Source organism: Streptomyces achromogenes subsp. achromogenes, assembly GCF_000720835.1.
GTDB lineage: Bacteria > Actinomycetota > Actinomycetes > Streptomycetales > Streptomycetaceae > Streptomyces > Streptomyces achromogenes.
The window spans coordinates 1-55,729 of the sequence record NZ_JODT01000036.1 but is presented as its reverse complement, the minus strand read 5'-3'; the positions used below and the strand labels follow the sequence as shown (position 1 = coordinate 55,729).

Genomic DNA, 55,729 nt, shown 5'->3' with positions numbered 1-55,729 from the left:
CCGGTGGACGCGCACGACGTCTACCTGCGGTTGCACCTGCTCAGCCACCGGCTCGTGAAGCCGCACGGCCTCAGCCTGGAGGGCCAGTTCGGCTTCCTCGCCAACGTCGCCTGGACCTCGCTCGGCCCGGTCGCGGTGGACGACATCGAGAAGGTGCGGCTGAACGCCCGCGCCGAGGGCCTGCACCTCCAGGTGACCTCGGTCGACAAGTTCCCGCGCATGACGGACTACGTCGTCCCCAAGGGCGTGCGCATCGCCGACGCCGACCGGGTCCGCCTCGGCGCCCACCTCGCCGCCGGCACCACGGTCATGCACGAGGGCTTCGTCAACTTCAACGCCGGCACGCTCGGCACCTCCATGGTCGAGGGCCGGATCTCCGCGGGCGTCGTGGTCGGCGACGGCTCGGACATCGGCGGCGGCGCCTCCACCATGGGCACCCTGTCCGGCGGCGGCAACGTGGTCATCTCCATCGGCGAGCGCTGCCTGATCGGCGCCGAGGCGGGCATCGGCATCGCCCTCGGCGACGAGTGCGTGGTCGAGGCCGGCCTCTACATCACCGCGGGCACCCGCGTCACCATGCCCGACGGCCAGATCGTCAAGGCCCGCGAGCTCAACGGCGCCTCGAACATCCTCTTCCGCCGCAACTCGGTCACCGGCGCGGTCGAGGCCCGCCCGAACAACGCGGTCTGGGGCGGCCTGAACGACATCCTGCACAGCCACAACTGACGCTCCCGCCACACCCCGCGCAGCGCCCTTCACCCCGCGGTGGAGGGCGCCGTGTCATGCGGTGGCAGGGGAGCAGACCGCGCGCAGCGCCTCGTACCGGGCGAGCAGGCCGTCGGTCGTCCGGCGGTCGGCGGGCAGCAGGGGCGCGCGGACCGGGCCCGCGGGAAGGCCGAGGCGGGTCAGCAGGGCCTTCGCGGTGACCGTGCCGGACAGGCCCGCGCCCGTCATCGCCTCGATCAACGGCGTGGCCGCCAGCTGGAGCCGCCGCGCCCGCGCGGTGTCGCCGGCGTCGAACGCGGCCGGGATCGCCGCGATGTGCGCCGGCACCGCGTTCGCGACCGTGCTGACACAGCCCGCCGCACCGACCGCGTACAGCGCCAGCACCTGCTCGTCGCAGCCCGCGTAGTACGCCAGCCCGGTCCGCGCCAGCACCTTCTGGACGCCGAGGAGATCGTAGGAGCAGTCCTTGACGGCCACGATCCGCGGGTGCTCCGCGAGCCGGATCAGCGTCTCGGGCTCGATCCGGGTGCCGGTGCGGCCCGGGATGTCGTACAGCATCACCGGCACCTCGCTCGCGTCGGCGACCTCGCGGAAGTGGGCGGCCACGGCCTCCTGCGGGGGCCGGCTGTAGTACGGCGTCACCACCAGGACGCCGTCCGCGCCCGCCTTGTGGGCGGCGCGGGCCAGCTCCACCGTGTGCCGGGTGTCCGCCGAGCCGACGCCCGCGACCAGCGCCGCCCGGTCGCCGACCGCCTCCCGCACGGCCTCGACAAGCCGGGTCTTCTCCTCGTCGGTGGTGGTGGGCGACTCGCCCGTGGTGCCGTTCAGAACCAGGCCGTCGCAGCCCTCGGCCACCAGGTGCGCGGCCAGCCGCCGGGCGCCGTCCAGATCGAGCGCGCCCGCCTCGGTGAACGGCGTGATCATCGCGCAGAGGGTACGGCCGAAGGGCGGGGGCTTGCGGGTGCTCGTCATGGGAGTAGTCTCGGCGGCACCTCCGTGAAGCTCTACTTAATTCTCCTACGCTATACAGATAAGCGATGCTGAGAGATCGTGGAGGCCCTGTGTTCAACTCGCCCCTTGTGCGGCACCATGGCCGGAGGGTCACCACCGACGTCCGGTCATGGGAGGCACCATGAAGCTCGGCAAGGCACTGGCCACCGGGGTCGCCGAGGAGCGGCCGCTCCTCCACGCGGAGGAACCGCAGCTGCCCGAGGAGACCGTCCGCCCCGCACCGGCCGAGCCGGCCCGCGAAGAGGTGCCGGCCGCCCGATGAGACTGCGGCTTCCGGCGGAACGCCCGACGGAGCCGCCGACCGGTTACAAGATCGCCCACCCGGTGCTGTCCCGGGACGGCACCCGGGCCGGGTTCACCGGGGTCTCGCTCGGCGGCGCGCTCCCGTACGCCGTCCTCGACGACGCCTCCTGCGTCTACGGCCGCAGGCACCGCCCGCCCGCGCGCCGCTGCGACTGCGGCTTCCACTGCGTGCACGACCGGGCTGCCGCCGAGGACCTGCGGTGCACCGCCGAACACCGCGCGGCCGTGCTGCTGGAGGTCTCCGTCCTCGGCGCCTACATCCGCTTCGAGCGCGGCTTCCGCTACGCCCGGCAACGGGTGCGTACGGCCACCGCCGGACCCTGTGACTGCGGTGCCGGCGCGGTCGCGCTGGCCGACGCCGGCTGGGGCCGCCCGGGCTGGCGGGCGCTGGCTCCCGCCTGCGCGCCGTGCGTGCGCGGCCGTACGTCCCTCTCCCTCACGGAGTTCGCCCGGCTGGCCGGACAGGGGCTCCGGGTGGTCGCCGAGGGCGGCACCGGACGGCCGGGCTCCGCCGAGTTGGTATCCGGTGCCGGACCGAGCGTTCCCGAACTCGTCGCCGAGGCCGCCCTGTTGCAGGCGCGCCTCGACTGGTTCCAGTCCCAACTCGCTCGTCTGGGCGAGCGCGGGGCGGGTGACGGCGCGCAGGGGTGAGCGCCCCCGCTCCCGGGTACCCGGACGATCCGCACGGAACCGGTCGCGGCGGATCCGTGCGGACGCCGCCGCGACCGGGGACGCGATCAGGAAAGGGCACACCGATGAGGCACAGGAACCCGCGCGGCTCGGGCGCCAAGGGCCCCGACGAGCTGCGCCGGCAGATCGAACAGACCCAAAGCCGGCTCGGTGGCACCGTCGGCCGGCTGACGGGCCGCGCCGATGTCACGGGCCGGGTCCGGACGCGGGCCGCGGACCTCAGGGACAAGGCCGGCGCCATGACCGTACAGCTGCGCTTCGGCGCCGCCCACGCCGGACACGGCGCCCAGGAGCGGGCCGCCAGGGCGGGACACCTCGTGCAGGACCGGGCCGCCAGGGCCGGGCATCTCGTGCAGGGCCGGGCCGCCGGGGCGGGCGGGCGGATGCAGGAGCGGATGACCAGGGCCGGCCATCTGGTGCAGGAGCGGGCCGGGCACGGCCGGCACGTCCTGCGGGACCGGGCGGTGCACGCCGGGCACACCGCGCAGCACGACCTGCGGCTGCCGCGACCGGCGCGCAGGGCCGTGCGCACCGCGCTGCGCCGCCCCCGGCCGGCGATGCTCGCGGCGGCGGCGGGCGCCGCCCTGGTCGGCGTGGCCGTGGTCTGGCGCCGCGTCGACCGCGGCGGACAGTGAGCCGCCGACACGGACGGCGGGACCGGCCGGGCGTGCCGCCCGGCCGGTCCCGCGTCGTGTCCCGCCGTCGTGTCCCGGGCTACGGGCGCAGCCGCAGCACCTGCGGGTCGTGGTCGCTGATCTGGTCGTGGAACTCCGCGTTGATGTGCACGCTGTCGTACGCGAAGTCGCCGCGGCGGATCGCCGGGCTGATCAGGATCTGGTCCAGGACCTGCTGGTTGCCCTGGTAGTCATAGGTGTAACGCTCGCTCTTGGGCAGGGACTTGATCGCCGACCACAGCGCGCCGTCGCCCTCCAGGATCTTGGTGGTGCCGGAGAACTCGAAGTCGTTCATGTCGCCGAGCGCGATCACGTCCGCGTTCTTCTGGACCGCCAGGATGTCCTTGACGAACGCGTTCACCGCGGTCGCCTGGGCGTGCCGCTGGATCTCCGAGCCGCGCACCGGGGGCTGGTACTGCGCGGTCAGACCCTGGTCGCCGCCCTTGGAGTTGAGGTGGTTGGCGATCACGAAGACGGTCTTGCCACGGAAGACGAACTCGCCCGCGAGCGGCTTGCGGCTGTTGCTCCAGGCCGCGTTCGCCGGGTCGATCCGGCCCGGCGAGACCGTCAGCCGGGCCTTTCCGCGCACCTTGGTGACACCGGTCGCGGTGGTCGGGTCGCCGCCCGGGCGGTCCGTGAAGGAGACCCGCTCGGGGTTGAACAGGAACACCTGGCGGATGTTGCCGCCGGGCTCCCCGCCGTCCTGGCCGTCGACCGGGTTGACCGACCGCCAGTCGTACACCGGGCCGCCCGCCGCGGCGATGGCGTCGATCAGCTTGGTGACGGTCTTGCCGGCGTCCACCGTGCCGTCGTTCGTGGCGCCGTTGTTGTCCTGGATCTCCTCCAGGGACACGATGTCCGGCGACTTCAGGTGGTCCACGATCGCGGCGGCGTGCTGCTCGAAGGTGGCGTCCGACGGGTCGAGGTTCTCGACGTTGTACGTCGCCACCGCCAGCTCGCGCGCCGACTGCTTCCGTGTGGTCTCGCGCTGGAGGCCGCCGCGCTCCAGCGTGCCGAGGCCGCTCGCGACCAGCGTGTAACCGCCGTACTGGTTGAAGTCCAGCGGGCCGGTCGTCGTACCGGCGAGGCGGTCGCCGACGTCCGCCTTGGGGAAGTCGGCGGCGGAGCCCAGCGACTGGATCTGGAGCCGGCCGGTGTTCTGGGAGTCGTAGGAGCCGTAGACCGTGCCGCCCCGGCGGCTGCGGTGCTCCCACGGCTTGACCGTGACCCACAGCTCGCTGTGCGTGTCGGTCGCGGTGACCACGCGGGCGTCGGCGACCCGGACGTTCATGCCCTCCAGGGACTCGTAGTAGTCCAGGGCGTACGCCGACGGGTCCAGGGCGAGCCCGTTGACCGAGCCCGCGGCGGCGGGGTCGCCCTCGGGCGCGTAGTCGTCCGGTACCGCGTCCTCGTCGATGACGACCGGCGCCGGGACCGGGTTGCCGGTGGAGACGGTGGTGACCTGCGGCTTGGTGATCTCGGTCAGCGACTGGTTGCCGGAGGAGGCACCGCCCGGGACGTACTCGGAGACCGTGCCGGTCACCGTCACCGCGTCGCCGACCGCGACCTTCGGCGTGGAGCCGGTGAAGACGAAGACGCCCTCGCTGGTGGCCGGGTCGTCGTCCGGGGCCGCGTCCTGGAGCCAGAAACCCCGGGAGGAGCCGTAGGTGCGGAGGGCCGTGACGATGCCGGGCACGTCCGTCACCTGCTGCCCGGCGTACGGCGATATCCGGGTCGTGCCCTGGATGTCGTGGACGCGCACCGAGTCGGCGTGCGCGGGGGAGGTGAGGACGACGGCGGACGCCGCGCCGCAGACGGCGGCGACGGTGAGCGCGGCGAGGCGCGCGGAAGACCTGCTCGGCAAGGGATTCCCTCCGGGACGTGCGTGAGCGCCGGGACGAGGACGGAACGGAGACCGTGGGGACGCGTGTGCCCCCTGTGACACGCGTAGCGCCGAGTGAACAGTTGTCCCCCGAACTTCTACGCGCGTCAATCTCCTGCCTGGCGCGGGGAGTTGTCAAGGTTTCGGCCATGGCGGGCCGCTTACGGACAGATGAACCGGGCGGCATGGGTGGAAATCCGTCTAGGCTGAGCGGCTGAGCCCGTTTTCTCGGTCCGAGGAGAACCAGCCGATGTCAGACAGCTCCCCCCTGCCGCCCGCGCGGCTGCACCCCGAAGCGGAGCTGGCGCGCGCCGCGCTGTCCACGCCGTTGCTCTCCCGGGCCGCCCGCCTCGCCCGCTGGGCCGGGCCGGACACCCGGGTGGACGCGGGCGGCACCCTGGTCGAGGAGCAGCTGCCGGCCGCCGCCGCCCTGCTCGGCCTGACCGGGGACGACGCCGCCGCCTACGCGAGCGAGGCCTGGCGGGTCGCCGTGGACGCGGGCCTGGTCGAGATCGTGGACGAGGAGGCCGGCACCGTGCGGGCGGGGGACAATCTGGCCCTGCTCACCGGCTCCCCGCGCGAGGTGCTCGCGGTGTGGCTCACCGCGCTGGAGACCGTCCTCGCCGACGCGGCCGTGCCCGACCTGGACGACCTGGTCGAGGCCATGGACGAGGGCGGCAGGGTCGATTTCTCGTCACTCGACTGGGATCCGCAGGCGGACGCGGACTTCCTCGACGGCGTCCTCGGCAACCTCTACCTGCTCACCGTCGGTGAGGACGGCGCGGGCGAGAGCCCCGTCCCGCTGCCCGCCCTCGCCGCGTCCATGCTGGTGCCCGACGACATGGGCGAGCCCACCAACGACGTCCTGGAGCAGGTCTCCGACGCGATGATGCGGCTGGACGACCAGTTCCGCGCGCTGGAGCCGGCCGGACTCGTGGCCTACCAGCCGGTGGACGAGGCGCTGATGGCCGACGCCGACGAGGAGCCCGCGGCGCCCGTGGACGACACCGACATCTCCCGCTACGGCATGGTCCGGCTCACCCCGCTCGGCGTGTACGGGCTGCGGGCGCGGCTGCTGGAGGCCGGGTTCGAGGCGCCCGTCGTGGGCGAGCTGGCCGACAAGGGCGCGGACGCGCTGCTCGACGGCACCGCCCGGTTCGGGCAGTCGGCCGCCCGCGCCGAGACCGAGCTGTGGCTCGCCCGCCGCGCACCGCTCGCCGCGGCCCGGGAGCTGCTCGCGGCGGCACGCGGCGCGGACGCCGGGGGCCCCTTGCGCCGGCTGCGCTGCCAGCAGGCGCTGTCGCTGCTGGGCGCCGAGGCCGAACCCGCGCTGCGGGAGGTGCTGGACGACCCCGAGCTGGGCGGACTGGCCCGGGTGTGGCTGAGCGAGCGGGGTGCCGCGGGGGTGCCGGCGCCCTCCCAGGAGCTGGTGTTCTGGCTGACCGTCGACACGCTGGCCGCGCAACTGGCGGCGGAGGGCAACTCCGAGGAGCTGCGGGCCCTGGTGGAGGGGCTGGCCGCCCAGCACAGCGGCTTCTTCGCGGCGGCCTGGCGGGTGGACCATCCCGCCACCGCCGAGGTGCTGGACGCGATGGGCCGGCTGCACCCGGACAAGAAGGTGGCCAAGGAGGCCCGCAAGGCGGCGTTCAAGGCGCGCTCCCAGCACGGGGGTTGAGTCGGGCGTGAGCACGGACGCGCCGGCCGTGGGGTGAGGTGGGGTGACGGTGTCCGGGGCGGGGTGACCGTGGGGTGACGGTTCGCGGGTGACGGTTCGTGGGTGACGGCGTTCCGGGAGCGCGGGACACGTCGTCGTATACGCGGTCGTGGTCTTCCGCATACGGATTCATGGAACAGGCGCGGCGGTGGTGGCCCGGCGTTCAACTCCCGTTCACGGGTGGCCGGAAGCGTGTGGCCGAACCGAGGCCCCCCACCCTCCACGACACCGCAACCGCCGTCACAGGAGACACCATGTCGCTCACCCGCAGGGACTTCGCCAGGACATCCGCGATCACCGGTGCCGGGGTCGCCCTGGCGGGCAGCGTCGGCGCCCTCGCCACCGCGCCGAACGCCCTTGCCGCCACGGAGACCGAGAGCGCCGGGGCCGCCCCGGCGCACGGGGGCCACCACCACGGCGTCGGCTACGGCCCGCTGGTCCCCGACCCGGACGGCATCCTCGCCCTGCCCGCCGGATTCCGCTACGAGATCATCACCTACAGCGGCCGTACCCGGCTGGAGTCCGGCGAGTTCACCCCGTCCAACCACGACGGCACCGCCGCCTTCGAGGGCCGGCGCGGCACCACCCTGCTCGTCAACAACCACGAGCTGGCCGGCGCCCGCGCCCAGTGGCCGCACCCGGTGCCGCTCACCGAGGGTCTGGTCTACGACCCGGCGGCGGCCGGCGGCTGCACGGTGGTCGAGGTCCGCCGGGGCGGTGAGGTCGCCGAGTGGGTGGGCATCGCCGGCACCGCCACCAACTGCGCGGGCGGCAGCACCCCTTGGGGCACCTGGCTGACCTGCGAGGAGACCGAGGACAAGGCCGGGAAGAACGGCTTCACCAAGGACCACGGCTATGTCTTCGAGGTCGACCCGGAGGACCGCCGGGCCAACCGCGACCCCAAGCCGGTCAAGGCGTTCGGCCGCTACGCCCACGAGGCGGTCGTCATCGACCCCAAGCGCGGTCACGCCTACCTGACCGAGGACGCCTCCGGCCCCAACGGCCTGTTCTACCGCTGGGTCCCGCCGACCGGTTTCCGGCACGGCCGCGGCCGGCTGCGCACCCTCGCCGACGACGCGGGCGTGCTCCAGGCCTTCAAGTGCTTCGACTCCGGCGGCCGGTACGTGGACGACCTGTCCCGGGCCACGAGGACCGGCACCGTGTACGGCGTGGACTGGGTGGACGTGCCCGACCGGGACGCCCGGACCGTCTCGGTGCGCAAGCAGTTCACCGACGGCCAGGTCACCCGCGCCCGCAAGCTGGAGGGCATGTGGTGGGCCGACGGCGGGGTGTACGTCGTCTCCTCCTTCGCCCGCCAGGAGAGCCCGGTCCAGCACGACGGCCAGGTCTGGTTCTACGACCCGCGGCGCCGCACCTTGACCCTGAAGGTGCTGCTCGGGGTGAACCCGGACCCGGCCGCGGACGGTGCCTTCGACGGCCCCGACAACATCACCGTCTCTCCGTACGGGGGCCTGGTCATCGCCGAGGACGGCGAGGGCGTCCAGCACCTGTTCGGCGCCACCGAGAGCGGCCGGACCTACCCGATCGCCCGTAACGAGCTGAACATCGGGACCGACGAGGAGCCGGAGTACAGCGAGTTCACCGGGGTGACCTTCTCGCCCGACGGCCGGACCCTGTTCGCCAACATCCAGACGCCCGGCATCATGCTCGCCATCACCGGCCCCTGGAAGCGGCAGCGGCACTGACCCCGCCCGGCCGGTCGGCCCGGCGCCCGCCGGTCAGCACCGTCGCCGCGACCAGCAGGCCGGTCAGGGTCAGCAGGGCGCCGGCGGCGAAGGCGTGGGCGGCGCCGTGGGTGAGGACGGCGTCCGGCGAGCCGGTGGTGTGCCGGGTCGCCGTGCCGTACACCGTGACCAGGACCGACAGTCCGACGGTGCCGCCCAGCCACTGGAGGGTCTGCAGCAGGCCGGAGGCGGCGCCGGCCTGCCGCGGGGTGACGGCGGACAGGATCGTCGCGTTCAGCGGCATGAAGCTCAGGCCCAGCCCCAGGCCGACCAGGACCAGCGGTCCGAGCAGCCCGTCCGCGTAGCCGTCCCCGGGCTCCAGCAGGGCGAGCCATCCGGTGCCGAGCGCGGCCAGGGACAGGCCGGTCAGCAGCACCGGCCTGGTGCCGAACCGGGCCAGCAGCCGGGGCACCAGCCGTACGGTCGTGAACATCACCAGGGTCATCGGCAGGAAGGCGAAGCCCGCGCGGAGCGGGCTGTAGCGCAGCACCTGCTGGCCGAACAGGGTGAGGAAGTAGAACGCGCCGAACATGCCCGCGGGCAGCAGCAGGATGACCGCGTACCCGCCGGCCCGGTTCCGGTCGGCGAACAGGGACAGCGGCAGCACGGGCTGCGCCGCCCGGGACTCCACCAGCAGGAAGCCGGTCAGCAAGGCGGCCGCCGCGGCGAAGCCGGCAAGCGCCCGCGGGTCGCTCCAGCCGCCCTCCGAGACCCGGATGAAGGCGTACACCAGCGAGGTCGTGCCGGCCGTTCCGGTGAGCGCGCCCGGCAGGTCGAACCGGCCCGGGTGGCGCGGGGTCTCGGGGACGAAGCGGGGCAGGGCGAGGGCCAGTACGAGCCCGAGGGGGACGTTGACCAGCAGCGCCCAGCGCCAGGACGCCCAGGAGGTCAGCATGCCGCCGAGGACCAGGCCGGCGGAGGCGCCGATGCCGGCCATGGAGGAGTAGACGCTCAGCGCGCGGTGCCGGGCCGGGCCGTCGGGGAAGCCCGTGGTGATCAGGGCCAGGGTGCTCGGGGCGATCAGGGCGCCGCCCACGCCCTGGAGCGCGCGGGCGGCCAGCAGCCAGGTGCCGTCGGTGGCCAGGCCGCCGAGCAGGGACGACAGCGCGAACAGCAGGACGCCGGCGGTCAGGGTGCGGCGCCGGCCGAGGAGGTCGCCGACCCGTCCGCCGAGCAGCAGCAGACCGCCGAAGGTGAGCGTGTAGGCGTTGAGCACCCAGGACAGGCCGGTGGGGCTGAAGCCGAGGCCCCGCTGGATGTCCGGCAGCGCGACGTTGACGACGGTGGAGTCGACGCCGACCATCAGGTAGGCGGTGACGATGACGAGGAGGATGGTGCCGGGCCGCGCGGGCGGCGGTGCGGACGCGGACGCGGAGGCTATTGCCGTGGGTGTGGGCGGTGCGGACGGGGTGGACATGGCGGTCTCCCGGTCTGGGGTCCCCGGGCACACGGCTTCGCGCGGGCAGGGGTGAGCTGCCCGCGGAGTGCCACGGCAGTAAGCGGGGACTGTCTCCGTTTGGTGCTCGCTAAGATACGGAGAGGGTCCCCGGTTGGCAAGGAGTGGGTGGATGACGCAGGGCAGGCCCATGCGCGCGGACGCTCGGCGCAACTACGAGCGGTTGCTGAAGGTGGCGGCGGAGGCCTTCGCCGAGCATGGAGAGAACGCGTCACTCGACGACATCGCCAAGCGGGCGGGGGTCGGTTCGGGCACGCTGTACCGGCATTTCCCGACGCGCCAGGCGCTGTTGGAGGCGGCGTACGTGGACCGCATCGAGGCGTTGGGGGCGCGGGCCGACGAGCTGGCCGAGGAGCTGGCGCCGGGTGAGGCGCTGGCGGAGTGGCTGTACGAGCTGGCGGTCGGCACGATCCAGGTGCGCGGGATGAAGGCGCTGCTGGGTTCGGCCGTGACCGACGGCGGCGCGGCGGCGCTGACCGTGTGCGGGGCCGTGGTGAAGGGGGCCGTGGCGCGGCTGGTGGTGGCGGCGCAGGAAGCCGGGGCGCTGCGGGGGGACGTCGAGCCGATCGAGGTGCTGCGGCTGGCCCACGGGGTGGCCTCGGCGGCGGAGCTGGCGGGGGCGGGGGAGAAGGAGATCCGCCGCTACTTGAGTCTGCTGGGTGAGGGGTTGCGGGGCGCGGGGGGCTGACCGGCCGCCGGCCCGTGCCGGCGGAGGCCGGCTCCGCCGGAGGCGGCCGGGGCGGCGGTGGCGCCGCCCCGGGGCCGGCCGGAGTTACAGCGCCTTCGCGGCCGGGTCCACCATGTTGCGTACCGTGCGGGCCTTGACGAAGTCGCCCATCGCCGTCATGTCCCACTCGCCGGAGAACTGGCGGACGAGCTTGGCCATCATGACGCCCGTGCGGGGCTCCGCGGCGGTGAGGTCGAAGCGGACCAGTTCCTCGCCCGTCGCCGCGTCGACCAGGCGGCAGTACGCCTTGGCGACCTCCGTGAACTTCTGGCCGGAGAAGGAGTTCACCGTGAACACCAGGCCGGTGACCTCCTGGGGCAGCCGGCCGAGGTCGACCGTGATGACCTCGTCGTCGCCCCCGCCCTCGCCGGTCAGATTGTCACCGGAGTGCCGGATCGCGCCGTTGAGGATCACCAGGTTGCCGAAGTAGCAGCTGTCGATGTGGTTGCGCTGCGGGCCGTAGGCGATCACCGAGGCGTCCAGGTCGATGTCCCGGCCCCGGAACGCCGGTTCCCAGCCGAGGCCCATCCGCACCTGGGACAGCACCGGCCGGCCGCCCTTGACCAGGGACACCGTCTGGTTCTTCTGGAGGCTGACCCGGCCCTTGTCCAGGTTGATCTTCCCGGCGCCCGGCACCGGGGCGGGCGGCGGGGCCGCCGGCTGCGGCGGGGCGGCCGGCACGGGCGGGGCGGCCACCGGCTGGGGCGGGGCCACGGGGGCCGCCGGAGCCGGTGCGGCCGCGGCCGGTTCCTCCACCGACACCCCGAAGTCGGTCGCGATGCCCGCGAGCCCGTCGGCGTACCCCTGGCCGACGGCCCGCGCCTTCCACTGGCCGCTGCGGCGGTAGATCTCCACGATCACCAGCGCGGTCTCGGTGCCGAGCCGCGGCGGGGTGAACGTGGCCAGCACACCGCCGCCGTCCGCGTCCCGGATCGTGGCCGTCGGCTCGATGCCCTGGAAGGTCTGCCCGGCCGCGTCCGGGCTGGCCGTGACGACGATCTTCTCGATCTCCGGCGGGACGGCGGCGGTGTCCACCGTGACCGCGTCCGGAGCCGTGCCGCCGCCCGAGCGGTAGGTCACGCCGGGGCCGCTCGGCTGGTTGTAGAAGATGAAGTCGTCGTCGGAACGCACCTTGCCGTCGCCGGTGAGCAGCAGGCCCGACACGTCGAGCCGCACCGGGGCGGAGACGTCCACCGTCACGCGCGCGGTCGGCAGAGGGATGTTCGAGCCAGGGGTCATAGCTGTCATGCCGGGTGAACGAACGACACCGCTTTACCGTTCCCTTACCGGCCGGAACCCGCCGAACGGCCCACACGCCCCACCGGACGGCCTACGGCACCACCACGATCTTGCGCCCCACGCCCGCCGCGAACTGCTCCAGCGCCTGCGGGTAGCGCTCCAGCGGGATCCGGTCGCTGATGAAGACCTCCGGGTCCAGCACCCCGTTCGCGAACAGCTCCGCCGCCCGCTCGAAGCTGTGCAGCACGGCCATGGAACCGGTGATCGTGATCTCCTGGTTGTAGATCCGGTACGGGTCGATGGTCACGCGGGTCGCGTAGTCCGCCACGCCGAACTGGAGGAAGGTGCCCGCCTTCGCCACCCGGTCCAGGCCGTCCTGGATCGCCGCCGCGTTGCCGGTCGCGTCCACCACCACGTCCCAGCCCTGCGGCCGGTCCAGTTCGTCCGCGCTGCCCGCCGCGCCGGAGACGCCGAGCCGGCGGGCGGTCTCCAGGCGGGCCGGGTTCACGTCGACCACGTCCACGCTCGCCGCGCCGGTCCGCTTGGCCAGCTCCAGCATCATCAGGCCCATCGTCCCGGAGCCGTAGACCAGCACGTGCGCGCCGAGGCGGGAGCGCAGCACGTCGTAGCCGCGCACCGCGCAGGACAGGGGCTCCACCAGGGCCGCGTCCTCGGTGCGCACGTGCTCGGGCAGCCGTACGCAGTTCGCCACGGGGGCCACGGCGTACCGGGCCGCGCCGCCCGCCGTCGTCACCCCGATCGCCGCCCAGCGTTCGCAGAGGTTGTTGTGGCCCGTACGGCAGTAGCGGCACTCGTGGCAGTACAGGGAGGGGTCGACCGCGACCCGGTCGCCGGCCGACAGCTCCGTGACCCCGGTGCCGACCGCGACCACCTCGCCGGCGAACTCGTGCCCCGGCACGATCGGCAGCTTCGGCGCGAACTCCCCCTGGAGGATGTGCAGGTCCGTGCCGCACAGACCGCAGGCGGCGACCTCGACGACGACCTCCCGGGGCCCGGGCACCGGGTCGGGGACCTCGGTGACGACGGCGCGGCCCACGGACTCGATGACGGCGGCCTTCATTTCACGGCTCCCAACGACAGGCCCTGGACCAGTTTGTCCTGGGCGGCGAACCCCGCGGCGAGCACCGGCAGGGAGATGACGAGCGACGCGGCGCACACCTTCGCCAGGAACAGGCCCTGGCTGGTGATGAAGCCGGTCAGGAAGACGGGAGCGGTCTCGGCGACCACGCCCGTCAGGACCCGGGCGAAGAGCAGTTCGTTCCAGCTGAAGATGAAGCAGATCAGGGCCGTGGCGGCGATGCCGGGCAGGGCGATCGGGGCCACCACGCGGGTGAGGACGACCGGCAGCCGGGCGCCGTCCACCCGGGCCGCCTCGATGACCGCGACCGGCACCTCGGCGAGGAAGGACTGCATCATCCACACCGCGATCGGCAGGTTCATGGAGGTGTACAGGACGACCAGCAGCCAGATGTTGTCGAGCAGCCCGGCGTTCTTGGCGAAGAGGTAGACGGGCAGCAGGCCCGCCACGGCCGGCAGCATCTTCGTCGACAGGAAGAAGAACAGCACGTCCGTCCACTTGCGCACCGGCCGGATCGACAGCGCGTACGCGGCCGGGAGGGCCAGCAGCAGCACGAGCAGCGTCGAGGCGACCGAGGCCACCGCGGAGTTGGCCAGCGCGGGCCACGGGCTCGCGCCGCCGTCGCCGCCGAAGAACTCGCGGTAGCCGTCGAGGGTCAGGGCGGCGGTGAAGGACGGCGGGTTGGTCGCCGCGTCCGCCTCGGAGTGGAAGGACGTCAGCGCCATCCAGGCGATGGGCAGGAAGAACACGATCCCGGCGAACCAGGCCAGCAGGCCCGGCACGCGGCGGCGTACGGCCTTCATGCGCGGGACACCTCCTCGCGGAACAGCGACGACACCACGCGCAGCGCGAACGTCGCGATGACGAGCGAGCCGATGACCACCAGGACCCCGGCGGCCGAGGCCAGGCCGTTCTCGTGGGCCTGGTAGAAGCTCTGGTACACGGTGTAGGGCAGGTTGGCGGTGCCCAGGCCGCCGGAGGTGATCGTGAACACCGCGTCGAAGTTCTGCACGATGTAGACCGAGCCCAGCAGCGCGCCGAGTTCGAGGTAGCGGCGCAGGTGCGGCAGCGTGAGGTGGACGAAGATCTGCCAGTCGCCCGCGCCGTCCACCCGGGCCGCCTCGATCTGCTGCTGGTCCCGGCTCTGCAGCCCGGCCAGCAGGATCAGCATCATGAACGGCGTCCACTGCCACACCAGGGAGACCTCGACGGCGAGCAGCGGGGTGCGGGAGATCCAGTCGGGCTGTGGGCCGCCCACATAGTGCGACAACCCGTTCAACAAGCCGTATTCAGGGTTGTAGAGCACGTGCTTCCACAGCAGGGCCGCCGCCACCGGCACCACCAGGAACGGCGCGATGAGCAGGGTGCGCACGATGCCCCGGCCGCGGAACCGGCGGTCCAGCAGCAGCGCCAGCACCAGCCCCAGCACCAGGCTGGCCAGCACCACCGCCGCGGTGAGCAGCACGGTCGTCCACACCGAGTGGCGCAGGTCCGCGTCCGTCAGGACCTGGCGGTAGTTGTCCAGGCCGGTGAAGCGGCGGGCCTTCGGATACAGGGCGTTCCAGTCGAAGAAGGAGATCACCAGCGTGGCCACGAACGGCAGCTGGGTCACGGCGATCAGGAAGACCAGGGCGGGCAGCAGCGGGGCCCGGGTGGCCCAGGCACGCAGCCGGGCGGGCGGCCGGCGCGCCTCGCGCGCCGGGGTGCGGGTCAGGGGCGCGGTCGTCGCGGTCATCGTCCCTCGTACTCCTCGGAGATCCGTTCGGCGAGCCGCTGGGACTTGCGCAGCGCCGAGGCGACGGACTGGCGCCCGGCGATGGCCGCGCTGATCTCCTGGGAGACCTTGGTGCCCAGATCGGTGAACTCGGGGATGCCGACGAACTGGATGCCGGGCGCCGGGCGCGGCTGGACGCCGGGGTCGTCCGGGCGGCTGCTCTCGATGGCCTTCCTGGTCATGTCCTGGAAGGCGGCGGCGGACGCCCGGTACTCGGCGTTGGCGTACGTCGAGGCCCGTTTGCCCGCGGGTACGTTCGCCCAGCCGCTGGTCGTGCCGACCAGCCGTTCGTAGCCCTTGCCGGACGCCCAGGAGACGAACTTCCAGGCCTTGTCCGGGTTGCGGGAGGACTGCTGGATGCCCCAGGCCCAGGTGTAGAGCCAGCCGGAGGAGGCGGTGCGCTCCACGGGCGCGGGGGCGTAGCCGAGCTTGCCGCGCACCGGGGAGCCCTCCGCCTCCAGCAGGCCGGCCGCGGAGGTGGCGTCGTACCACATGGCGGTCTTGCCCTGGGTCATGTTGTTCAGGCACTCGGCGAAGCCGGACTGGGCGGCGCCGGACTCGCCGTGCCGGCGGACCAGGCCGACGTAGAACTCGGTCGCCTTCTCGAAGGCCGGCGAGTCGAGCCGGGCCTTGAAGTCCTTGTCGAACCAGGTGCCCCCGAAGGTGTTCACGACGGTGGTCAGCGGTGCCGTCAGCTCGCCCCAGCCGGGCAGTCCGCGCAGGCAGATGCCCCGCATGCCGGGCCGGGCGCCGTCGGTCTTCGCGGCCAGCTCGGCGACCTGCCGCCAGGTGGGGCGGGCGGGCATCGTCAGGCCCTTCGCCGCGAACACGTCCTTGCGGTACATCAGGAAGGACGACTCGCCGTAGAAGGGCTGCCCGTAGAGCTTGCCGTCGGCGCCGGTGAGGGCCTCGCGCAGGGGCCGCAGGACGTCGGGTTCGTCGTACGAGGGGTCCTTGGCCACGTACGAGTCCATCTCGCGCAGCCAGCCGTTGCGGGCGTAGATCGGTATCTCGTAGTTGGACAGGGTGGCGACGTCGTACTGGCCGGCCTGGTTGGCGAAGTCCTGGCTGATCTTGTCGCGGACGTCGTTCTCCGGCAGGACCGTGAAGTTGACCTTGATGCCGGTGTCCCGGGTGAAGTGGGCGGCGGTCAGCTTCCGCAACTCGGTCATCTGCGGGTTGTTGACCATCAGGACGTTGATGGCGTCGCCGCCGGAACCGGACCCGCCCGCACCGGCCCAGCAGCCGGACAGCAGCGGGGCGAGCAGCGTCCCGGCGGCCACGGCGAGCGCCGCTCGCGGCCTCCGTCGGCTCGGGGTGCGCATGGATCACTCCTGGAGAGAGGGGGAGATAAAGGGCGTACGAAGGAGAGGGGGAGATAAAGGGCGTACGAAGGAGAGGGGGAGATAAAGGGTGTACGAAGGGGTGCCGCTGCCAGGGAAGGGGGGCAGGGGCGGGACGGGTCGGTCAGACGCGGATGACCTGCGGGCCCAGCAGGGAGTAGCGGTGGGCCTCGGCGGACGGCAGGAGGGTGCTGGTGACGATCGCCTCCAGCGCGCCGACCTCCGCGAACCGGCAGAAGCTGACCGCGCCGAACTTGCTGTGCACGCCCACGAAGACGGTGCGGCGGGCGGCCCGGACGGCCTGCGCCTTCACCTCGCCGACCGCCGGGTCGGGGGTGGTCAGGCCGTACTCGCGGGATATGCCGTTGGCCCCGATGTAGGCGAGGTCGATCACGAAGCCGGCCAGCATCTTCGTCGTCCAGTGGTCGACGGTGGCCAGCGTGCCCGGGCGGACCCGGCCGCCGAGCAGCAGCACGGACACCCGGTCGGCCTCCGCGAGGGCGCCCGCGACCGGCAGGGAGGCGGTCACGACGGTCAGCGGCCGGTCCCGGGGCAGCGCCTCGGCGATGAGCCGGGGGGTGAAGCCCTCGTCGACGAAGACCGTCTCGGCCTCCCCGAGCAGTCCGGCCGCCGCGGCGGCGATCCGGCGCTTCTCGGGCACCCGGCTGGTGGCGCGGAAGGCGAGCGTCGTCTCGAAGCCGGCGCTCTCCACCGGATAGGCGCCGCCGTGGGTGCGGCGGATGAGGCCGTGGTCCTCCAGCGCGCGCAGATCACGCCGGATGGTCTCCTTGGCCACGCCGAGCTCGTCGGCGAGGGCGGTGACGTCCACCGAGCCGGCGGCACGGGCGGCCCGCACGATCTCGCGCCGGCGTTCCTCCGCGGTCCGTGCGTCCATGGCGTCACCCACCTCCCTGTGGCGTTGCCCGTTCGGGCCCATGGGGGAAGTTCTACCGTCGGTGCGCGGCGCTGACCAGGTCTGTCGCGGGCCCGATGCTGCCCGTTCGCGCCCGCTTCATCCGGGGCGGGCCCGCGGCGGACCTGCGCGGCCGTCCGGCGCGGGGTGGATCCGGGCACCGCGGATGCCCGGACACGGCGGCGGGCGGGCCCGTTCGGTGCCCGCCCGCGCGCGTGGACGTCCGTTTCCGGCCGCCGGGGAGTCACCCGGCGGCCGGCGGGGGTTTCAGTACGGCCAGATGGGCGGGTCGTTGACGAAGTGCCCGCCGAGGTGGCCGTGGGCCGGGTTCTCCGGGTCCAGTTCGCCCTGCTCGGCGATGAGCTTCGCCGCGTACGGCTCGGAGTCGTCCTGGGGCTCGTAGCCGAGCGCCCGGGCGCTGCCGAGGTCCCACCACAGGCGGGTGTTGGCGGAGGAGCCGTAGACCACCGTGTGGCCGACGCCCTCGGCGGTCAGGGCCGCGTGGAAGAGGCGGGCGCCGTCGGCGGGGCTCATCCACACCGAGAGCATGCGCACGCTGGTGGGCTCCGGGAAGCAGGAGCCGATGCGCACCGAGACGGTCTCCAGGCCGTGCTTGTCCCAGTAGAACTGCGCCAGGTCCTCGCCGAAGGACTTCGACAGGCCGTAGAAGGTGTCCGGGCGGCGCGGGGTGTCGACCGGGATGAGCGGCTCGCCCGCGCGCGGGGCCGGAGTGAAGCCGACGGCGTGGTTGGAGGAGGCGAAGACGATCCGCCCCACGCCTTCCCGGCGCGCGGCCTCGTACAGGTTGTAGGTGCCCTCGATGTTCGACCGGAGGATCTTCTCGAAGGGTGCCTCCAGGGAGATGCCCGCGAGGTGCAGCACCGCGTCCACGCCCCGCACGGCCTCGGCCAGCGCGTCCTTGTCGGTGAGGTCGGCGGTGACGGCGTCCGGTTCGCCCTCGATGGGGCGCACGTCGAACAGGCGCAGCGTGTAGCCGTACGCCGGCAGCAGGGACCGCATCAGGGTGCCGAGCCCGCCGGCGGCGCCGGTGAGCAGGACGGTGCGGGGAGCGGGCATCCTTCGATCTCCTTGGTGTCCGGGAGCTGGTGTCCGGGAGCCGGTGTCCTCAACTACCGCATGTATGGACAGGGTTCACATGCGTGGACACGCTAGGGAGGGGTGGCGTGCCTCGTCAAGTGTGCCCCGCCAGGGGGAAATCCGCTGCTCTCTTGCCTGTGTTCCGGCTTGACCCGCCGCAATTGCGGCCCTTAGCGTGAGCGTGTTCAGAAATATAGACAGTGATCAGAAACATGCACTGACAGGGAGCGCCTGTGACGCCAGCCCCTCTCGCCGCCCGGCTCCGCGACCCGCGCGGGCCGCTCTTCTTCCCCGTCACGGCCTACGGCCCGGGCGGCACACTCGACCTGGACGCCTACCGCACCCATGTGCGCCAGGGCGTCGAAGCCGGTGCCGCCGCCGTCTTCGCCGCCTGCGGCACCGGGGAGTTCCACGCGCTGCTGCCGGAGGAGTTCGAGGCCTGCGTCCGCGCGGCCGTCGAGGCCGCCGACGGGCGCGTCCCGGTCGTCGCGGGCGCCGGGTACGGCACCGCCCTCGCCGTCCGCTACGCCCGGCTCGCCGAGGCCGCGGGCGCCGACGGCCTCCTCGCCATGCCGCCGTACCTGGTGCTCGCCGGCCAGGAGGGCCTGCTGCGGCACTACCGCGAGGTCGCCGCGGCCACCGCCCTGCCGGTGATCGTCTACCAGCGCGACAACGCCGTCTTCACCCCGGAGACCGTCGTCGCCCTCGCCCGCACCGAGGGCGTCATCGGCCTCAAGGACGGCCTCGGCGACCTCGACCTGATGCAGCGCGTGGTCAGCGCCGTGCGCACCGAGGTCCCCGGCGACTTCCTGTACTTCAACGGCCTGCCCACCGCCGAGCAGACCCAGCTCGCCTACCGCGCGCTCGGCATCACCCTGTACTCCTCCGCGGTGTTCTGCTTCGCCCCCGAGATCGCCCTCGCCTTCCACCGCTCCCTGCACACCGGTGACCTGACCGTCGCGCAGCGCCTCCTGGACGGCTTCTACGGCCCGTTCGCCGACCTGCGCGCCCAGGGCCGCGGCTACGCCGTCTCCCTGGTCAAGGCGGGCGTACGGCTGCGCGGCCTGGACGTCGGCGAGGTCCGGCCCCCGCTGCACGAACCGGCCGACGACCACGTCAAACAGCTCGCCCGGCTCGTCGAGCGCGGCCAGGCGCTGCTGGAGGGGGACGCGTGAGGGCCTCGGCGTTCGTCTACCCCTGGGACGTGGGCGGCGACCCGGAGGCGCCCGCGCGCATCGCCGGGCTCGGCGTCGAGCAGGTCACCCTCGCCGCCGCCTACCACTCCACCCGCGCGCTCACCCCCCGCCACCCCCGACACCGCGTCGTCACCGCCGAGTACGCGGCCGTCCTCTACCCGCCCGGCGACCGCTGGGCGGGCAGGGGCCTGCGCCCCTACCCGGCCGGCCGCTGGGCCCCCGGCAACGCCTACGGCGAGGCCGCCGAGGCCCTCGCCGCGGCCGGGCTGGAGGTGCACACCTGGGTCGTCCTCGCCCACAACTCCCGCATGGGCGCCGAACACCCGGACACCTCCGTCGTCAACGCCTACGGCGACCGCTACCCGTGGGCGCCCTGCATCGCCCAGCCCGGCACCCGCGCGTACCTGACCGACCTGGCCGCCGAGGCCGCCGTACGCCCCGGCGCGCGGGGCACCGAGCTGGAGTCCCTGGGCTGGTACGGGCTCCAGCACCTGCACGCCCACGACAAGACCGCCGGCGTGCCCCTCGGGGAGGCCGGGCAGTACCTGATGTCCCTGTGCTTCTGCCCGTCCTGCCGGACCGGCTACGGCGAGCGGGGCCTGGACGCCGATGCCCTGGCCGCAGCCGTGCGCCGGGCGCTGGAACCGCTGTGGCGGGGCACGCCCGACGACACCGGCTGGCCGACGGTGGAGAAGCTGCTCGGCGAGGACACGGCGGCGGCCACGCGCGCGTGGCGGGACACCACCGCCCGCACCCTCCAGGAGGAGGCCATCGCCGCCGTACGCGCCGCCGCGCCGCGCGGCTTCCGGGTGCTGCTGCACGCCGACCCGGTCTCCTACCACTGCGGCGCCAACGCGGGTGTCGACCCCGCCCACATCCTGTCCGTGGCCGACGGGGTCGTGGTGCCCTGCACCGGCGGTACGGCCCTGCTGGCGCCGTTCGCCGCCGAGGCGCGCCAGGGGACGGTGCTGGCCGCCAACCTCACCGTCGTCGCCGGCATGGGCGGCAGCCCCGGCACCCTCGCGGCGGACGCGGCCCGCGCGCGAGCCGAGGGCGCCACCGAACTGCGGCTGTACCACGCCGGTCTGGCCTCGGACGAGGACCTGGCGGCGGTACGCGCGGGGCTGGCGGCCCGCTGAGGAGGGTGTACGGGGGCCTGGCCGAGGGCGTCAGGTGAGGTCCGCGCCCGCGGTGGACCGCGCCGGGGCGGCCGGTCGCGTCCGCAGCGGGACGGCCGTCGCCAGCAGGGCCAGGCCGCACAGCGGCAGCAGCAGCCCGGGGCCGGCCGGTTCCACCAGGCCGGCCCCGGCGGCCAGCCCGACCGCCGTGGGCGTGAACATCAGCGTGTGGGCGGTCGCCGTCGCCCGGCCCAGCAGCGGCCCCGGCGTCCGCTGCTGCACGGCGGTGAGCGCGGCGATCAGCACACAGGGCAGACCCAGCCCGCCGGCCACGCTCGACGCCAGGGCCACCGGGTCCCACGCCACCGCCCGCGTCGCCGCCGCGAGCGCGGTCAGCGCGATCCCGGCCGCCGCCAGCCGCCGCGCGCCCAGCCGGCGCAGCGCCGGCCCGGCGAGCAGCCCGGCCGCCACCGAGCCGGCGCCCTGGGCGGCGTACAGCACGCCCAGGTAGGCGGGGGAGTGGCCGAGGCGCTCGACCACGGCGTACCCCGCCGTACTGGCCAGCGAGGTGAACAGCATCGTCAGGCCGGCCGCCAGGACCAGCGGGCGCAGCGCCGGGTGCCCCCACAGGTGGCGGGTGCCCTCGGCGGTCTGCCGCCACCAGCCCGTGCCGGACGGTACGGGCCGTTCCTCGCGGACCCGCAAGCGGGCGCACATCCCGGCCGCGAGCACGAAGCTCGCCGCGTCCAGACAGGCCACGGCGGGGCCGCCCCAGGCCGCGTACAGGCCCGCGCCGGTCAGCGGGGCGACGAGTTTCATGCCCTCGGTGACCGTCATCCGCAGTCCGTTGAAGTCACCGAGCAGCCCGGCGCCGACCACGGTGGTCACCAGCGCCGACTCGGCGGCGTCATGGACGGTGCCGGCGGCGCCGTACACCAGCAGCACGGCGTACAGCAGCCACAGACGGTCCGGGGAGTCGACGGCGAAGAGCACCGGCAGCAGCGCGGCCAGACCCAGGTTCAGACAGATCAGCAGGGGCCTGCGGCGCACCCGGTCGGCGAGCGTGCCGAGCGCCGGTCCGGCGAGCGAGGGCGCCCACATCGCGAGCATGCACAGCGCGGCGAGGGCGTCGGAGCCGGTCATGTCCTTCACCCACACCCCCGAGGCCAGCCACAAGGAGGAGGTACCGAACCCGGACACCACCACGGCCCCCAGATACAGCCCGGCATCACGGTCCCGCAGCACACGGAACACGGTCGGAGAAGTCGTCATACCCGCCCATCGTGGGCCTAAGGCGGGGCAGCGGGGATGGGGAGGATGCCCGAGTTCGGGGGGCGCGAACCGGGGTGCCGGTAGGGAAGTGCGGGGGCCGGGCCAAGGCGGTGAGGGGGCCCGTGGACAGCCACCGCGCCGGTCTCTGCTCCGTGCACCGGAACCTCCGTCACCGTAACTTCCTTTGTCAGAAGCATTGACGAAACTTGCGGCCGCTCCTACCTTCAACGCGTCGTACTTCGTACGTCATATATGAGACGCGATATGTGAGATCCGAGAGGGCCGCATGACCTCTGTGCCCACCCCGATCCCGTCCCGTACGCAGTACGTGCTGGACGCGATCAAACACCGCATCCTCACCGGGCGGCTGACGCCCGGTCAGGCGCTGGTCGAGACGGAACTGGCCGCGCAGTTCGGGGTGTCCAAGACCCCGGTGCGCGAGGCGCTGAAGACCCTCGCCGGGACCGGCCTGGTCGTGATGAGCCAGTACAAGGGCGTCACGGTGCGCATGGTGGACGCGGACATGGCGCGTGAGGTGTACGACGTACGGCTGCTGCTGGAGCCGGAGGCCCTGCGCCGGGCCGTGACCAAGGGCGCCTCCCTGGACGCCGCCCGCTCCGCGCTGACCCGCGCCGACGACGCCACCGACACCGCCGAACGCTCCCTGGCCAACCGGGAGTTCCACCGCGCCCTGTACCTGCCGTGCGGCAACCCGCTGCTCGCCCGGATGCTGGACCAGGTCCGCGACCAGGCGGCCCTCGTCTCCGCCGTGGCCTGGGCCACCGACCCCTCCTGGGAACGGGAGGCCGCCGAGCACCGGGAGATCCTGCGGCTCGCCCTGGACGGCGACGCGGACGGGGCCGCGGCCGCCCTGCACGCCCACATCGCGTCCTTCGTCGGCCGGGCGTTCCCCGAGCCCCTCCCCACGGAAGGCGAGCAATGAGCAGCGTGACCTTCGAGGCCCAACGGGCGGCCCTGGCCGACGTGGTGGCCATCCCGGTGACCCCCTTCGCCGCGGACGGCACCGTCGACACCGCCACCCACCGGGCGCTGCTGCGCCGTCTGCTCGACGGCGGCATCACCACCCTCACCCCGAACGGCAACACCGGCGAGTTCTACGCCCTCAGCCCCGAGGAGCGCCGGCTGGTCGCCGAACTCACCGCGGACGAGGCCGGCGACCGCGCCGTGATCCTGGCCGGCGTGGGCCACGACCTGCCCACCGCGATCGCCTCCGCCCGGCACGCCGGGAGCCTCGGCGCCCGGATGGTCATGGTCCACCAGCCGGTGCACCCGTACGTGTCGGCGGCCGGCTGGGTCGACTATCACCGCGCCATCGCCGAGGCCGTCCCCGAGCTGGGCGTGGTGCCCTACATCCGCAACGCGCAGCTGCCCGGCGCCCGGCTCGCCGAACTCGCCGACCACTGCCCGAACGTCGTCGGCGTGAAGTACGCCGTCCCGGACGCCGCCCGGTTCGCGGCCTTCGCCCGGGACGCCGGCCTGGACCGCTTCGTCTGGGTGGCCGGACTCGCCGAACCGTACGCCCCCTCCTACTTCTCCGCGGGCGCCACCGGCTTCACCTCCGGCCTCGTCAACGTCGCCCCGGCCGTCTCCCGGAACATGCTGGACGCCCTGCGCGCCGGCGACTACCCCGCCGCCATGAAGGTCTGGGAGCAGATCCGCCGCTTCGAGGAGCTGCGCGCCGCGCAGGGCAGCGCCAACAACGTCACCGTCGTCAAGGAGGCCCTCGCCGCGCTCGGCCTGTGCCGCCGGGACGTCCGCCCGCCCAGCAGGCCGCTGCCCGAGGACGAGCGCGCCGAGGTCGCCGCGATCGCCGCCGGATGGTCCATATGAACGCGACCCCCAAGCGGCCCGAGGAACTGCGCAGCCACCAGTGGTACGGCACCGACGGGCTGCGCTCCTTCAGCCACCGCGCCCGCACCCGCCAGCTCGGCTACCTGCCCGAGGAACACCTGGGCAAGCCGGTCATCGCCATCCTCAACACCTGGTCCGACATCAACCCCTGCCACGTCCACCTGCGCGACCGCGCCCAGGCCGTCAAGCGCGGCGTGTGGCAGGCGGGCGGCTTCCCGCTGGAGTTCCCGGTCTCCACGCTCAGCGAGACCTTCCAGAAGCCGACCCCCATGCTCTACCGCAACCTGCTCGCCATGGAGACCGAGGAGCTGCTGCGCTCCTACCCGGTCGACGGGGCCGTGCTCATGGGCGGCTGCGACAAGTCCACGCCCGCGCTGCTGATGGGCGCGGCCTCCGTGGACCTGCCCGCCGTGTTCGTACCGGCCGGGCCCATGCTCCCGGGCCACTGGCGCGGCGAGGTCCTCGGCTCCGGCACCGACATGTGGAAGTACTGGGACGACAAGCGGGCCGGCCTGATCGGCGACTGCGAAATGGCCGAGCTGGAGAGCGGCCTGGCCCGCTCGCCCGGCCACTGCATGACGATGGGCACGGCGTCCACGCTCACCGCGGCGGCCGAGGCGCTGGGGGTGACCGTGCCGGGCGCGTCCAGCATCCCGGCGGTGGACTCCGGGCACGACCGGATGGCGGCGAAGGCGGGCATGACCGCCGTGGAACTCGTCCACCGAGGCCGCAGGCTGTCCGCCGTCCTCACCCGGGACGCCTTCGAGGACGCCGTCACCACCGTGCTCGGCCTCGGCGGCTCCACCAACGCGGTGATCCACCTCATCGCCATGGCCGGCCGGGCCGGGGTCCGGCTCACCCTGGACGACTTCGACCGCATCGCCCGCACGGTCCCGGTCCTCGCCAACGTCCGCCCCGGCGGACAGAAGTACCTGATGGAGGACTTCCACTTCGCCGGCGGCCTGCCCGGCTTCCTGTCCCGCATCACCGACCTGCTCCACCTGGAGCGGCCGACGGTGTCCCACGACACCCTGCGCGAGCAGCTCGCCGGTGCCCGGGTCCACGACGACGACGTCATCCGCACCCGGGACAACCCGGTCGCCAGCGAGGGCGGGGTCGCGGTGCTGCGCGGCAACCTCTGCCCGGACGGCGCGGTCATCAAGCACATCGCCGCCGAGCCGCACCTGCTCAAGCACACCGGCCCGGCCGTCGTCTTCGACGACTACAAGACCATGCAGCGCACCATCAACGACCCCGCGCTCGGCATCACCGCCGACAGCGTCCTGGTGCTGCGCAACGCCGGCCCCAAGGGCGGCCCGGGCATGCCCGAGTACGGCATGCTGCCGATCCCGGACCACCTGCTGAAGCAGGGCGTGCGGGACATGGTCCGGATCTCCGACGCCCGGATGAGCGGCACGAGTTACGGCGCGTGCGTGCTGCACGTGGCCCCCGAGTCCTACGTCGGCGGCCCGCTCGCCCTGGTGCGCACCGGCGACCTCATCACGCTCGACGTCGGGGCGCGCACCCTGCGGCTCGACGTGGACGACGCGGAACTGGAGCGCCGCAGGGCCGAGTGGACCCCGCCGCCCGTGCGCTACGAACGCGGCTACGGCGCGCTCTACAGCGAGCAGATCACCCAGGCGGACACCGGCTGCGACTTCGAGTTCCTCGCCCGGCCGGGCACGGTGCAGGACCCGTACGCGGGCTGACCCGCCCCCGATCACGGCCCCCTGCGGTCGAGATCTCGAACACCGATCGGAAAGCGCTTCACCGAGAACGGAGAACAGTCATGGCCCAAGCCGCAGCCGTGGCGAAACCGCCCGCGCCACCCCGGCGGCGCCGTGCCTCCGCCACCCCGCGCAGGCTGCCGTATCTGCTGATCGCCCCGGCGGCCCTGCTGATGCTGGGCTTCATCGCCTACCCGGTGCTCAGTGTCTTCTACTACAGCCTGCAGAACTACAACCCCACCAAGCCCTGGCGGAACGGATTCGCGGGCCTGGACAACTTCACCCGGGCCTTCGCCCACGACCCGCAGTTCTGGGACACCCTGACCTTCAGCGCCAAGTGGGTCGTGGTGGAAGTCGGATTGCAGCTGCTGTTCGGTCTCGCCCTGGCGCTCATCGTCAACCAGACCTTCGTGGGCCGGGCGGTGGGCCGCGCGCTCGTCTTCTCGCCCTGGGCGGTCTCCGGCGTGCTGACCTCCGCGATCTGGGTGCTGCTGTACAACTCCCAGACCGGCATCAGCCGTTACCTCGCCGACGCGGGACTGGGCTCGTACGGCACCAGCTGGCTGTCGGACACCTCCACGGTGTTCCCGGCGGCGGTGGTCGCCGACCTGTGGCGCGGGGTGCCGTTCTTCGCGATCCTCATCCTCGCCGACCTCCAGTCCGTCTCCAAGGACCTGTACGAGGCCGCCGAGGTCGACGGGGCGAGCCGGCTCAAGCAGTTCTGGCACATCACCCTGCCCCACCTGAAGGACGCCATCGTCCTGTCCACGCTGCTGCGCGCGGTGTGGGAGTTCAACAACGTCGACCTGCTCTACACCCTGACCGGCGGCGGCCCGGCCGGCGAGACCACCACCCTGCCGCTGTACATCGCCAACACATCGGTCGACGCCCACAACTTCGGCTACGCCTCCGCCCTCACCACGGTGGCGTTCGTGATCCTGCTCTTCTGCTCGATCGTCTATCTGCGGCTGAGCAAGTTCGGAGGCGAGTCCAGGTGATCACCGAGATCGCTCCCGCTCCCGAGCGCGCGGCGGCCGAGCCCGCCCGGCCCGGAGGCAAGCGCCGCGCCTGGGACGAGGTCCCGCGCTGGCAGATCTACGTCCCGCTGACCGTCTACCTGCTGTTCACCCTGATCCCGTTCTACTGGATCCTGCTCTTCGCGCTCCGCCCGGCCGGCTCCACCTCCCTGGTGCCCTGGCCGATGACCTTCGAGCACTTCGAGAAGGTGTGGACCGAACGCAGCTTCGGCACCTACTTCACCAACAGCGTCTACGTCGGCCTGGCCACCCTGGTGCTGACCACCGTCATCGCGCTGGCCGGCGGCTACGCGCTGGCCCGCTTCGACTTCCGGCTCAAGCGCGGCTTCATGCTGGCGCTGCTGTGCTCGCAGTTCGTCCCCGGCGCGCTGCTGCTGGTGCCGCTGTTCCAGATCTTCGCCAACCTGCGGATGATCAACTCGCTGGGCAGCGTGGTCATCGCCGAGACCGTCTTCCAGCTGCCGCTGTCGATGATCCTGATCAGCGGGTTCATCCGGAACGTGCCCTACTCCCTGGAGGAGGCCGCCTGGGTGGACGGCTGCAACCGCCTGACCGGCTTCCGGATCGTGGTGCTGCCGCTGCTGCGGCCCGGCCTGATCGCCGTCGGCTCCTTCGCCTTCGTGCACGCCTGGAACCACTTCCTGTTCGCCCTGATGTTCCTCTCCGACCAGGGCAAGCAGACCATCCCGGTCGGCCTGAACACCCTGATGAGCTCCGACAGCGTCGACCTGGGCGCCCTGGCGGCGGGCGGCATCATCGCGGCCGTGCCCGTGGTGATCGTGTTCGCCTTCATCCAGAAGTGGCTGATCACCGGCTTCAGCGCGGGGGCGGTGAAGGGATGACACCGCGACACCTGCTCCCGGCGGCGGCCGGGGTCGGCCTGTTCCGTCTGCCCGCGCACGCCGATACGGCCCGGGACATCAGCCGGGACGTCCTCGCCGCCGACGACGGCTGGGCGGCCTACGGCACCGGCACCACCGCAGGCGCGGCGGCCGACGACGCGCACGTGTACACGGTGACCGACCGCACAGGGCTCGTCCGCGCCCTCGACGGCGGCAGCGACACCCCGGAGATCATCAGGATCGCCGGCACCATCGACGCCGACACCGACGACTCCGGCCGCCGGCTGGACTGCGCCGACTACGCCACCGACGGCTACCGCCTGAAGGACCACCTGGCCGCCTACGTCCCCCGCACCCGGGGCTCCGCCAGGCCCAGCGGCCCCCAGGAGGAGGCCCGGCAGGCCGAGCGGGTGCGGTTCACGGTCGGCTCCCACACCACCATCGTCGGCCTGGGCCGCGCGGTGCTGAAGGGGGCGAGCCTCCAGGTCAGGAACGCGGACGACGTCATCGTCCGCAACCTCGGACTCCGCGACGCCTACGCGATGCTCATCGGCGACAGCGACAGCGACAGCGACAGCGACAGCGACACGGCCACCGGGGACCGCGGCAGGCTCCGGGTCACCCTGCACCACGACCAGTTCGAGTCGGTCGTCCAGGCCGACCTGGTCAAGAGCTGGAACGGCGGCGCGCCGCACGCGAGCGGCACCCTGTGGGGGTCCCCCCGGACGAAGTCCGGGGGACGCTGTCCGGTCGACCTGCCGGCCCTCCACAACGACTACAACTCCGGCAGCGAGCGCGACCTGACGGCGGACGCCGGCCGGGCCCCCGTCCTGCACGGCGGGATCGACAGCGCGGCGCCGGCCGACCGGGCCGTGGCGCGCGGCGCGGGCGCGGGGAGGATCAGGTGACCGTACCCGTCGTCCTCGCGGGCGCCCGCGGTCACGGCCGCTGGCACCTGGACAACATCCGCCGGCTCCAGGCCCGGGGCGTGGTGCGGCTCGCCGGGATCTGCGAACTGACCCCGCTCACCGGGGCGGAGATCCCGGACGGCCTGGGCACACCGGAGCAGTCCGCCGACCTCGGGGCGCTCCTGGACGCCACCGGCGCGCGGATCGCCGTGATCTGCACACCCATCCCGACCCACACCGACCTGGCCCTCACTGCCGCCGCGCGGGGCGTGCACCTGCTGCTGGAGAAGCCGCCCGCGCCCTCCTACGCCGAGTTCCGCCGCATGGCCGACGGGGTCGCCCAGGCCCAAGTGGCCTGCCAGATCGGCTTCCAGTCGCTCGGCTCGCACGCGGTGCCCGCGATCCGCCGGCTGATCGCCGAGGGCGCCGTCGGCACGGTCAAAGGGGTCGGCGCCGCCGGGGCCTGGGCCCGCGACGAGGCCTACTTCCGGCGGGCCCCCTGGGCGGGCCGGCGGCGGCTGGACGGCGCCGACGTGGTCGACGGGGTGCTCACCAACCCCCTCGCGCACGCCGTCGCCACCTCCCTCGCCCTGCTCGGCACCACCCGCGCCGAGGACGTCACCGGCATCGAGACCGAACTGCTGCGCGCCAACGCCATCGAGTCCGACGACACCTCCTGCGTCCGCGTGCACACCCCGCGCGGACCGGTCACGGTCGCCGCGACCCTGTGCGCCGAGCACCCCGGGGAGCCGTATGTGCTGGTGCACGGCGACCGCGGCCGGATCACCTTCTGGTACAAGCAGGACCGGGTGCTGCTCCAGCGTTCCGGACACGGCCCCGAGGAGACCGGGTACGACCGCACGGACCTGCTGGAGAACCTGGCCGCCCACCTGGCGCACGGCACCGCGCTGCTGGTCCCGCCGGACGACACCGGCGCCTTCATGCGGGTCGTCGAGGCGATCCGCACCGCCCCCGACCCCGCACCCCTGCCGGAAACCGCCTGGCGGGCGCTGCCGGACGAACGCCGCCGGATCGTGCCCGGCGTGGAGGGCCTGGTCGCGGCGGCGGCGGACACCCTCGCCCTCTACTCCGAACTGGGCGCCTCCTGGGCCCTGCCGAACGAGGTGAGCACCTGATGACAGCCCACGACAGCCTGGTCCTGCGGGCCGCCGGCCGCCCGGTCGGCCGCTATGTCACCCGGCCCGACCTGCCCGCGCGGCTCGCCCCCCGCCCCTATCTGCACCCCGTCACCACCCTGGCCGGCACACCGGTCACCGAGGTGAGCCCCGCCGACCACGCACACCACCTCGGCGTCGGTGTCGCCGTTCCCGACGTCGAGGGGCACAACTTCTGGGGTGGCCGCACCTTCGTGCGCGACCAGGGACCGACCGAACTGGACAACCACGGGGTCCAGCGGCACACCGGCTTCCAGCTGTGCGACCCCGACGGCTTCGTGGAGGAGCTGCGCTGGGCCGCCGCCGGCACCGAGCTGCTGCGCGAGCGCCGCACGGTCGCGGCCACCGCGCTCACCGAGGCGGCCTGGGCGCTGGACTTCACCTTCTCCCTGACCAACGTCACCCCCGGCCCGCTGTCCCTCGGCAGCCCCGCCACCAACGGCCGGCCCGGCGCGGCCTACGGCGGCTTCTTCTGGCGGGCCCGCAAGGAGCCTGGGCCCCCGGAGGTCTTCACCGCCGACCGGGAGGGCGAGGCCGAGGTGCACGGCACCCGCGCCGACTGGCTCGCGCTGGCCGGCGCCGGCTGGACGCTGGCGTTCGCCGGGGCCACCGGGCAGACCCGCCGCGACCCCTGGTTCGTCCGGGCCGCCGAGTACCCCGGGGTGGGCTCCTCCCTGGCGCACACCGAGCGGCTGACGATCGCGCCCGGCGAGACCGCCGTCCGCCGGATCGTCACCGTCGTCGCCGACGGCCGCCCGGCCCGCGACGAGGTGGCCGCCCTGGTCCGCAAGGCGGTGGCCCAGTGAACGGGACCTACCGCAACCCGGTGCTGAACGCCGACTGGTCCGACCCCGACGTGGTCCGCGTCGGCGACGACTTCTACCTCACCGCCTCCAGCTTCGGCCGCGCCCCCGGACTGCCCCTGCTGCACTCCCGGAACCTGGTCGACTGGTCCCTCGTCGGACACGCCGTGGAACGCCTGGAACCGGAGGAGGAGTTCGCCCTGCCCCGGCACGACCGCGGGGTCTGGGCGCCGTCCATCCGGCACCACGACGACCGCTTCTGGATCTTCTGGGGCGACCCCGACCAAGGCGTCTTCCAGGTCAACGCGCCCGAGATCAGGGGCCCGTGGACCCGGCCGCACCTCCTCAAGGCGGGCAAGGGCCTGATCGACCCGTGCCCGCTGTGGGACGACGAGACCGGCGAGGCCTACCTCGTGCACGCCTGGGCCAAGTCCCGCTCCGGCGTCAAGAACCGCCTCACCGGCCACCGGATGCACCCCGACGCCACCTCGCTGCTCGACGAGGGCAAGGTGATCGTCGACGGCGACCGCGTCCCCGGCTGGTTCACCCTCGAAGGGCCCAAGCTCTACCGGCACGACGGCTGGTTCTGGATCCTCGCCCCCGCCGGGGGAGTGGAGACCGGCTGGCAGGGGGCGTTCCGCTCGCGCGGCTTCTTCGGCCCGTACGAGGAGCGGATCGTGCTGGAGCAGAAGGACACCGACGTCAACGGCCCCCACCAGGGCGGCTGGGTGCGCACCGCGGCCGGCGAGGACTGGTTCCTGCACTTCCAGCAGCGCGGCCCCTACGGCAGGGTGGTCCACCTCCAGCCGATGCGCTGGGGGCGGGACGGCTGGCCGGTCATCGGGGACGAGGGCGCCCCCGTCGCCGTACACCGGCGGCCCGCCCTCCCCGCGCAGCCGCCCGCCGCGCCCGCCACCGACGACGACTTCCCCGGCGGCCGGTACGGCCGGCAGTGGCAGTGGACCGCCAACCCCGGCGACGGCTGGGCCACCCAGCACTCCGGGGACGGGCTGCGGCTGGCCTGCGTCCGCTCGGCCGACGCCCACGACCCGCGGAAACTGCCGAACGTCCTCACCCAGCGGCTGCCCGGGCTGCCGAGCGCAATCGAGGCCGAGCTGCGGCTGGACGCCGGCGAGCCGGGCGCCCGCGCGGGACTCGTGGTGCTCGGGGACGCCTTCTCGTGGATCGGGCTGGAGCGCGGGGCCGACGGCACGGTACGGCTCGTGCACCGGTTCGCGGAGGCCGTCGCCGAGCGCGAGCGGGACGCCGGGGTGCCGTGCGTCGCGCCCGAGGGCCGGGTGCGGCTGCGGATCGAGGCCGGCCCCGGGGCGCGCTGCCGGTTCTCCTACGACCTCGGGGACGGTTTCCGCTCGTCCGGCCCGGTCTTCGCCGCCACGCCCTGGCGCTGGGTCGGCGCCCTGCTCGGCCTGTTCGCGGTCGCGCCCGAGGGACCCGGGCCCACGGGCTCGGCGACCTTCACCCGGTTCCGGATCACGCCCCTGTAGTCGCCCGAGAAGCCCTGTTGGGAGCGGCAATGACGCACATCCCTGGCAAGCGCTTGCCCCGTCCGGGCACCGTCCTGGCCGCCGTGACCGCCCTCGCCGCCACGCTCGGCCTGGGCCTCGCGGGCGAGGCGAAGGCCGCCGCACGGCCGGCCGTGACGCCCGCGCCGCAGGCAGCGCCCCCCGCGCAGGCCGCCGGCCCCTTCGGCGACGACCGGCCGCACGGCTTCGCCTCGCTGGCCGGCGGCACCACCGGCGGCGCCGGCGGGCGGGTCGTCACCGTCACCGACCAGGCGTCCCTCGCCCGCTACGCCTCCGCCCCGGAGCCGTACGTCATCCGGGTCGCCGGATCGATCGCGGTCGAGCCCTTCGGCTCGGACATCGTGGTCGCCTCGGACAAGACCATCGTCGGCGTCGGCGACACCGGCGAGATCGTCCACGGGGAACTGCACCTGAACCCCGGCACGCACAACGTCGTCATCCGCAATCTGACCATCCGGGACTCCTACGTCGAGGGCGACTGGGACGGCAAGACCACCGACTTCGACGCCATCCAGATGGACGGCGCCGACCACGTCTGGATCGACCACAACCGCTTCACGCACATGGGCGACGGGCTGCTCGACATCCGCAAGGACAGCCAGTACATCACCGTCTCCTGGAACCGGTTCACGCACCACAACAAGGCGCTCGGCATCGGCTGGACCAGCAATGTGCGCACCCAGATCACCATCGACCACAACTGGTTCTCCGGCACCAAGCAGCGCAACCCCTCCGCCGACAACTGCGCCTACGCCCACCTGTACAACAACTACCTGTCCGACCAGGTGGCCGACGGCGACCCGGTGTGGACGTACGGCAACTGGTCGCGCGGCCGGACCAGGATGGTCATCGAGAACAGCTACTACGACGGCGTCCGGCACCCCTACCAGGCCGACGCCACGGCCGAGCTGGTGCAGCGCGGCTCGATCCTGAGGAACACCAGCGGGCGGACCGACGAGCACGGCACCGCCTTCGACCCGCACGCCTTCTACGACTACCGCCCGGACCCGGCCGCCGCCGTCCCGGCCCTGGTCAAGCGCTTCTCCGGCCCGCAGCAGCGGATCGGCACCGTGCTGCGCGTGCCGGGCGCGTACCCGACCGTGCAGTCCGCGGTGGACGCCGTGCCCGACGGCAACGACGTGCCGGTGACGATCGCGATCGCCCCCGGGACCTACCGCGAGAAGGTGCACGTCCCGGCGGCCAAGCCCCACGTCACGCTGCTCGGCACCGGCCGCGACCGGTCCGACACCGTCATCGTGTACGACACCCCCGCCGAGTACGGCGGCTCCACGGGCAGCGCCACCGTCCGCATCGCCGCGAACGACACCACCGCCCGGCACCTGACCTTCGGCAACGACTTCGACGAGGCCGCCGTCGAGCTGAAGGGCGAGCAGGCGCTGGCGATGAAGACCACCGGCGACCGGATCGTCTTCGACGACACCGCGTTCCTGGGCAACCAGGACACCCTGATGACCGACAGCCCCCAGCTGACCACGACCAGCCGGGTCTACATCCGCGACGCGTACATCGAGGGCGACGTCGACTTCGTCTACGGGCGCGCCACCACCGTCATCGAGCGGTCGGTGATCCGGGCGCTGAGCCGGGGCTCCACCACCGACAACGGCTACATCACCGCCGCCTCGACCTGGAAGGGCAACCCGTACGGATTCCTGATCACGGACTCCAGGATCGTCAGCGACGCGCCCGCCGGATCCGTCCACCTCGGCCGGCCCTGGCACCCGGGCGGCGAGCCGGACGCGGTCGGCCAGGTGCTGATCCGGAACACCGAGCTGCCCGCCGCGATCAAGTCCGCGCCGTGGACCGACATGAGCGGCTTCTCCTGGAAGGACGCCCGGTTCGCCGAGTACCGCGACTACGGGCCCGGCGCCGGCGTCACCGCCGACCGGCCGCAGCTGAGCGACGCGGACGCGCCGTCGTACACCGTCGCCGACTACCTGCGCGGCACCGACGGCTGGGCGCCGTACGCCCGCCGCTGACCCGCCGACGACTTCGCACCCCCCCACACACACGCACCACCCTGTCCCCGCACGATCCAGCAGAAGAGAGCCGACCGATGAACAGCAGCATCCGCAGAAGCAGGCGCGCCGCCCTGGCCGTGGCCCTGGGCTCCGCCCTCGCGTTGACCGCCACCGCCTGCGGCGACGACGGCAGCGGCAGCGCGGGCGGGAAGGGGAACGAGGGCTCCGGCACGGGCACGATCACCTTCTGGGACAACAACGGCGGTGTCCGCACCGACGTCTGGAAGCAGATCATCGCCGACTTCGAGCACAAGTACCCCGACATCAAGGTCAAGTACGTCGGAGTGCCGGCCGCGAGCGCGCAGTCCAAGTACGACACCGCGATCCAGGGCGGCGGCCTGCCGGACGTCGGCGGCGTCGGCACGGCGATGCTGGCCGAGGTCGCCGCGCAGGGCGCGCTGGAGCCGCTGGACCAGCGGCTGGCCGACAGCCCGCTCAGCGGCAAGCTCAACGCCAAGTTCCTCCAGAGCGTGAAGGCGGCCGGCGGGGACGGCAAGACGTACACCGTGCCGACGTCCGCGAACAACGGCACGCTGTGGTACCGCACCGACCTGTTCCGCGCGGCCGGGCTGGAGCCGCCGACCACCTGGACGAAGTTCTACAAGGCCGCCGACAAGCTCACCGACAAGGACAAGAACGCCTTCGGGTACACCATTCGCGGCGGTGAGGGCTCCATCGCCCAGGCCCTGGACGCGATGTACGGGCAGAGCGGGATCACGTCCTTCTGGAACGGCGACAAGACCACCGTCAACGACCCGAAGAACGTGGCCGCGCTGGAGAAGTACACCGGCCTGTACAAGAAGAACACCCCGTCCGCCGACGTCAACAACGACTTCACCAAGATGGTCGCCCAGTGGGACTCCGGCACCATCGGCATGCTCAGCCACAACCTGGGCTCCTACGCCGACCACGAGAAGGCGCTGAAGGGCAGGTTCCGGGGCATCCCCAGCCCGACCCTGGACGACGGGACACGGGTGCAGGTCTCCAACCCGGTCGACGGGCTCGCCCTGTTCAAGTCCGGCAAGAACAAGGCCGCCGCCTGGAAGTTCATCGAGTTCGCCGCCTCCCACGAGTCCAACAGCAAGTGGAACGAGTCGGCCGGGTCGGTGCCGGCCAACACCGAGGCCGCGCACGACGCCTGGGTGCGGGCCAACGAGCCGGCGAAGCTGGCGGCCGAGGCGCTGGACGGGGCCGGCACGAAGATCGTGCAGCTGCCGTACTACCTGCCCGACTGGAACACCATCTCCAAGGCCGACAACGAGCCCAACTTCCAGAAAGTGCTGCTCGGCAAGATGAGCGCTAAGGAGTTCCTGGACCTGCTGGCCGACCAGCTCGACAAGGCCCAGGCGGACTGGAAGAACAACCACTGAGCCCGGACGGCCGTGGTCGTGGGGGACCGCGGGCCGGCCCGGCGTGGCCGGGCGCGCGGTTCCCCCGCACCCTTCCCCGTGTTCGAAAGGTACTGATCGTGTCCCTCACGCGCAGACAGGTCACGTCCGCCGCCGTCGCCGCCGTCCCCCTCGCCGGGCGGCCCCGGAAGGAGGCGCGGACCCTCTACCTCGCCGGTGATTCGACGGCCGCGCAGAAATACGCCGACGCCGCTCCCGAGACCGGCTGGGGCATGGCCCTGCCCTTCTTCCTCCACAAGGAGCTGACGGTCGCCAACCACGCGGTGAACGGCCGGAGTTCCAAGAGCTTCGTGGACGAGGGCCGGCTGGACGCCGTCCTGGCCGTGATCCGGCCCGGGGACCTCCTCGTCGTCCAGTTCGGGCACAACGACGAGAAGGCCACCGACCCCACCCGCTACACCGAGCCGTGGACGTCGTACCAGCGGTATCTGCGGCTGTACCTCGACGGCGCCCGGTCCCGGGGCGCCCGGCCCGTCCTCGCCACCTCCGTGGAGCGCCGCCGGTTCGGCGCCGACGGCACCGCCCAGCCCACCCACGGCGACTACCCGGCGGCCGTGCGGGCGCTCGCCGAGGCGGAGAAGGTGCCGCTGCTCGACATCCAGGCGCTGTCGCTCGCGCTGTGGCAGCGGCTCGGGGCGGAGGAGACGAAGACCTACTTCAACTGGACCGCCACCGAGCAGGACAACACGCACTTCAACCCGCCGGGCGCCATCGCCGTGGCCCGGCTCGTGGCGCGCGAGCTGCTGCGCACCCGGGTGCTGGCCCCGCGCGACGTCCGCCGGCTGGACGAGGACGTCCCGGCGTCCTGGATCACCTGGCCCCCCGCACCCGCGTCCTGACCCGCGCCACCGAGTCGTCAGCCGTCCCGGCAGTCGAACTGTCGGCCTGTCGAGCTGTCGAGCTGTCGAGCCACAAAGCCACCGAGCCACCGAGTCATCGAGGAGAGCCGCACAGTGCGTACACAGGGATGTCATGGACGGGTCATGAGCGCGCTGGTGGGCGCCACCGCCCTCGTCCTCGCCGTCACCGGCACCGCGTCCGCCCACCCCGCCCACCACACCGGCCCCGACCGGCAGGTGCTGGCCGCCCGGGACGGCTGGGCCGCCTACGGCACCGGGACGACCGGCGGGGCCGCCGCCGACTCCACGCACGTCTACACCGTCACCACCTGGGAGCAGTTCAAGGCCGCCCTCGCCGACGGCGGCAGCGCGCCGAAGATCGTCCGGGTGCAGGGCACCCTCGACGCCGACGGCCCGGGCTGCGACTCCTTCGCCGTGCCCGGCTACGACTTCGCCACCTATCTGAAGACCTACGACCCGGCGGTGTGGGGCCGCGCCACGACCCTCGACGCCGAGCCCGACGGCAGCCCCGAGGGCCTGCGCCGCGCCTCCGCCGCCCGCCAGGACGCCTTCATCAAGGCGGCCGTCCCCGCCAACACCACCATCGTCGGCATCGGCCGCGACGCCGGATTCAAGGGCGCCAGCCTCCAGATCAAGGGCGTCGACAACGTCATCGTGCGCAACCTGACCTTCGAGAGCCCCCTCGACTGCTTCCCGCAGTGGGACCCGACCGACACCGCCGACGGCAACTGGAACTCCGAGTACGACAGCGCCGTGGTGTACGGCTCGACCCATGTGTGGATCGACCACGACACCTTCACCGACGGCGACCACCCGGACAGCACCCTGCCGTCGTACTACGGCCGGATCTACCAGCAGCACGACGGCGAACTGGACGTCGTCAAGGGCGCCGACTACGTCACCGCCTCCTGGAACGTCTTCGAGGACCACGACAAGACGATCCTCGTCGGCAACAGCGACAGCGCGGCCACCGCCGCCGTCGACCGGGGGCACCTGAAGGTCACCTTCCACCACAACCTGTTCCGGAACCTGGTCGAGCGGGCCCCGCGCGTCCGCTTCGGGCAAGTGGACTCGTACAACAACCACTTCGTGGCCGGCGACGGCTACTCCTACACCTACGGCATCGGCATGGAGTCGCAACTCGTCGCCGAGCACAACGCCTTCACCCTGCCGGACGGCGTCCGGGCCGGTGCGGTGCTGAAGAAGTGGAAGGAGGCGCCGGTCACCACCGCCGGCAACTACGTCAACGGCAGCCCGGTGGACCTCCTCGCCGTCCACAACGCCGAGGTGCCCGGCGAGACCCTCCGGGCCGGCGCCGGCTGGACCCCCGAGCTGCGCACCCGGGTCGACCGGCCGCAGGCCGTCCCCGGCATCGTCGGCCGCCACGCGGGCGCCGGACACCTGCGCTGACCCGTTCCCGGCCGGGGCGCCCCGCGCCCCGGCCACTCCGAGAGGGAGGACTCCCATGCCCCTGTCCCGACGGGCCCTGCTCACCGCGGGCACCGGCGCCGCCGCCGCGCTCGCCCTGACACCGGCCCCCGCACACGCCCGCACCCGCCCGTTCGGCCGCCACGGCTCCCCGGACCGCCGCCGCACCCCGGGCACCCTGTACGTCGACCCGCACGGCCGGGGCGACTTCACCTCCGTCCAGGCCGCGGTGACCGCCGCCACGGGCAGCGGCCGGACCCTGGTCATCGCCCCCGGCACCTACCGCGAGACGGTCACCGTCGACGCCGGCCGTACGGAGATGACCTTCATCGGCGCCTCCGAGGACCCGCGGGACGTGGTGATCGTCTACGACAACGCGGCCGGCACCCCCACGCCCGGCGGCGGCACCCACGGCACCAGCGGCTCGGCCACGACCACCGTCCAGGCCGACGGGTTCACCGCCCGCTGGATCACCTTCGCCAACGACTGGCTGCGCGCCGACCACCCCGGCACCACCGGCACCCAGGCCGTCGCCCTCAAGGCACAGGGCGACCGGAGCGCCTTCTGGCACTGCCGCTTCCTCGGCCACCAGGACACCCTGTACGCCGACTCCACCGCCCTGTCCGTCTTCGCCCGGCAGTACTACGCCCACTGCCACATCGAGGGCGACGTCGACTTCGTCTTCGGGCGGGCCACCGCCGTGTACGAGCACTGCCGCTTCCGCACGCTGGACCGCACCGACCTGTCCGCCCCGCCCTACGGCTTCGTCTTCGCGCCCTCCACCGCCCGGGCCAACCCGCACGGCATGCTCGCCGTGCGCTGCCGGTTCACCTCCGGCGCGCCGGACCGGGCGTACAAGCTGGCCCGGCCGTGGGTGCCGTCCAGCGAGACCACGGCCCGGCCGGCGCTGGTCGTGCGGGACAGCGTCATCGGGCCCGGCGTCGACCCGGTGGCGCCCTACGCCAATATGCGGGACGCCTATCCCTGGCAGTCCATGCGCTTCGGCGAGTACCGCAACTCCGGGCCGGGCGCGGTGGTCGGTGTTCCGGCCAACCGGCCGCAGCTCACCGCCGCCGAGGCCGCGTTGCACACCCCGGCCGCCTACCTCCGCGACTGGCGTCCCCGGGAAGGGGCACGCATATCGATCGGGTAACAGGGCTCGCGGTCTCGATGTGATGCGCGTAGACAGTCTCCGACCTGGTACATCACTCTCATCCACCGGATCGGAGAACCATGCGGAAGTCCCTCGGGGTCCTCGCGGCCGGCGCCGCCTGTGCCGTCGCCGGCGCGGCGCTGTACGGCGCGGGCGCGGCCACCGCCGGCCAGTCGACCGCCAACTCCACCCACGAGCCGTACAACATAGGCCAGTTGGTGAAGGACATCGACTCCTACTACGGCACCACCGTCGACGCGAACGGCGTCTACCAGGCGTCCCCGGACAGCCCGTACGCCCGCGAGCTCGCGCGGATCGACGCCGACGCCAGGAGCTACCTCGACAAGGCCGCCCGCAAGGCGCACCGCCGGGGCGAGAAGCCGGCCGTGGTCTTCGACATCGACGACACGCTGCTGCTCAGCCTGGACTACGAGAAGCGCACCAACTACACGTACAACGACGCCGACTGGAACGCGTACGTGGACCGGGCCGACCGCCCGGCCGTCTTCGGCAGCCCGGAACTGGTGCGCTACGCCGAGTCCAAGGGGGTCGAGGTCTTCTACAACACCGGTCTGGGCGAGGCCCGCCGGGCCGCCGCGGTGGCGAACCTGAAGAAGGTCGGCGCCGACGTCAACCTGGACCCCGCCCACATGTTCCTCAAGGACAAGGCCAACCCGCCGGCCTACCTGAAGGACTGCGCCACCCCGGGCAGCTGGAAGTGCACCACGGTCCAGTTCAAGTCCGCGACGCGCAAGCACATCGAGCAGGACCTCGGCTACGAGATCATCGCCAACTTCGGCGACCAGTACTCGGACCTCGGGGGCGGCTACGCCGACCACGCCTACAAGCTGCCGAACCCGACGTACTTCGTCTCCTGACGCCCGGGCCGGCGGGCGCCAGGGTCTAGGAGCGGTCGTGCGGGGCGAAGTCGCCGGTCACCGTGTAGGTGTGCCCGTCGGCGGTCCCCGTCATGACGTAGCCGTCGTCCTTGGCGTCCCGCCCCCCGCGGGCGTGGTCGTACTGCCCGGCGAACACCCACTGGCCCGCCGGGACCGTACGCCCCGGCTTCAGCGTCCAGGTGTAGACGACGAACCCGTCCCGCTCCACGACGCTCTGGGCGAAGTCCGCCTCGGGCAGCGAGCGCCAGGCGCCCGTGGAGGTCACCCCGCCGGTCTGCGCGATCCTCAGCTCGACGGTGAGCGACTCGAGCCGCGCGGACGTCTTCAGGGTCAGATTGCTCTGCGCCCAGAAGTCGTTGCTGTGCGGGTCCACCGAACCGTCCGACCACAGCGGGCCGTTCCGCTCGGCGCGGGCCGGCGGCGGACCGGCCGAGGCGGTCGCCTCGGGGGTGGCCGAGGAGGGGGAGGAGGACGGTGTGCGGGGCGGCTCGCCCGCGGCCTTGCCGGGCGTCGGGCGCGCCGTGGGGGCGGGGGACGCCGGGGCCGTGGAGCGCTCCGGCGACGCGCTGGGCGTCGGGGACACCGCCACCGTCCGCCGGGCCGGCGGGTCGTCCTTCACGGCGGACGCCACCGCGTAGCCCCCGACCGCGAGCACACCGGCCACCGCGGCCGTCGCGGAGGCCACCCGCAACCAGCCCACCACCGGCCGGCGCACGGCCCGGTGGCCGGAGCGGGACGGCTCGGCCATGCCGCGCTCCACCCGGGCCAGGATGCGCGCGCGGTCCGGCTCATGGGCCCCGGCCGCCTCGTGCAGCCGGGCGCGCAGCTCGTCGTGCACGTCCTGCCGCCTCATCGGTTCCTTCCTCCGCTCTCGCCGACCCGGGCCGCCATCGCCGCGTGCACCCGCCGCGGGTCGCCCTGCGGGCCGAGCAGCCGCTGGAGTTCGGCCATGCCCTTGGACGTCTGGCTCTTAACCGTACCCACCGAGATCCCGAGCGCGAGCGCGGTGTCCTTTTCCGACAGGTCGAACGCGTGCCGGAGCACCACACACGCCCGTTTCCGGAACGGCAGCCTGCGCAAGGCCTCCTGGACGTCCACCACGCCGGCCACGTCCGGGTTCTCGGTCCGTTCCTCGCCGCGCGGCCAGAACAGCGCGATCCGCCGCCGCTCGCGCACCGCGCCGCGGATCCGGGTGCGGGCCAGGTTGGCGACCACGCCCCGGGCGTACGCCACCGGCCGGTCGGCGGCGCGCACCCGGTCCCAGCGGTGCCACAGCGCCAGCAGCGCGTCCGCCGCCAGGTCGTCCGCGGCGTCCGCCTCGCCGGTCAGCAGATGGGCGAGACGGGCCAGTTCGGCGTAGTGCCGTTCGAAGAAGGCATGGAACTCCACGGAGGCGGCGTCGTCGACGACTGTGCCCACGGGTGACCTCTTCTCGATGCGCGCTCTGGAGGTGAGTGTCATGTGAATGACATGCGAGGGTCCAGGGAGGCCCGGACGGAGATCCGGAAGCGTAGCAGTGATCGTTTCGGTGTTCTCGTACGGGGGGTCGGACACCGTATGACCGACCGAACTCACCCAGGGAACACGGAAACGACCCGAAGAGGGTTCACCAGAAGGGGAGAAGGAGGGGGAATCCGCGCCGGACGGGCCGGGGGAGTGCGTGGCGCCCCGCCCCCTGCCGGGGCGCCACGGGCGGTGCTTTTCCAGCCGCTACTTCAGCGCCGCCTGCATCATGGCCCGCGCCACCGGCGCCGCCAGGCCGTTGCCGCTCACCTCGGAGCGGGCCGCGTCGGACTGCTCCACCATGACCGCGACGGCCACTTCCTTGCCATTGGCGTCCGACTTGCCGTAGGAGGTGAACCAGGCGTACGGCGTCTTGCTGTTGTTCTCGCCGTGCTGCGCGGTGCCGGTCTTGCCGCCGACGGTCACCCCGTCGATCAGCGCGTTCGTGCCCGTACCGTCCTTGACCACCGTCTCCATCGCCGACTGGAGCTGCTCGGCGGTGGTGGAGCCGATGACCTCCGAGGTCTCGGTGCCGTCGTCGTAGTCCTTCAGCACATCACCCCCGCTGTCGGTGATCTGCGAGACCATGTGCGGCGAGACCAGCTTGCCGCCGTTGGCTATGGCCGCGGACACCATGGCCATCTGGAGCGGGGTGGCCGTGACATCGAACTGGCCGATGCCCGACAGGGCCGTCTGCGCCTTGTCCATGTCCGAGGGGTAGACGCTCGCGTAGGCGCGCACCGGCACGTCCTGCTCGTCGTCGTTGAAGCCGAACTTCTCGGCCATCTCCTTGACCTTGTCCTGCCCCAGCTCGACGGCCATGTGACCGAAGACGTTGTTGCAGGAGTAGCGCAGCGCGACCCGGATGGAGGCGTTCTTGCACGGCGCCGACTTGTTCTCGTTGTTCAGCGGCTGCACCGTGCCCGGCATGATGTACGGGTCGGGGCTGTCGGTGGGCTGGTCCACGTCCTTGTACAGCCCGTCCTCCAGCGCGGCCGCGGCGACGACGAGCTTGAACGTCGAGCCCGGCGGCAGCGGCTGGCGCAGCGCGCGGTTGGTGAGCGGCTTGTCCTTGTCCGCGTTGAGCGCCTTCCACGCCTTGCCCGCGGTGTTCGCGTCGGTGAGCGTGGAGGGGTCGTACGATGGCGTCGAGACCACCGCGAGGATCTTCCCGGTCTTCGGGTCGATCGCGACGGCCCCGCCCTTCTTGCCGCCCAGCGCGCGATAGCCCGCCTTCTGCACGGCCGGGTCGATCGTCGTGAGCACGTTGCCCGGGTCGGGGCGCTCACCGGTGACGGTGTCCATCACCGTCTTGAGCTGGTTGTCCGTGCCGTTGAGCAGGTCCGTGTAGATGCCCTCCAGCTGGGTGGGGGCGTAGGCCTGCGAGGCGTAGCCGGTCACCGGCGCGTACAGCTCGCCGTCCGTGTACGTCCGTTTGTACGCGAGATCGCTTCCCTTCGTCCTCGCCGAACCGGTGATCGCCTCCCCGGCCACGATGATGTTCCCCAGGGGACGCGAGTACGTCGCGATCACGTTCCGCCGGTTGTGATTGTCGTCCGCGAGGGCCTGGCCGTCGTAGAACTGCAGCCATGTCGCCCTGACCAGCAGGGCGAGCACGAGCAGCAGCGCGAAGACGGACGCCCGCCTGATCGTCTTGTTCATCCCGCACGGAAGACGAGTGGAACGGTGCCGATCGTTCCCGTACGCCCCGCCTTTTCATCCGGCTCTCAGGCGGCGGACTCCGGACGGCCGCCCGCCCCGCCGCCCAGCACCAGCACGACCTCCTCGATCTCCCGGCCCCGCGCGTTCGCGAAGCCCCGGGCGCGGGCCGTCTCGCGGAAGCCGCACTTGGCCAGGACGCGCAGCGAGCCCGTGTTGTCGGCCGCCGCCCGGGCGTACAGCGGGCGTTCGGGGACCTCGGCGAGCAGGGCCCGCAGCGCGGCCGTCGCCACGCCCCGGCCCCAGTACGCGCGGTCGATCCAGTACGACACCTCGCGCTCGCCGGCCTCCCCGTACACCACCGCGTTGCCCGCCACCGCCCCGTCGGCCAGGACCGTGCGCAGGACGGCGCAGCCGGCGCACAGGCGCCGCCAGTACGCCGCGAAGGCCTGCGGGCCGGTGCAGTCCTCCGGCCCGAACGCGGCCATCCGGACGGCCTCCGGGTCGGTCATCTGGCGGTGGAACACCGGCACGTCACTGTCCCGGACGGCGCGCAGCGCGATCTCCATACGACCGAGCCTAGGTGTGCCCTCCCGGGACGGCACACCTGGGCCGCCCGGCTCACAGCCGGCGGGTCGCCAGGGTCAGGCGGTCGCGCGCGTCGAACAGCGCGTCCTTGATCATCTGCTCGTGGGCCGGGGTCAGCCGGGCCACCGGGACCGAGCAGCTGATGGCGTCCCGGGCGGGCGTGCGGTACGGGATGGCCACGCCGAAGCAGCGCAGGCCCAGCGTGTTCTCCTCGCGGTCGACCGCGAAGCCCTGCTCGCGGACCTGGCGCAGCTCCTCGATGAGCCGCTCCCGGTCGGTGATGGTGTGCTCGGTGAGCGCGGGCAGCGTCTCCGGCAGCAGCTTGCGCACCTGCTCGTCGGTGTACGTGGCGAGGATCGCCTTGCCGAGGGAGGTGGAGTGGGCGGGCAGCCGGCGGCCGACCCGGGTGAAGGGGCGCAGGTAGTGCTGGGACTGGCGGGTGGCCAGGTAGACCACGTTGGTGCCGTCGAGCCGGGCCAGGTGGATGGTCTCCGTGGTGTCGTCGGAGAGCCGGTCCAGGGTCGGACGGGCGGCGGCCACCACCTCGTCGCCGTCGATGTAGGAGGTGCCCACGAGCAGCGCCCGCACCCCGATGCCGTACCGCGTGCCCGTGGCGTCCGTCTCCACCCAGCCCAGCTCCACCAGCGTGCGCAGCAGCATGTACAGGCTGGACTTGGGATAGCCCACGGCCTCCTGGACGGCCGCGAGGGAGTGCATACCGGGCCGGCCGGCGAAGTACTCGAGCAATTCCACGGTCCGTACCGCGGACTTGACCTGCGCCCCGCCCCCTGCTTCGCCTGCCGTCATCGCCCTTGACCCCTTCGTTCGACGAGGACCTGAGATATATAGTCTCCGAGCAGCGTTCATCATCAGAGACAGTGTTCAGTATATCGAACGCGGCTGATGGGTGACGCACAGGTTCAATAAGTGCGGCCTTTTGGAGGGACCCGCGGTGGCAGCAGCACCAGTCTGGAGTGTCGACCCGCGCACCGGGAAGCAGCGCGAACAGGTTGCGGTCGAGGCCACAGCCCAGGAGGTGGACGCGGCCGTCCGGGCGGCGCAGGCCGCGCGCGAGGCGCTCGCCGACCGCGCGGTCCGCGCCGCCTTCCTGCGCTCGGCCGCCGCGGGCCTGGACGCGGCCCGGGACGCCCTGGTCGAGACCGCCGACGCCGAGACCGCCCTCGGCCAGGTCCGGCTGTCCGGCGAACTCGCCCGCACGGTCTACCAGTTGCGGGCGTTCGCGGACATCGTCGACGAGGGCGCCTTCCTGGACGTCGTCATCGACCACCCCGACGCCACCGCGACCCCGCCCGTGCCGGACCTGCGGCGCTACAAGGTGCCGCTCGGCGTCGTCGCCGTCTACTCCGCCTCCAACTTCCCCTTCGCCTTCTCCGTCGCCGGCGGCGACACCGCGAGCGCGCTCGCCGCGGGCTGCCCCGTCGTGGTCAAGTCCCACCCCGACCACCCGGCCCTGTCCGAGCGGGTCGCCGAGGTGCTGCGCCGGGCCGCCGCCGGACACGGCATCCCCGAGGGCGTCGTCGGCCTGGTGCACGGCTTCCAGGCGGGCATCGAACTGATCAAGCACCCGCTGGTCGCCGCGGCCGGCTTCACCGGTTCCATCCGCGGCGGCCGGGCGCTGTTCGACGCCGCCGCCGCGCGCCCGGTGCCGATCCCGTTCCACGGCGAACTCGGCTCGCTGAACCCGGTCCTGGTGACCGAGGCCGCCGCGGCCGAGCGGGCCGAGGAGATCGGCGACGGGCTCGCCGGGTCGATGACCCTCGGCGTCGGCCAGTTCTGCGTCAAGCCCGGCCTGGTGCTGGTGCCCTCCGGCGGGGCCGGCGACCAGCTGGTGAAGTCGCTGGCCGACGCCGTCGCCGGCACCGACGCCGGGGTGCTGCTCGACCACCGGATGCGGGACAACTTCATCGCCGGTGTGGCCGAGCGCGCCGAGCTGTCCGACGTGGACGCGCCCGTCACCCCGGGCGAGGGCGGCGAGCACACCGTCAGCGCGGGCTTCCTCACCGTGCCGGCGGCGAAGCTGACCGCGGAGGGCGAGCACGACCTGCTGCTGGAGGAGTGCTTCGGGCCGGTCACGGTGGTGGCCCGCTACGCCGACGAGCAGGAGGCCAAGGCCGTGCTGTCCCGGCTCCCGGGCAACCTCACGGCGACGGTCCAGCTCTCCTCGCAGGAGGCCGCGGGCCAGGGCCGGGGGCCGGAACTGCTCGCCGAGCTGACCCCGCTGGCCGGACGCGTCCTGGTCAACGGCTGGCCGACCGGGGTGGCCGTGGCACCGGCCCAGCACCACGGCGGGCCCTACCCGGCGACCACCTCCACCTCCACCTCCGTGGGCGGCACCGCCATCGAGCGGTGGCTGCGGCCGGTCGTCTACCAGAACGCGCCGGAGGCGCTGCTGCCGGCCGAACTGAAGGACGACAACCCCCTCGGCCTGCCCCGGCGGTTCAACGGCCGGCTGGAGCGGTAACCCGCCGGCAGCCCAGCAGGAACGTCACGGCGAGCAGGGCCGCCGCCACGGTCAGGCTCGCCCGCAGTCCAGCGGCGAAACCGTCGTCCACCAGGGCGCCGAACACCGCGATCCCAAGGCCGCCGGACACCTGCCGGGCCGCGTTGAGCACCCCGGCGGCCACCCCCGCCCGCTCGGCCGGCACGGCGTCCAGCAGCACCGCGGTCAGGGCCGGGATGGCCAGCGCCACACCGACGGCCATCGGCACCAGCAGCACCGCCACCACCCCAGCCGGTGTGCCGGTGCCCACGGTGAACAGGCCCAGCAGGCCGGCCACCGCGAGCGCCTGGCCGATGAGCAGCGGCACCCGGGCGCCGTAGCGCCCCGCGAGCCGGCCGGCCACCACGTTCGTCGTCGCGATCACCCCCGTCATGGGCAGGAACAGCAGCCCGGCGGCGAGCGCCGAACGGCCCTGTACCTGCTGGAAGAACAGCGAGAACACGAAGACCATCCCGTAGAACGCCACGCTGGACGCCGACCCGGTGGCCACGGCCAGCCGCACCGTCCGGTCGCGGAACAACCCGAGCGGCACCACCGGGTGCGGCCGCCGCGTCTCGATCCGTACGAACGCGACGGCGGCGGCCACGGCCACGGCACCGGAGACGAGGCCCGCCGTACCGCCCTCGATCACCGCGAACGTCAGCGCGGTCAGGGCCAGTACGGCCGTCGCCTGGCCCGGCAGGTCCAGCGGCGCGGGCCGGCGCGCCGAGCGGGGCGCGCGCACCAGCAGGACCAGCGCGGCCACGCCCAGCGGCAGATTGACGAAGAAGATCGCCCGCCAGTCCCACCAGGTGGTCAGCAGCCCGCCCGCCATCGGACCGAGGGCCAGCGCCGTCGAACCGCCCGCCGCCCAGGTGGCCACCGCCCGGCCGCGCCGGACCGGATCCGGGTAGGCCTGGCGCACCAGGGCCAGCGAGGCGGGCAGCACCACGGCCGCCGCCGCCCCCTGCACCGTCCGCGCGCCGATCAGCGCCGGCAGGCCCGGCGCCAGCCCGCAGGCCGCCGAGGCGAGCGTGAACACCGTGATGCCCACGGCGTACGCGCGGCTCGCCCCGGCCCGGTCCGCGAAGGCGCCCGTGGAGAGCATGAGCGCGGCCAGGGCGAGGGTGTAGGAGTCCACCACCCACTGGAGCCCGGACATCCCGCCGCCGAGGGAGGAGCCGATCGCCGGGAGGGCGACGGTCACGATGGTCGAGTCCAGGGTGATCAGGGCGCTTCCGAGGATGGCCGCCACGAGGGTGAGCACCGGCGCGGTACCCGTTTCCCCGCCCTGGCTTGTGGGTTGATGGGTCGTCAGAGTCTTCGCGTTCGCCATACGGCCATGGTGCTGATCCTTTCCGGCCTACAGTAGTGGCCTGAATGCCATGCATCCGGAGGTTCTGGCCATGCTGCGTGTCGCCGTCGTCGCGTCCCCGCCCGTGTCGATGTTCAACCTCGCCATCCCCGAGCTGCTCTTCGACAAGGTGCGGGTCGACGGCGAACCGGGCTACGAGGTCGTGATCTGCGCGCCCGAGCCCGGCCCCATGCCCACCACCGGCACCCTGGACCTGTACGTGCCGCACGGCCTGGAGGCGCTGCGCGAGGCGCACACCGTGATCGTCGCGGGCACCGGCCGGCCCCTGACCCCGGACCCCCGGGTGGTCGGGGCGCTGCGCGAGGCCGCCGCGGCGGGCAAGCGCATCGCCTCCATCTGCTCCGGCGCCTTCTCGCTCGCCGAGGCGGGCCTGCTCAAGGGCCGCAAGGCCACCACCTACTGGGCGCAGGCCGGGGAGCTGCGCCGCCGCCACCCCGAGATCGACCTCCAGGGCGACGTGCTGTTCGTCCAGGACGGCCCGTTCCTGACCGCCTCCGGCTACGCCGCCGGCATCGACCTGTGCCTGCACATCGTCCGCACCGACTACGGCGCCGCCATCGCCAACGAGGTCGCCCGGCTCGCCCTGGTCGCCCCGGTCCGGCCCGGCGGGCAGACCCAGTTCACCCAGACCCCGCTGCCGCCCGAGCGCGGCACCGCCTGCGCCGACACCCGCGGCTGGGCGATGCGCAACCTGGACAAGCCGCTCACCCTGACCGACCTGGCCCGGCACGCCGGCGTCTCGGTGCGCACCCTCACCCGCCGGTTCCAGGCCGAGAGCGGGGTCAGCCCGTTGCAGTGGCTGCTGCACCAGCGCATCGAGCGGGCCAAGGAGCTGCTGGAGACCACCCGGCTGCCCATGGACCAGGTGGCCGCCGCCTGCGGCCTGGGCACCGCCGACTCCCTGCGCACCCACCTGGTCCGCCGCACCGGCCTCACCCCGAGCGCGTACCGGTCCCAGTTCAGCAGGCACGGCCACCCGCCCGGGCCGGGTACGCCCGCCGTGGCCTGAAGGCGCGCCGTCCCGGCCCGTGTGTTCCCCGCTACCCGGCGAACACCGACGGACTACTGCGGCAGTACTTTCCCAAGGGCACCGAGCTGTGCCGGCGCAGCCGTGAACACCTCGGTGCCGTACCGGCGGTGTTGCCGCGCCCCCTTGGATTCGTCCAGCGCGGAAGGCCTTCCCTGTACGGTCTTCAGCCGACGACGATTCCGCGGTGCTCCGTCCATGCCTGGCAGGCGGCCACCATGGCGTTCAGCCACGCGGCATCCGGGTTGCGCTCCGCGTAGAACCGGTGCATGCGCAGGCCGGCTGCCGCGAAGGCGTCCACCGCCCCGGGCTGCGCCTGGTGCCATGCACGGCACTGCGTAGCGCACCGCTCGGCGTCACCCGGATCGTGGCCGGCCGCGATGAGCTGCACGACCAGGAGGGCGACATCGATGAATCCCGCGCCCCTGGTCGGCCATGCCCAGTCCACCACCCAGTTCCGCGTGGAGCCGATCAGGAAGTTGTCCGGGTTGATGTCCGTGTGCAGCAGGGAGCCACCCCGGAACAACGACCTCTCGGCGGGGTCTGCCGTGAAGCGGTCCCACCGGGTCTCGGTCCAGTGCTCGGCGACCGGGGGCAGAGGCAACTCCCCGATCCGACAGACGAGATCGACCACCTTCGGCACGTCCGGGGAGCCGGGCGCGAGATCCGCCGTCCGCGCCCGCACCGCCTCGAAGCCCAGGATCAGCCAGTCTTCTTCGACTTCCCAGAGCAGGGGCGGCGCGATCGGGCTCGTGTAATCATTGATCATCTGTTCCCGGATCAGTGACGTACGCCGCCCTCCTGCACGGTTGCGGACCGCCTTGACGAAGAACACTCCCTTCTCGCAGTCCACAAGGGCGGTCAGATCCGAGCTGAAACCCCGCTCGGTCCGCCGGATGCTGCTCACCTCGCCCGTGTGCTGCCGGATGAGTGGAAGGATCTCGGACTCTGGAGTATCTGCGCTCATATGCCGCTCAGTTCCTCGGGGAACACGAACTGCCCGGAAAACCGGGGGTGCATTCCCCGTTGTCGGGACCCTCGTCGCTTTCGTTGTCCGGACCGCACGGGCTGTCCGGGCCACAGCCACGAGAGGGGGAAGCGCCGTGCGTCGCCTGCCGGATGACCGCGTTGGCCTGCGCCATCTCGGGGCCGCCGAGGATAGCGCCGAACGGAGCGTCGTGAACGTTCCCCACGCCCATCCAGGTGGAGAACACGCATGGCGACACCCTGCCGTCCGGGGAGCAGGTGCTGCGGGACGGCATCGCCCACCTGCGCGCGGCATGGGCCGCGCACCCGCAGGACCGGGCACTGTCCGGTCTCATCGCCGAATTCGCCGCTCAGGACGAGGACTTCGCCCGTTTGTGGTCACAGCGGGAGGTCGGCGTCAACGGACGCGGCCGGAAGGTGCTGCGGCATCCGGCCGCCGGTGCGATCACCGTCGACTTCGAAGTCCTGCTGCCGCTCCAGGACCCGGAACTGCGTCTGCTGGTCTACCGCGCCGCGGACGAGAAGAGCCGCGCGTCCCTGGACCGGCTGTACGCACGGTGACGCCGCGTCCTCCTCCCCGGGCCGGCCCCGGCCGCTCTGGCAGGCGGCGAGGCGCTCGCTGTGCTCAGTCCCACCGGGCGTGGGGGCCCCGATGGTGGTGCGGCCGGGAATACCCCGGCCTGCTTGAACGTTCACGTACCCGGCCCGGGGAGATCCCCCGCGCCCGTACGACCCGGAAAGAGCGGAAAGACATGCGCGTCGAGATCTGGAGCGACATCGCCTGCCCCTGGTGCTACGTGGGCAAGGCCCGCTTCGAGAAGGCGCTGGCTGCCTTCCCGCACCGTGACGAGGTCGAGGTGGTGCACCGGTCCTTCGAGCTGGACCCGGGCCGGGCCAAGGGCGATGTGCAGTCGGTGATCACCATGCTGACCAGGAAGTACGGCATGAGCGAGGCCCAGGCGCAGGCCGGCGAGGACAACCTCGGTGCCCAGGCCGCCGCCGAGGGCCTGGACTACCGCACCCGGGGCCGCGACCACGGCAACACCTTCGACATGCACCGCCTGCTGCACTTCGCCAAGGAGCACGGCCGGCAGGACGCGCTGATCCAGGTCCTGTACCGGGCGAACTTCGCCGAGGAGCGGTCCGTCTTCTCCGAGGGCGACGAGCGCCTGGTGGAGCTGGCCGCCGAGGCCGGACTGGACGCCGGGGCCGCCCGCGCGGTGCTCGCCGACCCGGACGCCTACGCCGAGGAGGTGCGCGCCGACGAGCGCGAGGCCGCCCAGCTCGGTGCGACCGGCGTGCCGTTCTTCGTCCTCGACCGCACGTACGGCGTCTCCGGTGCCCAGCCCGCCGAGGTCTTCACCCAGGCGCTGACCCAGGCCTGGGGCGAGCGCTCCCCGCTGCGGCTGGTCGGCCAGGAGGACACCGACGCCTGCGGCCCGGACGGCTGCGCGGTTCCGCGGCACGGCTGACAACGGCAGACGGCACGGCCGAAACCCGCAGGTCACGGGCGTCGTATAAGGGCTACTACGAGGTGCCACGGGAAAATTCGCAATGGACGGGGAGTTCCGGGGGACGCAGAGTGGTCCCATGCAGACCACGGAGACCTTCGACCGCCTCGTCCGCGCCGAGTTCCGGCCCCGGAGCACCTACCTCAACACCGCGAGCAACGGCCTGCTGCCGGCCCGTACCGTCGCCGCCCTGAACGAGGCGGCGCTGCTGCGGGCCGAGGGCCGGCCGCTCACCCCGCTGTACGAGGACGTGGAGGCGAGCCGGGCCGCGTTCGCCCGGCTCGCCGGCGTCCCGGCCACCCGGGTCGCGGCCGGCGCCTCGGTCGCCGCGCACACCGGGGTGATCGCCGCCGCGCTGCCCGCGGGTGCCGAAGTCCTCACCGCCGAGGACGACTTCACCTCCGTGCTCAACCCCTTCCACGTCCGCGGCGACCTCAAGGTCCGCACGGTCCCGCTGGAGCGGATCGCCGATTCCGTCCGGCCGGGCACCGCGCTCGTCGCGGTCAGCGCCGCGCAGTCCGCCGACGGCCGGCTCGCCGACCTGCCCGCCCTGCGCGAGGCCGCCCGCGCCCACGGCGCCCGCACCTACGTCGACTTCTCGCAGGCCGCCGGCTGGCTGCCCTTCGACGCGGACGCCTACGACTTCACCGCGAGCGTCGCCTTCAAGTGGCTGCTGGGCCCGCACGGCGCCGCCTTCCTCACCGTGCCCGAGGACTTCGGCGGACTCACCCCGCTGCTCGCCGGCTGGGTCGCGGCCGAGCACCCGTGGGACAGCTGCTACGGCCCGGTGGCCGAACTCGCCCACTCGGCCCGGCGGTTCGACCTCACCCACGCCCTGTTCACCTTCGCCGGACTGCGCCGGTCCCTCGAACTCGTCGAGGAACTGGGCGTGCCGGCGATCCACGCCCACGACACCGCGCTCGCCGACCGGTTCCGCGCTGGGATCGCCGCGCTCGGCCACGAGCCGGTGCCGGCCCCCGGCTCGGCGATCGTCTCGGTGCCCGGACTGGGCGCCCGGCAGCCGGAGTTGAGCGCGGCGGGCATCGAGGTCTCCGACCGCGCGGGCCATCTGCGCGCGGCCTTCCACCTCTACAACACGCCCGAGGACGTGGACCGCCTGCTGGCCGCGCTGTCCGCCTGACCGTCCCGGCCCTCGCACCCGGCCGTCGCGCACAGATTGGCCTCGACCCGGCCGAGCAGCCCCAGCAGCTGCTCGCGCTCGGCGGGCGACAGCCCGGCGAAGCTCTCCTCCTCCAGCGTGCTCCACAGCCGCGCCACCTCGTCCAGCAGCCGCGCCCCGGACTCCGTGGCCTCCACGAGCACCGCGCGCCGGTCCGCCGGGTCCGGCAGCCGCCGTACATGGCCGGCCTGCTCCAGCCGCTGGAGCATCTTCGTCACCGTGGACGGGTCCAGCCCGAGCAGCCGGATCAGCTCCGACTGCCGGGCCGGGCCGCGTTCCCACAGGTGCATCATCACCAGTTCCTGGCCCGGGTAGAGGCCGAGCCCGCGCAGCAGTCCGGCGGCGGCCGTGCGGTGCAGCCGGGCCACCCGGCTCAGCGCGTGTCCGACCGGTCCGCCCCGCGCGGCGGCGGGCAGCTCGGCGCGGGAGTGCCGGGCGGCGTGTGCCGTCGCCGGTTCGTTGCTGGCGTCCATGGGTGGCTCCCGCGCTTGTCCGTAGATCCCGTCCGTACGGTCCCGAAGCGTACTCACCGCCATTTGATTGGTCGACCAATGAATGGGTTAAGGTGGTCCGTGCCGAGCTACTTGGCCGACCAACTAACTCTTCTCGGGAGTACCCATGACCACCGCCTTCGACCCCGTGGACCTCCCCGGCCTGTGGCTGGCCAACCGCATCGCCATGGCGCCGATGACCCGCAGCCGCGCCGCCGCCGGCGGGCTGCCCACCGCCCTGACCGCCGCGTACTACGCCCAGCGCGCCTCGGCCGGACTGATCGTCACCGAGGGGATCCAGCCCTCGGCCGTCGGCCAGGGCTACCCCGACACCCCCGGTCTGCACACCGCCGGGCAGATCGCCGCGTGGCGCCCCGTGACCGACGCCGTGCACGCCGCCGGGGGCCGGATCTTCGCCCAGCTCATGCACACCGGCCGCGTCGGCCACCCCGACCTGCTGCCCGAGGGCCTGGTCAACGTCGCCCCCTCGGCGGTGGCGGCGCGCGGCCAGGTCTACACCCACCAGGGACCCAAGGACTTCGTCACGCCCCGGGAACTGTCCGAGGCGGAGATCCACGCCACCCTCGCCGATTTCGCGGCGGCGGCCCGGGGCGCCGTCGAGGCCGGCTTCGACGGGGTCGAACTCCACGGCGCCAACGGCTATCTCATCCACCAGTTCCTGGCGCCCGGCAGCAACCGGCGCACCGACGGCTGGGGCGGCTCGGTGGCGGGCCGCGTCCGCTTCGCCGTGGCGGCCGTCCGGGCCGTCGCCGAGGCGATCGGCCCCGGCCGCACCGCCCTGCGGATCTCCCCGGGCAACCCCCTCAACGACATCGAGGAGCCCGAGCCGGAGCCGGAGTACACCGCGCTGCTCGACGCGCTGGAGCCGCTGGGCCTCGCCTATCTGCACGTGATGGAGAGCGCGGACTTCCGCGCCCTGACGCCCGTGCTGCGCAAGCGCTTCGGCGGGGCCTTCGTCCTCAACCCGGCGACCGAGGGCCCCACCGGCCCGGACGCCCTCGCCCTGATCGAGGACGGCTCGGCCGACCTGGTCGCCTTCGGCCGGCTGTTCCTCGCCAACCCCGACCTCCCGGCCCGCCTCCGGGCCGGCGGCCCGTTCAACCCGGCCGACCCGGCGACCTTCTACGGCGGCGGGGCCGAGGGCTACACGGACTACCCGACGCTGTGACCACGCGCCGCGAGGGCCTCCGGCCGGTGCGCGGAGGCCCTCACGGACGAGTTCCACCGGGCCGGCGAGGCCCCGTGGACGGGTTCACCGGACCGGCGTGAAGTCCCGTGCCCCGATGAACTCCGGTCGTCGCACCGGCGCGGCGAACGGCTCGACCGCCGTGTTCTCCACGCTGTTGAACACGATGAACACGTTGCTGCGCGGGTACGGCGTGATGTTGTCGCCCGAGCCGTGCATGCAGTTGCAGTCGAACCAGGTCGCCGAGCCGGCCTTGCCGGTGAACAGGCGGATGCCGTGCTCGCTCGCCAGGGCGGTCAGCGCCTCGTCGGACGGGGTGCCCGCGTCCTGCATCTGGAGGGACTTCTTGTAGTTGTCCTTCGGCGTGGCACCGGCGCAGCCCAGGAACGTCCTGTGCGAACCCGGCATGATCATCAGGCCGCCGTTGGTGTCGAGGTTCTCGGTCAGCGCGATCGAGACCGACACCGTCCGCATATTCGGCAGGCCGTCCTCGGCGTGCCAGGTCTCGAAGTCCGAGTGCCAGTAGAAGCCGCTCGCGCCGAAGCCCGGCTTGACGTTGATCCGGGACTGGTGGACGTACACGTCCGAGCCGAGAATCTGCCGGGCGCGGCCCACCACGCGCGGATCGCGCACCAGGTTCGCGAACACCTCGCTGATCCGGTGCACCTCGAAGACCGAGCGGATCTCCTTCGACTTCGGTTCCACGATGGAGCGCTCGTCGGCGCGGACGTCCGGGTCGGAGACCAGCCGGTCCAGCTCACGCTTGTAGATCTCGACCTCGTCCGGCGTGATCAGCTGATCGACGGCGAGGAAGCCGTCCCGCTCGTAACGCTGGAGGTCGGCGGTCGCGATCGGACCCGGGGTGTCCGGGGCGCCCCAGACGACGGGATCCTGGCGGGGGACGGTCACCTCGGCGGTGCCGCGGGTCGGGTAGAGATTCTTCACGGTGGCGGTGGTCATGGTTCTCACACCTCCTCGGGCTCGGTGAGCAGGGGGTAGACGCCGTTCTCGTCGTGGTCCTCCCGGCCGGTGACCGGCGGGTTGAACACGCAGATGCAGTGGAAGTCCTCCTTGACGCGCAGCGTGTGCCGCTCGTGCCCGTCGAGGAGGTACATGGTGCCGGGCGTGATGGTGTACGTCGTGCCGGTCTCGTGGTCGGTGAGTTCCGCCTCGCCCCGGGTGCAGACGACGGCCTCGATGTGGTTGGCGTACCACATCGACGTCTCCGTCCCGGCGTACAGAATCGTTTCGTGCAGGGAGAAGCCGACCCGCTCCTTGGCGAGGACGATCCGCTTGCTCTCCCAGGTGCCCGACGCCGCCTTCACATGGCGGTCGGTGCCCTCGATCTCCTTGAACGATCGGACGATCACGGTGGTGCTCTTCCTCCTTGCCCGGCCGTGCCGGGCGGTTCGCAGGCGTTCTCGGTACGGTCTCGGTGCGGGTCTCTAAGCGGTTTCGCGGACCGAGCGGGCGAGGATGCTCAGGCCCTCGTCCAGCTCCCCGGGGGTCACGGTGAGCGCGGGCAGCAGCTTGACGACCTCGCCCTGGGGGCCGGACGTCTCGATCAGCAGCCCCAGCTCGAAGGCGCGCCGGGCGACCCGCGCGGCCCGGTCCTTCGCGTGGAACTCCAGGCCCCACACGAGCCCGCGCCCGCGGTACTCCTTGACGTCGGCGAGGTTCTCCTCGGTGATGGAGATCAGCGCCCGCTCGACCTGCTCACCGCGGGTGCGGGTCTGCTTCTCCATGGCCGAGCCGTCGGTCCAGTACGTCTCCAGCGCGGCGGTGGCGGTGACGAAGGCGGGGTTGTTGCCGCGGAAGGTGCCGTTGTGCTCGCCGGGCTCCCACACGTCCAGCTCCGGCCGGAACAGGCACAGCGACATCGGCAGGCCGTATCCGCTGATCGACTTCGACACGGTGACGATGTCCGGGGTGATGCCGGCCTCCTCGAAGGAGAAGAAGGCGCCGGTACGGCCGCAGCCCATCTGGATGTCGTCGACGATGAGCAGCATGTCCTGCCGCTCGCAC

Annotated in this window: 53 protein-coding genes (1 of these 53 cut by a window edge); 30 read left to right on the top strand and 23 right to left on the bottom strand. The window is 72.9% G+C overall.

The features are described 5' to 3' along the window. A protein-coding gene (gene dapD, locus IH25_RS0130475; RefSeq protein ID WP_030617872.1) for a 2,3,4,5-tetrahydropyridine-2,6-dicarboxylate N-succinyltransferase crosses the window boundary here: on the top strand, positions 1 to 726 show its 3' portion. Its footprint begins 261 nt before the window's first position; the window shows 726 of its 987 coding nt (coding positions 262-987); the start codon falls outside the window, past its left edge; its stop codon occupies positions 724 to 726. A gap of 54 nt (positions 727 to 780) precedes the next feature. On the opposite strand, the gene dapA is transcribed toward dapD, so the two are convergent. After that, positions 781 to 1,698 (bottom strand): 4-hydroxy-tetrahydrodipicolinate synthase, encoded by a 918-nt coding sequence (gene dapA, locus IH25_RS0130470; protein ID WP_030617869.1) that lies wholly within the window; start codon positions 1,696 to 1,698, stop codon positions 781 to 783. A gap of 160 nt (positions 1,699 to 1,858) precedes the next feature. Between dapA and IH25_RS41805 the strand changes: the two genes are divergently transcribed. From IH25_RS41805 to IH25_RS0130455, 3 genes are all read left to right on the top strand, one after another. Next, positions 1,859 to 1,999 (top strand): hypothetical protein, encoded by a 141-nt coding sequence (locus tag IH25_RS41805; protein WP_167346057.1) that lies wholly within the window; start codon positions 1,859 to 1,861, stop codon positions 1,997 to 1,999. Next, entirely contained in the window at positions 1,996 to 2,691 is a 696-nt protein-coding gene (locus IH25_RS0130460; RefSeq protein ID WP_030617866.1) for a hypothetical protein, read from the top strand. The genes IH25_RS41805 and IH25_RS0130460 overlap by 4 nt, the downstream gene beginning before the upstream one ends. Positions 2,692 to 2,795: 104 nt before the next feature. Next, the gene (locus tag IH25_RS0130455; protein WP_030617864.1) at positions 2,796 to 3,365 is read left to right on the top strand and encodes a DUF3618 domain-containing protein; all 570 of its coding nucleotides are present in this window, start codon (positions 2,796 to 2,798) and stop codon (positions 3,363 to 3,365) included. 79 nt (positions 3,366 to 3,444) lie between these two features. Here the strand turns inward: IH25_RS0130455 and IH25_RS0130450 are convergent, their stop codons facing one another. Further along, positions 3,445 to 5,268, bottom strand: coding sequence for an endonuclease/exonuclease/phosphatase family protein (locus tag IH25_RS0130450; RefSeq protein WP_030617860.1), 1,824 nt, complete (start codon positions 5,266 to 5,268; stop codon positions 3,445 to 3,447). Between the two features lie 268 nt (positions 5,269 to 5,536). Between IH25_RS0130450 and IH25_RS0130445 the strand changes: the two genes are divergently transcribed. Both IH25_RS0130445 and IH25_RS0130440 read left to right on the top strand, forming a co-directional pair. After that, positions 5,537 to 6,961 (top strand): hypothetical protein, encoded by a 1,425-nt coding sequence (locus tag IH25_RS0130445; protein WP_030617857.1) that lies wholly within the window; start codon positions 5,537 to 5,539, stop codon positions 6,959 to 6,961. Between the two features lie 293 nt (positions 6,962 to 7,254). Further along, positions 7,255 to 8,706: an alkaline phosphatase PhoX gene (locus IH25_RS0130440; protein ID WP_030617855.1), complete on the top strand. Its 1,452-nt coding sequence runs from the start codon at positions 7,255 to 7,257 to the stop codon at positions 8,704 to 8,706. On the opposite strand, the gene IH25_RS0130435 is transcribed toward IH25_RS0130440, so the two are convergent. Continuing rightward, positions 8,675 to 10,162 carry an MFS transporter gene (locus IH25_RS0130435; RefSeq protein WP_037655908.1) on the bottom strand — a complete coding sequence of 496 codons (1,488 nt, stop codon included), beginning with the start codon at positions 10,160 to 10,162 and terminating at the stop codon, positions 8,675 to 8,677. The two genes, IH25_RS0130440 and IH25_RS0130435, sit on opposite strands and share 32 nt — an antisense overlap. 151 nt (positions 10,163 to 10,313) lie before the next feature. On the opposite strand from IH25_RS0130435, the gene IH25_RS0130430 reads away from it, so the two are divergent. After that, positions 10,314 to 10,889: a TetR/AcrR family transcriptional regulator gene (locus IH25_RS0130430; RefSeq protein WP_030617850.1), complete on the top strand. Its 576-nt coding sequence runs from the start codon at positions 10,314 to 10,316 to the stop codon at positions 10,887 to 10,889. Positions 10,890 to 10,973: 84 nt separating this feature from the next. Here the strand turns inward: IH25_RS0130430 and IH25_RS0130425 are convergent, their stop codons facing one another. The 7 genes from IH25_RS0130425 to IH25_RS0130395 all read right to left on the bottom strand — a co-directional run bounded on the left by IH25_RS0130425 (position 10,974) and on the right by IH25_RS0130395 (position 18,373). Next, positions 10,974 to 12,167: a TerD family protein gene (locus IH25_RS0130425; RefSeq protein WP_030617848.1), complete on the bottom strand. Its 1,194-nt coding sequence runs from the start codon at positions 12,165 to 12,167 to the stop codon at positions 10,974 to 10,976. A 91-nt stretch (positions 12,168 to 12,258) separates the two neighbouring features. Then, positions 12,259 to 13,248 carry a zinc-dependent alcohol dehydrogenase family protein gene (locus IH25_RS0130420; protein ID WP_030617846.1) on the bottom strand — a complete coding sequence of 330 codons (990 nt, stop codon included), beginning with the start codon at positions 13,246 to 13,248 and terminating at the stop codon, positions 12,259 to 12,261. Continuing rightward, positions 13,245 to 14,069, bottom strand: a complete 825-nt coding sequence (locus IH25_RS0130415) for a carbohydrate ABC transporter permease (RefSeq protein ID WP_030617843.1) — start codon at positions 14,067 to 14,069, stop codon at positions 13,245 to 13,247. Before IH25_RS0130415 ends, IH25_RS0130420 begins: the two co-directional genes overlap by 4 nt. Next, positions 14,066 to 15,001, bottom strand: coding sequence for a carbohydrate ABC transporter permease (locus IH25_RS0130410; protein WP_030617839.1), 936 nt, complete (start codon positions 14,999 to 15,001; stop codon positions 14,066 to 14,068). Before IH25_RS0130410 ends, IH25_RS0130415 begins: the two co-directional genes overlap by 4 nt. Then, positions 14,998 to 16,365 carry an ABC transporter substrate-binding protein gene (locus IH25_RS0130405; protein ID WP_030617836.1) on the bottom strand — a complete coding sequence of 456 codons (1,368 nt, stop codon included), beginning with the start codon at positions 16,363 to 16,365 and terminating at the stop codon, positions 14,998 to 15,000. The genes IH25_RS0130410 and IH25_RS0130405 overlap by 4 nt, the downstream gene beginning before the upstream one ends. 142 nt (positions 16,366 to 16,507) lie before the next feature. Further along, complete coding sequence (locus IH25_RS0130400) at positions 16,508 to 17,278, bottom strand: DeoR/GlpR family DNA-binding transcription regulator (protein ID WP_030617833.1); 771 nt, start codon at positions 17,276 to 17,278, stop codon at positions 16,508 to 16,510. A gap of 285 nt (positions 17,279 to 17,563) precedes the next feature. Further along, positions 17,564 to 18,373 carry an NAD-dependent epimerase/dehydratase family protein gene (locus tag IH25_RS0130395; RefSeq protein ID WP_030617830.1) on the bottom strand — a complete coding sequence of 270 codons (810 nt, stop codon included), beginning with the start codon at positions 18,371 to 18,373 and terminating at the stop codon, positions 17,564 to 17,566. A 254-nt stretch (positions 18,374 to 18,627) separates the two neighbouring features. Here IH25_RS0130395 and IH25_RS0130390 point away from each other — a divergent pair, with 254 nt between their 5' ends. Both IH25_RS0130390 and IH25_RS0130385 read left to right on the top strand, forming a co-directional pair. Beyond that, positions 18,628 to 19,569: a 5-dehydro-4-deoxyglucarate dehydratase gene (locus tag IH25_RS0130390; RefSeq protein WP_030617828.1), complete on the top strand. Its 942-nt coding sequence runs from the start codon at positions 18,628 to 18,630 to the stop codon at positions 19,567 to 19,569. Continuing rightward, positions 19,566 to 20,729: a hypothetical protein gene (locus IH25_RS0130385; protein WP_030617825.1), complete on the top strand. Its 1,164-nt coding sequence runs from the start codon at positions 19,566 to 19,568 to the stop codon at positions 20,727 to 20,729. The genes IH25_RS0130390 and IH25_RS0130385 overlap by 4 nt, the downstream gene beginning before the upstream one ends. Positions 20,730 to 20,759: 30 nt before the next feature. Here the strand turns inward: IH25_RS0130385 and IH25_RS0130380 are convergent, their stop codons facing one another. After that, on the bottom strand, positions 20,760 to 21,980 hold the full coding sequence (locus IH25_RS0130380; protein ID WP_030617822.1) for an MFS transporter: 1,221 nt from the start codon (positions 21,978 to 21,980) through the stop codon (positions 20,760 to 20,762). Positions 21,981 to 22,266: 286 nt separating this feature from the next. On the opposite strand from IH25_RS0130380, the gene IH25_RS0130375 reads away from it, so the two are divergent. The 15 genes from IH25_RS0130375 (at position 22,267) to IH25_RS0130305 (ending at position 39,655) form a co-directional block, all read left to right on the top strand. Then, on the top strand, positions 22,267 to 22,923 hold the full coding sequence (locus tag IH25_RS0130375; RefSeq protein ID WP_030617818.1) for a GntR family transcriptional regulator: 657 nt from the start codon (positions 22,267 to 22,269) through the stop codon (positions 22,921 to 22,923). Continuing rightward, on the top strand, positions 22,920 to 23,831 hold the full coding sequence (locus IH25_RS0130370; RefSeq protein WP_030617816.1) for a dihydrodipicolinate synthase family protein: 912 nt from the start codon (positions 22,920 to 22,922) through the stop codon (positions 23,829 to 23,831). The genes IH25_RS0130375 and IH25_RS0130370 overlap by 4 nt, the downstream gene beginning before the upstream one ends. Then, entirely contained in the window at positions 23,828 to 25,561 is a 1,734-nt protein-coding gene (gene araD, locus IH25_RS0130365; RefSeq protein WP_037655904.1) for an L-arabinonate dehydratase, read from the top strand. Before IH25_RS0130370 ends, araD begins: the two co-directional genes overlap by 4 nt. A gap of 80 nt (positions 25,562 to 25,641) precedes the next feature. Next, positions 25,642 to 26,577: a carbohydrate ABC transporter permease gene (locus tag IH25_RS0130360; RefSeq protein WP_030617810.1), complete on the top strand. Its 936-nt coding sequence runs from the start codon at positions 25,642 to 25,644 to the stop codon at positions 26,575 to 26,577. Then, entirely contained in the window at positions 26,574 to 27,458 is an 885-nt protein-coding gene (locus IH25_RS0130355) for a carbohydrate ABC transporter permease (protein ID WP_030617809.1), read from the top strand. The genes IH25_RS0130360 and IH25_RS0130355 overlap by 4 nt, the downstream gene beginning before the upstream one ends. Next, a complete protein-coding gene (locus IH25_RS0130350) occupies positions 27,455 to 28,366 on the top strand; it encodes a hypothetical protein (RefSeq protein ID WP_030617806.1) in 912 nt (303 codons plus the stop codon). The genes IH25_RS0130355 and IH25_RS0130350 overlap by 4 nt, the downstream gene beginning before the upstream one ends. After that, on the top strand, positions 28,363 to 29,502 hold the full coding sequence (locus IH25_RS0130345) for a Gfo/Idh/MocA family protein (RefSeq protein WP_030617803.1): 1,140 nt from the start codon (positions 28,363 to 28,365) through the stop codon (positions 29,500 to 29,502). Before IH25_RS0130350 ends, IH25_RS0130345 begins: the two co-directional genes overlap by 4 nt. Beyond that, positions 29,502 to 30,347: a DUF6807 domain-containing protein gene (locus IH25_RS0130340; protein WP_030617800.1), complete on the top strand. Its 846-nt coding sequence runs from the start codon at positions 29,502 to 29,504 to the stop codon at positions 30,345 to 30,347. Before IH25_RS0130345 ends, IH25_RS0130340 begins: the two co-directional genes overlap by 1 nt. After that, positions 30,344 to 31,849, top strand: a complete 1,506-nt coding sequence (locus tag IH25_RS0130335; RefSeq protein WP_030617797.1) for a glycoside hydrolase family 43 protein — start codon at positions 30,344 to 30,346, stop codon at positions 31,847 to 31,849. Before IH25_RS0130340 ends, IH25_RS0130335 begins: the two co-directional genes overlap by 4 nt. Before the next feature lie 29 nt (positions 31,850 to 31,878). Beyond that, positions 31,879 to 33,885: a pectinesterase family protein gene (locus tag IH25_RS0130330; protein WP_030617793.1), complete on the top strand. Its 2,007-nt coding sequence runs from the start codon at positions 31,879 to 31,881 to the stop codon at positions 33,883 to 33,885. A 77-nt stretch (positions 33,886 to 33,962) separates the two neighbouring features. After that, entirely contained in the window at positions 33,963 to 35,297 is a 1,335-nt protein-coding gene (locus tag IH25_RS0130325) for an ABC transporter substrate-binding protein (RefSeq protein ID WP_030617791.1), read from the top strand. 98 nt (positions 35,298 to 35,395) lie between these two features. Continuing rightward, positions 35,396 to 36,175, top strand: coding sequence for a rhamnogalacturonan acetylesterase (locus IH25_RS0130320; RefSeq protein WP_030617788.1), 780 nt, complete (start codon positions 35,396 to 35,398; stop codon positions 36,173 to 36,175). Between the two features lie 114 nt (positions 36,176 to 36,289). After that, positions 36,290 to 37,606 (top strand): pectate lyase family protein, encoded by a 1,317-nt coding sequence (locus IH25_RS0130315; RefSeq protein WP_030617787.1) that lies wholly within the window; start codon positions 36,290 to 36,292, stop codon positions 37,604 to 37,606. A 55-nt stretch (positions 37,607 to 37,661) separates the two neighbouring features. Continuing rightward, on the top strand, positions 37,662 to 38,777 hold the full coding sequence (locus IH25_RS0130310; RefSeq protein WP_030617784.1) for a pectinesterase family protein: 1,116 nt from the start codon (positions 37,662 to 37,664) through the stop codon (positions 38,775 to 38,777). Between the two features lie 80 nt (positions 38,778 to 38,857). Next, entirely contained in the window at positions 38,858 to 39,655 is a 798-nt protein-coding gene (locus IH25_RS0130305; RefSeq protein ID WP_030617780.1) for an HAD family acid phosphatase, read from the top strand. Positions 39,656 to 39,680: 25 nt separating this feature from the next. Here IH25_RS0130305 and IH25_RS0130300 read toward each other — a convergent pair whose 3' ends face one another. From IH25_RS0130300 to IH25_RS0130280, 5 genes are all read right to left on the bottom strand, one after another. Continuing rightward, positions 39,681 to 40,529, bottom strand: coding sequence for a hypothetical protein (locus IH25_RS0130300; protein ID WP_030617776.1), 849 nt, complete (start codon positions 40,527 to 40,529; stop codon positions 39,681 to 39,683). After that, positions 40,526 to 41,095, bottom strand: a complete 570-nt coding sequence (locus IH25_RS0130295) for a SigE family RNA polymerase sigma factor (RefSeq protein ID WP_030617773.1) — start codon at positions 41,093 to 41,095, stop codon at positions 40,526 to 40,528. The genes IH25_RS0130300 and IH25_RS0130295 overlap by 4 nt, the downstream gene beginning before the upstream one ends. Before the next feature lie 291 nt (positions 41,096 to 41,386). Then, positions 41,387 to 42,841 carry a peptidoglycan D,D-transpeptidase FtsI family protein gene (locus IH25_RS0130290; RefSeq protein ID WP_030617770.1) on the bottom strand — a complete coding sequence of 485 codons (1,455 nt, stop codon included), beginning with the start codon at positions 42,839 to 42,841 and terminating at the stop codon, positions 41,387 to 41,389. 65 nt (positions 42,842 to 42,906) lie between these two features. After that, positions 42,907 to 43,407: a GNAT family N-acetyltransferase gene (locus tag IH25_RS0130285; RefSeq protein ID WP_030617768.1), complete on the bottom strand. Its 501-nt coding sequence runs from the start codon at positions 43,405 to 43,407 to the stop codon at positions 42,907 to 42,909. 52 nt (positions 43,408 to 43,459) lie between these two features. Continuing rightward, on the bottom strand, positions 43,460 to 44,233 hold the full coding sequence (locus IH25_RS0130280; RefSeq protein WP_030617765.1) for an IclR family transcriptional regulator: 774 nt from the start codon (positions 44,231 to 44,233) through the stop codon (positions 43,460 to 43,462). 145 nt (positions 44,234 to 44,378) lie between these two features. Here IH25_RS0130280 and IH25_RS0130275 point away from each other — a divergent pair, with 145 nt between their 5' ends. Further along, positions 44,379 to 45,908 carry an aldehyde dehydrogenase (NADP(+)) gene (locus IH25_RS0130275; RefSeq protein ID WP_030617763.1) on the top strand — a complete coding sequence of 510 codons (1,530 nt, stop codon included), beginning with the start codon at positions 44,379 to 44,381 and terminating at the stop codon, positions 45,906 to 45,908. On the opposite strand, the gene IH25_RS0130270 is transcribed toward IH25_RS0130275, so the two are convergent. Continuing rightward, positions 45,886 to 47,262 carry an MFS transporter gene (locus IH25_RS0130270; protein WP_051754235.1) on the bottom strand — a complete coding sequence of 459 codons (1,377 nt, stop codon included), beginning with the start codon at positions 47,260 to 47,262 and terminating at the stop codon, positions 45,886 to 45,888. The two genes, IH25_RS0130275 and IH25_RS0130270, sit on opposite strands and share 23 nt — an antisense overlap. Before the next feature lie 49 nt (positions 47,263 to 47,311). On the opposite strand from IH25_RS0130270, the gene IH25_RS0130265 reads away from it, so the two are divergent. Continuing rightward, the gene (locus IH25_RS0130265) at positions 47,312 to 48,310 is read left to right on the top strand and encodes a GlxA family transcriptional regulator (RefSeq protein WP_030617760.1); all 999 of its coding nucleotides are present in this window, start codon (positions 47,312 to 47,314) and stop codon (positions 48,308 to 48,310) included. A 184-nt stretch (positions 48,311 to 48,494) separates the two neighbouring features. Here IH25_RS0130265 and IH25_RS0130260 read toward each other — a convergent pair whose 3' ends face one another. Both IH25_RS0130260 and IH25_RS42610 read right to left on the bottom strand, forming a co-directional pair. Continuing rightward, a complete protein-coding gene (locus IH25_RS0130260; RefSeq protein WP_245172922.1) occupies positions 48,495 to 49,235 on the bottom strand; it encodes a protein kinase family protein in 741 nt (246 codons plus the stop codon). 67 nt (positions 49,236 to 49,302) lie between these two features. Next, positions 49,303 to 49,527, bottom strand: a complete 225-nt coding sequence (locus IH25_RS42610; protein WP_245172924.1) for a hypothetical protein — start codon at positions 49,525 to 49,527, stop codon at positions 49,303 to 49,305. Between the two features lie 4 nt (positions 49,528 to 49,531). Here IH25_RS42610 and IH25_RS37930 point away from each other — a divergent pair, with 4 nt between their 5' ends. The 3 genes from IH25_RS37930 to IH25_RS0130245 all read left to right on the top strand — a co-directional run bounded on the left by IH25_RS37930 (position 49,532) and on the right by IH25_RS0130245 (position 51,967). Further along, the gene (locus IH25_RS37930) at positions 49,532 to 49,876 is read left to right on the top strand and encodes an MmyB family transcriptional regulator (RefSeq protein ID WP_245172921.1); all 345 of its coding nucleotides are present in this window, start codon (positions 49,532 to 49,534) and stop codon (positions 49,874 to 49,876) included. Between the two features lie 191 nt (positions 49,877 to 50,067). Next, complete coding sequence (locus IH25_RS0130250) at positions 50,068 to 50,787, top strand: DsbA family oxidoreductase (RefSeq protein WP_030617752.1); 720 nt, start codon at positions 50,068 to 50,070, stop codon at positions 50,785 to 50,787. A gap of 118 nt (positions 50,788 to 50,905) precedes the next feature. Beyond that, a complete protein-coding gene (locus IH25_RS0130245) occupies positions 50,906 to 51,967 on the top strand; it encodes an aminotransferase class V-fold PLP-dependent enzyme (protein WP_030617748.1) in 1,062 nt (353 codons plus the stop codon). Here the strand turns inward: IH25_RS0130245 and IH25_RS0130240 are convergent. Then, positions 51,916 to 52,479, bottom strand: a complete 564-nt coding sequence (locus IH25_RS0130240) for a MarR family winged helix-turn-helix transcriptional regulator (RefSeq protein ID WP_051754232.1) — start codon at positions 52,477 to 52,479, stop codon at positions 51,916 to 51,918. The genes IH25_RS0130245 and IH25_RS0130240 overlap by 52 nt on opposite strands. Positions 52,480 to 52,624: 145 nt before the next feature. Here IH25_RS0130240 and IH25_RS0130235 point away from each other — a divergent pair, with 145 nt between their 5' ends. Next, positions 52,625 to 53,686, top strand: a complete 1,062-nt coding sequence (locus tag IH25_RS0130235; protein WP_030617744.1) for an alkene reductase — start codon at positions 52,625 to 52,627, stop codon at positions 53,684 to 53,686. Positions 53,687 to 53,770: 84 nt separating this feature from the next. Here the strand turns inward: IH25_RS0130235 and thpD are convergent, their stop codons facing one another. From thpD to IH25_RS0130220, 3 genes are all read right to left on the bottom strand, one after another. Further along, positions 53,771 to 54,664, bottom strand: a complete 894-nt coding sequence (gene thpD, locus IH25_RS0130230) for an ectoine hydroxylase (protein ID WP_030617741.1) — start codon at positions 54,662 to 54,664, stop codon at positions 53,771 to 53,773. A gap of 5 nt (positions 54,665 to 54,669) precedes the next feature. After that, positions 54,670 to 55,074 carry an ectoine synthase gene (locus tag IH25_RS0130225; RefSeq protein ID WP_030617739.1) on the bottom strand — a complete coding sequence of 135 codons (405 nt, stop codon included), beginning with the start codon at positions 55,072 to 55,074 and terminating at the stop codon, positions 54,670 to 54,672. 75 nt (positions 55,075 to 55,149) lie between these two features. Further along, on the bottom strand, positions 55,150 to 55,729 hold a 580-nt coding region (locus tag IH25_RS0130220; RefSeq protein WP_030617735.1), incomplete at its 5' end, for an aminotransferase class III-fold pyridoxal phosphate-dependent enzyme.

Excerpts from the sequence above, each read along its gene's own strand:
- IH25_RS0130375 (WP_030617818.1), top strand. The coding sequence starts at position 22,267 with ATGACCTCTGTGCCCACCCCGATCCCGTCCCGTACGCAGTACGTGCTG.
- IH25_RS0130350 (WP_030617806.1), top strand. The coding sequence starts at position 27,455 with ATGACACCGCGACACCTGCTCCCGGCGGCGGCCGGGGTCGGCCTGTTC.
- IH25_RS41805 (WP_167346057.1), top strand. The coding sequence starts at position 1,859 with ATGAAGCTCGGCAAGGCACTGGCCACCGGGGTCGCCGAGGAGCGGCCG.
- IH25_RS42610 (WP_245172924.1), bottom strand. The coding sequence starts at position 49,527 with ATGGGCGTGGGGAACGTTCACGACGCTCCGTTCGGCGCTATCCTCGGC.
- IH25_RS0130415 (WP_030617843.1), bottom strand. The coding sequence starts at position 14,069 with ATGAAGGCCGTACGCCGCCGCGTGCCGGGCCTGCTGGCCTGGTTCGCC.
- thpD (WP_030617741.1), bottom strand. The coding sequence starts at position 54,664 with ATGACCACCGCCACCGTGAAGAATCTCTACCCGACCCGCGGCACCGCC.
- IH25_RS0130370 (WP_030617816.1), top strand. The coding sequence starts at position 22,920 with ATGAGCAGCGTGACCTTCGAGGCCCAACGGGCGGCCCTGGCCGACGTG.
- IH25_RS0130405 (WP_030617836.1), bottom strand. The coding sequence starts at position 16,365 with ATGCGCACCCCGAGCCGACGGAGGCCGCGAGCGGCGCTCGCCGTGGCC.
- dapA (WP_030617869.1), bottom strand. The coding sequence starts at position 1,698 with ATGACGAGCACCCGCAAGCCCCCGCCCTTCGGCCGTACCCTCTGCGCG.
- IH25_RS0130400 (WP_030617833.1), bottom strand. The coding sequence starts at position 17,278 with ATGGACGCACGGACCGCGGAGGAACGCCGGCGCGAGATCGTGCGGGCC.
- IH25_RS0130380 (WP_030617822.1), bottom strand. The coding sequence starts at position 21,980 with ATGACGACTTCTCCGACCGTGTTCCGTGTGCTGCGGGACCGTGATGCC.
- IH25_RS0130325 (WP_030617791.1), top strand. The coding sequence starts at position 33,963 with ATGAACAGCAGCATCCGCAGAAGCAGGCGCGCCGCCCTGGCCGTGGCC.
- IH25_RS0130435 (WP_037655908.1), bottom strand. The coding sequence starts at position 10,162 with ATGTCCACCCCGTCCGCACCGCCCACACCCACGGCAATAGCCTCCGCG.
- IH25_RS0130445 (WP_030617857.1), top strand. The coding sequence starts at position 5,537 with ATGTCAGACAGCTCCCCCCTGCCGCCCGCGCGGCTGCACCCCGAAGCG.
- IH25_RS0130250 (WP_030617752.1), top strand. The coding sequence starts at position 50,068 with ATGCGCGTCGAGATCTGGAGCGACATCGCCTGCCCCTGGTGCTACGTG.
- IH25_RS0130395 (WP_030617830.1), bottom strand. The coding sequence starts at position 18,373 with ATGCCCGCTCCCCGCACCGTCCTGCTCACCGGCGCCGCCGGCGGGCTC.
- IH25_RS0130240 (WP_051754232.1), bottom strand. The coding sequence starts at position 52,479 with ATGGACGCCAGCAACGAACCGGCGACGGCACACGCCGCCCGGCACTCC.
- IH25_RS0130455 (WP_030617864.1), top strand. The coding sequence starts at position 2,796 with ATGAGGCACAGGAACCCGCGCGGCTCGGGCGCCAAGGGCCCCGACGAG.
- IH25_RS0130270 (WP_051754235.1), bottom strand. The coding sequence starts at position 47,262 with ATGGCGAACGCGAAGACTCTGACGACCCATCAACCCACAAGCCAGGGC.
- IH25_RS0130360 (WP_030617810.1), top strand. The coding sequence starts at position 25,642 with ATGGCCCAAGCCGCAGCCGTGGCGAAACCGCCCGCGCCACCCCGGCGG.
- IH25_RS0130430 (WP_030617850.1), top strand. The coding sequence starts at position 10,314 with ATGACGCAGGGCAGGCCCATGCGCGCGGACGCTCGGCGCAACTACGAG.
- IH25_RS0130265 (WP_030617760.1), top strand. The coding sequence starts at position 47,312 with ATGCATCCGGAGGTTCTGGCCATGCTGCGTGTCGCCGTCGTCGCGTCC.
- IH25_RS0130440 (WP_030617855.1), top strand. The coding sequence starts at position 7,255 with ATGTCGCTCACCCGCAGGGACTTCGCCAGGACATCCGCGATCACCGGT.
- IH25_RS0130460 (WP_030617866.1), top strand. The coding sequence starts at position 1,996 with ATGAGACTGCGGCTTCCGGCGGAACGCCCGACGGAGCCGCCGACCGGT.
- IH25_RS0130330 (WP_030617793.1), top strand. The coding sequence starts at position 31,879 with ATGACGCACATCCCTGGCAAGCGCTTGCCCCGTCCGGGCACCGTCCTG.
- IH25_RS0130340 (WP_030617800.1), top strand. The coding sequence starts at position 29,502 with ATGACAGCCCACGACAGCCTGGTCCTGCGGGCCGCCGGCCGCCCGGTC.
- araD (WP_037655904.1), top strand. The coding sequence starts at position 23,828 with ATGAACGCGACCCCCAAGCGGCCCGAGGAACTGCGCAGCCACCAGTGG.
- IH25_RS0130285 (WP_030617768.1), bottom strand. The coding sequence starts at position 43,407 with ATGGAGATCGCGCTGCGCGCCGTCCGGGACAGTGACGTGCCGGTGTTC.
- IH25_RS0130290 (WP_030617770.1), bottom strand. The coding sequence starts at position 42,841 with ATGAACAAGACGATCAGGCGGGCGTCCGTCTTCGCGCTGCTGCTCGTG.
- IH25_RS0130310 (WP_030617784.1), top strand. The coding sequence starts at position 37,662 with ATGCCCCTGTCCCGACGGGCCCTGCTCACCGCGGGCACCGGCGCCGCC.
- IH25_RS0130235 (WP_030617744.1), top strand. The coding sequence starts at position 52,625 with ATGACCACCGCCTTCGACCCCGTGGACCTCCCCGGCCTGTGGCTGGCC.
- IH25_RS0130245 (WP_030617748.1), top strand. The coding sequence starts at position 50,906 with ATGCAGACCACGGAGACCTTCGACCGCCTCGTCCGCGCCGAGTTCCGG.
- IH25_RS0130410 (WP_030617839.1), bottom strand. The coding sequence starts at position 15,001 with ATGACCGCGACGACCGCGCCCCTGACCCGCACCCCGGCGCGCGAGGCG.
- IH25_RS0130420 (WP_030617846.1), bottom strand. The coding sequence starts at position 13,248 with ATGAAGGCCGCCGTCATCGAGTCCGTGGGCCGCGCCGTCGTCACCGAG.
- IH25_RS0130280 (WP_030617765.1), bottom strand. The coding sequence starts at position 44,233 with ATGACGGCAGGCGAAGCAGGGGGCGGGGCGCAGGTCAAGTCCGCGGTA.
- IH25_RS0130425 (WP_030617848.1), bottom strand. The coding sequence starts at position 12,167 with ATGACCCCTGGCTCGAACATCCCTCTGCCGACCGCGCGCGTGACGGTG.
- IH25_RS0130300 (WP_030617776.1), bottom strand. The coding sequence starts at position 40,529 with ATGAGGCGGCAGGACGTGCACGACGAGCTGCGCGCCCGGCTGCACGAG.
- IH25_RS0130305 (WP_030617780.1), top strand. The coding sequence starts at position 38,858 with ATGCGGAAGTCCCTCGGGGTCCTCGCGGCCGGCGCCGCCTGTGCCGTC.